The sequence below is a fragment of the Sphingomonas sp. jy18 genome (assembly GCF_056931895.1).
The window spans coordinates 392,927-450,243 of sequence record NZ_JBXPBT010000003.1 but is presented as its reverse complement, the minus strand read 5'-3'; the positions used below and the strand labels follow the sequence as shown (position 1 = coordinate 450,243).

Annotated in this window: 48 protein-coding genes (1 of these 48 cut by a window edge); 31 read left to right on the top strand and 17 right to left on the bottom strand. The window is 66.3% G+C overall.

What is annotated here, in order from left to right; all coding sequences use genetic code 11:
* Positions 1-103 precede the first annotated feature (103 nt).
* The 8 genes from AC0QC4_RS10605 (at position 104) to AC0QC4_RS10570 (ending at position 10,184) form a co-directional block, all read left to right on the top strand.
* Complete coding sequence (locus AC0QC4_RS10605; RefSeq protein WP_483659865.1) at positions 104-2,911, top strand: 2-oxoglutarate dehydrogenase E1 component; 2,808 nt, start codon at positions 104-106, stop codon at positions 2,909-2,911.
* A gap of 94 nt (positions 2,912-3,005) precedes the next feature.
* Positions 3,006-4,223, top strand: a complete 1,218-nt coding sequence (odhB, locus tag AC0QC4_RS10600; RefSeq protein WP_483659864.1) for a 2-oxoglutarate dehydrogenase complex dihydrolipoyllysine-residue succinyltransferase — start codon at positions 3,006-3,008, stop codon at positions 4,221-4,223.
* A 10-nt stretch (positions 4,224-4,233) separates the two neighbouring features.
* A complete protein-coding gene (lpdA, locus tag AC0QC4_RS10595) occupies positions 4,234-5,634 on the top strand; it encodes a dihydrolipoyl dehydrogenase (protein WP_483659863.1) in 1,401 nt (466 codons plus the stop codon).
* 122 nt (positions 5,635-5,756) lie between these two features.
* A complete protein-coding gene (locus AC0QC4_RS10590; RefSeq protein WP_483659862.1) occupies positions 5,757-6,476 on the top strand; it encodes an alpha/beta fold hydrolase in 720 nt (239 codons plus the stop codon).
* A complete protein-coding gene (locus tag AC0QC4_RS10585) occupies positions 6,473-6,967 on the top strand; it encodes a DUF2314 domain-containing protein (protein ID WP_483659861.1) in 495 nt (164 codons plus the stop codon). The genes AC0QC4_RS10590 and AC0QC4_RS10585 overlap by 4 nt, the downstream gene beginning before the upstream one ends.
* Positions 6,968-7,102: 135 nt before the next feature.
* Positions 7,103-8,428, top strand: coding sequence for an oxygenase MpaB family protein (locus AC0QC4_RS10580; protein ID WP_483659860.1), 1,326 nt, complete (start codon positions 7,103-7,105; stop codon positions 8,426-8,428).
* Positions 8,425-9,255: a hypothetical protein gene (locus tag AC0QC4_RS10575; protein ID WP_483659859.1), complete on the top strand. Its 831-nt coding sequence runs from the start codon at positions 8,425-8,427 to the stop codon at positions 9,253-9,255. The genes AC0QC4_RS10580 and AC0QC4_RS10575 overlap by 4 nt, the downstream gene beginning before the upstream one ends.
* 32 nt (positions 9,256-9,287) lie before the next feature.
* Complete coding sequence (locus AC0QC4_RS10570; RefSeq protein WP_483659858.1) at positions 9,288-10,184, top strand: alpha/beta fold hydrolase; 897 nt, start codon at positions 9,288-9,290, stop codon at positions 10,182-10,184.
* On the opposite strand, the gene AC0QC4_RS10565 is transcribed toward AC0QC4_RS10570, so the two are convergent.
* On the bottom strand, positions 10,176-10,871 hold the full coding sequence (locus tag AC0QC4_RS10565; protein WP_483659857.1) for a YoaK family protein: 696 nt from the start codon (positions 10,869-10,871) through the stop codon (positions 10,176-10,178). The genes AC0QC4_RS10570 and AC0QC4_RS10565 overlap by 9 nt on opposite strands.
* 155 nt (positions 10,872-11,026) lie before the next feature.
* On the opposite strand from AC0QC4_RS10565, the gene AC0QC4_RS10560 reads away from it, so the two are divergent.
* A complete protein-coding gene (locus tag AC0QC4_RS10560) occupies positions 11,027-11,641 on the top strand; it encodes a trimeric intracellular cation channel family protein (protein ID WP_483659901.1) in 615 nt (204 codons plus the stop codon).
* Positions 11,642-11,698: 57 nt separating this feature from the next.
* Here the strand turns inward: AC0QC4_RS10560 and AC0QC4_RS10555 are convergent, their stop codons facing one another.
* Positions 11,699-13,462 (bottom strand): calcium-binding protein, encoded by a 1,764-nt coding sequence (locus tag AC0QC4_RS10555; RefSeq protein ID WP_483659856.1) that lies wholly within the window; start codon positions 13,460-13,462, stop codon positions 11,699-11,701.
* A gap of 37 nt (positions 13,463-13,499) precedes the next feature.
* Positions 13,500-16,331 carry a beta strand repeat-containing protein gene (locus AC0QC4_RS10550; protein WP_483659855.1) on the bottom strand — a complete coding sequence of 944 codons (2,832 nt, stop codon included), beginning with the start codon at positions 16,329-16,331 and terminating at the stop codon, positions 13,500-13,502.
* 192 nt (positions 16,332-16,523) lie between these two features.
* Here AC0QC4_RS10550 and AC0QC4_RS10545 point away from each other — a divergent pair, with 192 nt between their 5' ends.
* From AC0QC4_RS10545 to AC0QC4_RS10515, 7 genes are all read left to right on the top strand, one after another.
* The gene (locus AC0QC4_RS10545; RefSeq protein WP_483659854.1) at positions 16,524-17,576 is read left to right on the top strand and encodes a TIGR03032 family protein; all 1,053 of its coding nucleotides are present in this window, start codon (positions 16,524-16,526) and stop codon (positions 17,574-17,576) included.
* Positions 17,577-17,624: 48 nt separating this feature from the next.
* Positions 17,625-18,548 carry a 4-hydroxybenzoate octaprenyltransferase gene (ubiA, locus tag AC0QC4_RS10540; RefSeq protein ID WP_483659853.1) on the top strand — a complete coding sequence of 308 codons (924 nt, stop codon included), beginning with the start codon at positions 17,625-17,627 and terminating at the stop codon, positions 18,546-18,548.
* Positions 18,549-18,615: 67 nt separating this feature from the next.
* Entirely contained in the window at positions 18,616-19,404 is a 789-nt protein-coding gene (locus AC0QC4_RS10535; RefSeq protein ID WP_483659852.1) for an outer membrane protein assembly factor BamD, read from the top strand.
* Positions 19,405-19,511: 107 nt separating this feature from the next.
* Positions 19,512-21,176: a DNA repair protein RecN gene (gene recN / locus AC0QC4_RS10530; protein ID WP_483659851.1), complete on the top strand. Its 1,665-nt coding sequence runs from the start codon at positions 19,512-19,514 to the stop codon at positions 21,174-21,176.
* Complete coding sequence (ligA, locus tag AC0QC4_RS10525) at positions 21,176-23,218, top strand: NAD-dependent DNA ligase LigA (RefSeq protein WP_483659850.1); 2,043 nt, start codon at positions 21,176-21,178, stop codon at positions 23,216-23,218. The genes recN and ligA overlap by 1 nt, the downstream gene beginning before the upstream one ends.
* A 212-nt stretch (positions 23,219-23,430) precedes the next feature.
* Entirely contained in the window at positions 23,431-23,787 is a 357-nt protein-coding gene (locus tag AC0QC4_RS10520; protein WP_483659849.1) for a YciI family protein, read from the top strand.
* A 78-nt stretch (positions 23,788-23,865) separates the two neighbouring features.
* Positions 23,866-25,098 carry an RNA polymerase sigma factor gene (locus AC0QC4_RS10515; RefSeq protein WP_483659848.1) on the top strand — a complete coding sequence of 411 codons (1,233 nt, stop codon included), beginning with the start codon at positions 23,866-23,868 and terminating at the stop codon, positions 25,096-25,098.
* Here the strand turns inward: AC0QC4_RS10515 and yfiB are convergent.
* The 3 genes from yfiB to yfiR are packed head-to-tail and all read right to left on the bottom strand — an operon-like array spanning position 25,079 to position 27,329.
* The gene (gene yfiB / locus AC0QC4_RS10510; RefSeq protein ID WP_483659847.1) at positions 25,079-25,576 is read right to left on the bottom strand and encodes an outer membrane lipoprotein YfiB; all 498 of its coding nucleotides are present in this window, start codon (positions 25,574-25,576) and stop codon (positions 25,079-25,081) included. The two genes, AC0QC4_RS10515 and yfiB, sit on opposite strands and share 20 nt — an antisense overlap.
* 20 nt (positions 25,577-25,596) lie before the next feature.
* Positions 25,597-26,805: a diguanylate cyclase DgcN/YfiN gene (dgcN, locus tag AC0QC4_RS10505; RefSeq protein WP_483659846.1), complete on the bottom strand. Its 1,209-nt coding sequence runs from the start codon at positions 26,803-26,805 to the stop codon at positions 25,597-25,599.
* Positions 26,802-27,329: a regulatory sequestration protein YfiR gene (yfiR, locus tag AC0QC4_RS10500; protein WP_483659845.1), complete on the bottom strand. Its 528-nt coding sequence runs from the start codon at positions 27,327-27,329 to the stop codon at positions 26,802-26,804. The genes dgcN and yfiR overlap by 4 nt, the downstream gene beginning before the upstream one ends.
* Positions 27,330-27,500: 171 nt before the next feature.
* On the opposite strand from yfiR, the gene phhA reads away from it, so the two are divergent.
* A complete protein-coding gene (phhA, locus tag AC0QC4_RS10495) occupies positions 27,501-28,379 on the top strand; it encodes a phenylalanine 4-monooxygenase (RefSeq protein WP_483659844.1) in 879 nt (292 codons plus the stop codon).
* Between the two features lie 165 nt (positions 28,380-28,544).
* On the opposite strand, the gene AC0QC4_RS10490 is transcribed toward phhA, so the two are convergent.
* The 4 genes from AC0QC4_RS10490 to AC0QC4_RS10475 form a co-directional block, all read right to left on the bottom strand.
* The gene (locus AC0QC4_RS10490) at positions 28,545-29,522 is read right to left on the bottom strand and encodes a 50S ribosomal protein L11 methyltransferase (protein WP_483659843.1); all 978 of its coding nucleotides are present in this window, start codon (positions 29,520-29,522) and stop codon (positions 28,545-28,547) included.
* Complete coding sequence (gene bla, locus AC0QC4_RS10485; protein ID WP_483659842.1) at positions 29,519-30,448, bottom strand: subclass B3 metallo-beta-lactamase; 930 nt, start codon at positions 30,446-30,448, stop codon at positions 29,519-29,521. The genes AC0QC4_RS10490 and bla overlap by 4 nt, the downstream gene beginning before the upstream one ends.
* Positions 30,438-31,139: an SDR family NAD(P)-dependent oxidoreductase gene (locus tag AC0QC4_RS10480; RefSeq protein ID WP_483659841.1), complete on the bottom strand. Its 702-nt coding sequence runs from the start codon at positions 31,137-31,139 to the stop codon at positions 30,438-30,440. Before AC0QC4_RS10480 ends, bla begins: the two co-directional genes overlap by 11 nt.
* Before the next feature lie 84 nt (positions 31,140-31,223).
* Entirely contained in the window at positions 31,224-32,582 is a 1,359-nt protein-coding gene (locus AC0QC4_RS10475) for a methyl-accepting chemotaxis protein (protein WP_483659840.1), read from the bottom strand.
* Positions 32,583-32,777: 195 nt separating this feature from the next.
* Between AC0QC4_RS10475 and ald the strand changes: the two genes are divergently transcribed.
* From ald to AC0QC4_RS10445, 6 genes are all read left to right on the top strand, one after another.
* Complete coding sequence (gene ald, locus AC0QC4_RS10470; RefSeq protein WP_483659839.1) at positions 32,778-33,893, top strand: alanine dehydrogenase; 1,116 nt, start codon at positions 32,778-32,780, stop codon at positions 33,891-33,893.
* Positions 33,894-33,918: 25 nt separating this feature from the next.
* Positions 33,919-34,125: a hypothetical protein gene (locus AC0QC4_RS10465; protein WP_483659838.1), complete on the top strand. Its 207-nt coding sequence runs from the start codon at positions 33,919-33,921 to the stop codon at positions 34,123-34,125.
* Between the two features lie 149 nt (positions 34,126-34,274).
* A complete protein-coding gene (sdhC, locus tag AC0QC4_RS10460) occupies positions 34,275-34,703 on the top strand; it encodes a succinate dehydrogenase, cytochrome b556 subunit (protein ID WP_483659837.1) in 429 nt (142 codons plus the stop codon).
* 3 nt (positions 34,704-34,706) lie between these two features.
* Positions 34,707-35,105 carry a succinate dehydrogenase, hydrophobic membrane anchor protein gene (gene sdhD / locus AC0QC4_RS10455; protein ID WP_483659836.1) on the top strand — a complete coding sequence of 133 codons (399 nt, stop codon included), beginning with the start codon at positions 34,707-34,709 and terminating at the stop codon, positions 35,103-35,105.
* Positions 35,092-36,927, top strand: a complete 1,836-nt coding sequence (sdhA, locus tag AC0QC4_RS10450) for a succinate dehydrogenase flavoprotein subunit (protein ID WP_483659835.1) — start codon at positions 35,092-35,094, stop codon at positions 36,925-36,927. The genes sdhD and sdhA overlap by 14 nt, the downstream gene beginning before the upstream one ends.
* A 45-nt stretch (positions 36,928-36,972) precedes the next feature.
* Entirely contained in the window at positions 36,973-38,292 is a 1,320-nt protein-coding gene (locus tag AC0QC4_RS10445) for a hypothetical protein (protein WP_483659834.1), read from the top strand.
* Positions 38,293-38,403: 111 nt separating this feature from the next.
* On the opposite strand, the gene AC0QC4_RS10440 is transcribed toward AC0QC4_RS10445, so the two are convergent.
* From AC0QC4_RS10440 to AC0QC4_RS10430, 3 genes are all read right to left on the bottom strand, one after another.
* On the bottom strand, positions 38,404-39,288 hold the full coding sequence (locus AC0QC4_RS10440; RefSeq protein WP_483659833.1) for a cobalamin B12-binding domain-containing protein: 885 nt from the start codon (positions 39,286-39,288) through the stop codon (positions 38,404-38,406).
* Between the two features lie 189 nt (positions 39,289-39,477).
* On the bottom strand, positions 39,478-41,190 hold the full coding sequence (locus tag AC0QC4_RS10435; RefSeq protein ID WP_483659832.1) for an amidohydrolase: 1,713 nt from the start codon (positions 41,188-41,190) through the stop codon (positions 39,478-39,480).
* Positions 41,187-42,053 carry an NAD(P)-dependent oxidoreductase gene (locus tag AC0QC4_RS10430; protein WP_483659831.1) on the bottom strand — a complete coding sequence of 289 codons (867 nt, stop codon included), beginning with the start codon at positions 42,051-42,053 and terminating at the stop codon, positions 41,187-41,189. The genes AC0QC4_RS10435 and AC0QC4_RS10430 overlap by 4 nt, the downstream gene beginning before the upstream one ends.
* A 56-nt stretch (positions 42,054-42,109) precedes the next feature.
* On the opposite strand from AC0QC4_RS10430, the gene AC0QC4_RS10425 reads away from it, so the two are divergent.
* From AC0QC4_RS10425 to AC0QC4_RS10395, 7 genes are all read left to right on the top strand, one after another.
* A complete protein-coding gene (locus AC0QC4_RS10425) occupies positions 42,110-43,372 on the top strand; it encodes a threonine ammonia-lyase (RefSeq protein WP_483659830.1) in 1,263 nt (420 codons plus the stop codon).
* 136 nt (positions 43,373-43,508) lie between these two features.
* On the top strand, positions 43,509-44,315 hold the full coding sequence (locus tag AC0QC4_RS10420) for an arginyltransferase (protein WP_483659829.1): 807 nt from the start codon (positions 43,509-43,511) through the stop codon (positions 44,313-44,315).
* Positions 44,316-44,509: 194 nt separating this feature from the next.
* A complete protein-coding gene (locus tag AC0QC4_RS10415) occupies positions 44,510-46,954 on the top strand; it encodes a cyclic nucleotide-binding domain-containing protein (RefSeq protein ID WP_483659828.1) in 2,445 nt (814 codons plus the stop codon).
* Positions 46,954-47,838 carry a hypothetical protein gene (locus AC0QC4_RS10410; protein ID WP_483659827.1) on the top strand — a complete coding sequence of 295 codons (885 nt, stop codon included), beginning with the start codon at positions 46,954-46,956 and terminating at the stop codon, positions 47,836-47,838. Before AC0QC4_RS10415 ends, AC0QC4_RS10410 begins: the two co-directional genes overlap by 1 nt.
* A 10-nt stretch (positions 47,839-47,848) precedes the next feature.
* Entirely contained in the window at positions 47,849-49,699 is a 1,851-nt protein-coding gene (locus AC0QC4_RS10405; protein ID WP_483659826.1) for a cytochrome c3 family protein, read from the top strand.
* A gap of 25 nt (positions 49,700-49,724) precedes the next feature.
* The gene (locus tag AC0QC4_RS10400; RefSeq protein ID WP_483659825.1) at positions 49,725-50,573 is read left to right on the top strand and encodes a phosphodiesterase; all 849 of its coding nucleotides are present in this window, start codon (positions 49,725-49,727) and stop codon (positions 50,571-50,573) included.
* Positions 50,574-50,643: 70 nt separating this feature from the next.
* A complete protein-coding gene (locus AC0QC4_RS10395) occupies positions 50,644-51,132 on the top strand; it encodes an OsmC family protein (RefSeq protein WP_483659824.1) in 489 nt (162 codons plus the stop codon).
* A gap of 91 nt (positions 51,133-51,223) precedes the next feature.
* On the opposite strand, the gene AC0QC4_RS10390 is transcribed toward AC0QC4_RS10395, so the two are convergent.
* Both AC0QC4_RS10390 and gltX read right to left on the bottom strand, forming a co-directional pair.
* Positions 51,224-52,504 (bottom strand): citrate synthase, encoded by a 1,281-nt coding sequence (locus tag AC0QC4_RS10390; protein ID WP_483659823.1) that lies wholly within the window; start codon positions 52,502-52,504, stop codon positions 51,224-51,226.
* 57 nt (positions 52,505-52,561) lie between these two features.
* Complete coding sequence (gene gltX / locus AC0QC4_RS10385) at positions 52,562-54,028, bottom strand: glutamate--tRNA ligase (RefSeq protein WP_483659822.1); 1,467 nt, start codon at positions 54,026-54,028, stop codon at positions 52,562-52,564.
* 108 nt (positions 54,029-54,136) lie between these two features.
* On the opposite strand from gltX, the gene AC0QC4_RS10380 reads away from it, so the two are divergent.
* Positions 54,137-56,266 (top strand): ComEC/Rec2 family competence protein, encoded by a 2,130-nt coding sequence (locus AC0QC4_RS10380; RefSeq protein WP_483659821.1) that lies wholly within the window; start codon positions 54,137-54,139, stop codon positions 56,264-56,266.
* Here AC0QC4_RS10380 and lexA read toward each other — a convergent pair.
* On the bottom strand, positions 56,260-56,937 hold the full coding sequence (gene lexA, locus AC0QC4_RS10375; RefSeq protein WP_483659820.1) for a transcriptional repressor LexA: 678 nt from the start codon (positions 56,935-56,937) through the stop codon (positions 56,260-56,262). The genes AC0QC4_RS10380 and lexA overlap by 7 nt on opposite strands.
* Before the next feature lie 82 nt (positions 56,938-57,019).
* Positions 57,020-57,317: the 3' portion of a molybdopterin molybdotransferase MoeA gene (locus AC0QC4_RS10370; protein WP_483659819.1), read on the bottom strand. Its footprint extends 887 nt past the window's final position; the window shows 298 of its 1,185 coding nt (coding positions 888-1,185); its start codon lies beyond the right edge, outside the window — the gene reads right to left on this strand; it ends in the stop codon at positions 57,020-57,022.

The window sequence follows — 57,317 nt, the reverse complement described above, 5'->3', positions numbered from 1 at the left end:
AAGGGGCCTCTCACCGCAGAGCATTGCTGGCAATCGAGAGCCCCCTCCGTCAGCCCTGCGGGCTGCCACCTCCCCGCAAGCGGGGAGGACATGGAGAATGACGATGGATTACGACGGTAGCTTCGAAATCGAAACCGGCCCCAGCTGGCAGCGCTCCGGCTGGCCGCTGGCGGACAGCGATCCGCTGACGGCGGGGCTCGACCCGACGCAGATGGCGCTTGAGGTGAAGAAGGCGGCGGCGAAAGCCGGGACCAGCCTGTCTGAGGCTGAGGTCGCGGCGGCCGCGGGTGCGTCGATCCGCGCCATGCTGCTGATCCGCACTTATCGCGTGCGCGGGCATCTGGCGGCCGATCTCGATCCGCTGGGCATCCAGAAGCGCGACCTGCCCGCCGATCTGACGCCTGAATATCATGGCTTTTCGGGCGCCGATCTCGACAAGCCAGTCTATCTCGGCGGCACGCTGGGCCTCGAAAAGGCGACGATCCGCGAGCTGGTGACGATCCTGCGCGCCAATTACTGCGGCAAGGTCGGCCTCGAATATATGCACATCGCCGATGTCGAGGAGCGCCGCTTCCTGCAGGACCGGATGGAAGGTGCGGACAAGACCATCGAGTTTTCCCCTGAGGGCAAGAAGGCGATCCTCAACAAGGTGGTCGAGGCGGAGGAGTGGGAGAAATTCCTCGCCCGCAAATATGTCGGCACCAAACGCTTCGGGCTCGACGGCGGCGAGGCGATGATCCCGGCGATGGAAGCGATCATCAAATATGGCGGCCAATATGGCGTGCGCGAGATCGTCTACGGCATGGCGCATCGCGGCCGACTAAACATGCTCGCCAATGTGATGGCCAAGCCGTACAAGGTCATCTTCCACGAATTCATGGGCGGCAGCGCCAACCCCGACGATGTCGGCGGATCGGGCGATGTCAAATATCACCTCGGCACCAGCACCGACCGCGAGTTCGACGGCATCTCGGTGCACATGAGCCTGGTGCCCAACCCCAGCCACCTCGAGGCGGTCGATCCCGTGGTGCTGGGCAAGGTGCGCGCGCAGCAGGTGGTGCGCGACGATCTGGCCAAGCATGAGCAGGTGCTGCCGGTGCTGATCCATGGCGATGCGGCCTTCGCGGGGCAAGGCATTGTCTGGGAATGCCTCGGCTTTTCCGGCATCCGCGGTTACAACACGGGTGGTTGCATTCACTTCATCGTGAATAACCAGATCGGTTTCACCACCTCACCACAATTTGCCCGATCGTCACCTTATCCCAGCGACGTTGCCAAGGGCGTGCAGGCGCCTATCCTGCACGTCAACGGCGACGATCCGGAAGCGGTGACCTTTGCCTGCAAGGTGGCGATCGATTTCCGCCAGAAGTTCAAGCGCGATGTCGTCATCGACATGTGGTGCTATCGCCGCTTCGGCCATAACGAGGGCGACGAGCCGAGCTTCACCCAGCCGCTGATGTATGCGCGCATCCGTGCACATCCGCCGGTGTCGCAGCTTTATGCGGCACGGTTGCAGGCGCAAGGCGTGATCGGCGATGGCGGGGTGGAAGAACTGCGCAGCGCGTTCGTCGAGCGGCTCGAGCAGGACTTCGAGGCGGGCAAGACCTACAAGCCGAACAAGGCCGACTGGTTCGCGGGGCGCTGGTCGGGTCTGCACGCCCCCGCCGATCCGGAGAATGCGCGCCGCAACATTCCAACCGGCGTTTCGGACAAGCTGTTCGACGCCATCGGCCGCACCATCACCACCATCCCCGAGGGTCTGGAGGTGCACAAGACGCTGCGCCGGGTGATCGACGGGCGCGCGGCGATGTTCGCGGCCAAGGAAGGCGAGGTGTTCGACTGGGCGACCGCCGAGGCGCTGGCGTTCGGCACGTTGCTGAGCGAGGGCTATCAGGTGCGCCTGTCCGGGCAGGACAGCGGGCGCGGCACCTTCAGCCAGCGACACGCGGTGTGGGTCGACCAGACCAGCGAAGCGAAATATGTGCCCTTGACCACCGTGCCGCACGGCCGGTTCGAAGTACTGGACTCACCGCTTAGCGAATATGGCGTGCTCGGGTTCGAATATGGCTACGCCATGGCCGATCCCAAGGCGCTGGTGCTGTGGGAGGCGCAGTTCGGCGATTTCGCGAATGGCGCGCAGATCATGATCGACCAGTTCATCGCGTCGGGCGAGGCGAAGTGGCTGCGCGCCAATGGCCTGGTGATGCTGCTGCCGCACGGCTATGAGGGACAGGGGCCGGAGCATAGCTCGGCGCGACTGGAGCGGTTCCTGCAACTGTGCGCAGGCGACAATATCCAGGTGTGCAACATCTCGACGCCGTCCAATTACTTCCATGTGCTGCGGCGGCAGATGCTGCGCCCGTTCAGGAAGCCGCTGATCATCATGACGCCCAAGTCGTTGCTGCGGCACAAGCTGGCAGTGTCGATGCGCAGCGACTTCATCGGTGAAAGCCATTTCCGCCGGATCATGTCCGATCGCACCCCGCCTGCCGATGCCGACGTCAAGCGCGTCGTGCTCTGCTCGGGCAAGGTCGGCTACGATCTGATGGAAGCGCGCGACGCGGCCGAGCTGACCGACACCACGGTGATCCGCATCGAGCAGCTCTATCCCTTCCCCGGCGACCCGCTGGCGCTGCGGCTGTCGCGTATGCCCAAGCTGGAGGACGTGGTCTGGGCGCAGGAAGAGCCGCGCAACAATGGTAGCTGGTTCTTCGTCGAGCCGTTCATCGAGGAGGCGCTGAACGCCGCGGGGCACAAGGGCATGCGTGCGCGCTATGCCGGCCGGGCCGCCGCCGCGTCGCCGGCGACGGGCCTGATGAGCCGCCACCAGACCGAACAGGGCGCGCTGATTTCCAATGCGCTGGGCCTGAGCGTCCGCAAGGAAATCCGCAGGACCATGAAGAAAGCATAATTTCAAGCGGTGTGCCCCTGCGCAGGCAGGGGCCCATCACCCGATGTCAGAAGATGGACCCCTGCCTTCGCAGGGGAACACGAAAGAGGCAAAGATGGCGAGCGAAGTCAAAGTCCCCACCCTGGGTGAATCCGTTACCGAAGCGACGGTCGGCCAGTGGCTCAAGCAGCCCGGCGAAGCGGTCGCGCTCGATGAGCCGATCGCCAGCCTCGAGACCGACAAGGTGGCGGTGGAAGTGCCGAGCCCGGTCGCCGGCGTGATGGGCCAGCAGCTGGTCAAGGAAGGCGATACCGTGCTTGTCGGCGCTGTGCTCGGTGTGATCGAGGACGCCGGCGCGGCGGCGCCTGCCGCAGCCCCCGCGGCTGCCGCCCAGCCCGCTGCCGCTCCGGCGGCCGAAGCGGTCAGCGCCGACGTCACCACGCTGTCGCCGGCTGTGCGCCGCGCGGTGCTGGAGCATGGCATCGATCCGGGCAAGGTCGTCGGCACCGGCAAAGATGGCCGCCTGACCAAGGAAGATGTGCTGGAAGCCGCCAAGAAGGCGGGTGAAGCCCCGGCCCCGGCGCCCGCGCCGACCCCGGTACCCGCTGCGGTCGCCGCACCGGCCAGCGGCGCGCGCGGCGAGGAGCGGGTCAAGATGACCCGCCTGCGCCAGACCATCGCCAAGCGGCTGAAGGACGCGCAGAACACCGCCGCGATGCTGACGACGTTCAACGACGTCGACATGGGCGAAGTGATGGCGATGCGCGAGCGCTATCGCGAGCTGTTCGAGAAGAAGCATGGCGTGCGCCTCGGCTTCATGAGCTTCTTCACCAAGGCGGTCGCGCTGGCTGCACGCGACATTCCGGCGGTCAATGCGCGGATCGAGGGCGACGAGATCGTCTATCACAACTATCTCGACGTCTCAGTCGCGGTGTCCGCGCCCAACGGCCTGGTCGTGCCGGTGGTGCGCAATGCCGATGCGATGAGCTTTGCCGAGATCGAAAAGGCCATCGCCGATCTTGGCAAGCGTGCCAAAGAGGGCACGCTGACCATGGCCGACATGACCGGCGGCACCTTCACCATCTCTAACGGCGGCGTGTTCGGCGGCCTTATGTCCACCCCGATCATCAACCCGCCGCAGAGCGCGGTTCTGGGCCTGCACCGCATCGAGGAGCGGCCGGTGGTCCGCAACGGCCAGATCGTCGCCCGCCCGATGATGTACTTGGCGCTCAGCTACGACCACCGCCTGATCGACGGGCGCGAGGCAGTGACCTTCCTCAAGACAGTGAAGGAAGCGATCGAGGATCCGGGCCGGTTGCTGGTCGATTTGTGAGGACTGACTGATGACCGACTATAACTACGACGTCCTCGTCATCGGTGCCGGCCCCGGTGGCTACGTTGCCGCCATTCGTGCGGCGCAGCTCGGGCTGAAGACCGCGTGCGTCGAAGCGCGTGAGACGCTGGGCGGCACCTGCCTCAACGTCGGCTGCATCCCGTCGAAGGCGCTGCTGCATGCGTCGGAGCTGTATGAGGAAGTCACTGGCGGGCACCTCGCCAAATTCGGGATGAGCTTCGGCACGCCTTCGGTCGATGTGCCCGCGATGATCGCCGAGAAGCAGAAGGCGGTCGATGAGCTGACTGGCGGCATCGCCTTCCTGTTCAAGAAGAACAAGGTCGACTGGCTGAAAGGTCATGCGAGCTTCACCAGGGCCGACACCGTCGAGGTCGCAGGCCAGAGCTATCGCGCCAAGAACATCATCATCGCCACCGGCTCCAGCGTCACCCCGCTGCCGGGCGTCACGGTGGACAATGATGCGGGCGTGGTGATCGATTCCACCGGCGCGCTGACGCTGGCCAAGGTGCCGGAAACGATGGTCGTCATCGGCGGCGGCGTGATCGGGCTGGAACTCGGCAGCGTGTGGCGGCGACTGGGCGCAAAGGTCACCGTGGTCGAATATCTCGACCAGATCCTGCCCGGCATGGATGGCGACATCCGCAAGGAAGCCAACAAGATTTTCAAGAAGCAGGGCTTCGACATCAAGACCGGCACCAAGGTGACCAGCGTCGAGACCGAGGGTGGCAAGGCAGTGCTGACGATGGAACCGGCCAAGGGCGGCGAGGCGGAAACGCTCACCGCCGACGTCGTGCTCGTCGCCATCGGCCGCAAGCCGAACACTGACGGTCTGGCCCTCGACAAGGCCGGCCTCGCCGTCAACGCGCGCGGGCAGATCGACATCGACCATGATTTCCGCACCAGCGTGCCCGGCATCTGGGCGATCGGCGATGTCGTGCCCGGCCCGATGCTGGCGCATAAGGCCGAGGATGAGGGCCTGGCCTGCGCCGAGAATATCGCCGGGCAGACCGGCATCGTGAACCATGACGTGATCCCCAGCGTCGTCTACACCTTCCCCGAAATCGCCGGGGTCGGGCTGACCGAGGAGCAAGCAACGGCCAAAACGGCGATCAAGGTCGGCAAGTTCCCGATGATGGCCAACAGCCGCGCCAAGACCAACCGCCAGACCGACGGGCTGGTCAAGGTCATCGCCGACGCCGAGACCGACCGCGTGCTGGGCGTGTGGATCATCGCCACGGTCGCGGGCACGATGATCGCGCAGGCGGCGCAGGCCATGGAGTTCGGCGCGACGTCCGAGGACATTGCATACACCTGCCACGCGCACCCGACGCATGCCGAGGCGCTGAAGGAAGCGGCGATGGCGGTGCAGGGCAAGCCGATCCATATCTGAGCCGCGCGGGAGCCGTAGCTGTGCCGGCTCCCGTCGCCTCTCACCGCGTCACATACGGCACCGCCACGCCGATGCGATGGATCTATCTGCACGGGTTTCCGGGCGGGCCGGAGGAGTGGGCCATGTTCGCCAGACCGCCGACCGGCGTCATGGCGCCCGATCGGCGGACAGACGCACCGCATATCGGTTTCGAAGACTATTGCGATCTTCTCGCCCGGCGCGTCGACACGGAAACAGCCGGCGCGCCGTTGGGCCTGATCGGCTTTTCGCTTGGCGCGCGCATGGCGCTGGAGCTGGCGGAGCGGCTCGGCCCCCGCGTCGCGCGCATCATGCTGGTCTCCGCCGCGGCGCCGCTGGAACTCGGCGATTTCCTGTCCGAGATGGCCGGTCGCCCGGTGTTCAGAACGGCACAAGCCTCCGGTCTGCTGCTGCGCTGGCTGTGTGCAGGAGAAGCCGTGCTGGGCCGGCTGGCACCGGACCGGTTGGTCGACACACTGTTCGCCTCTGCGCGCGGCGGCGATATCGCGCTGGCCCAGGATGCGGGGTTTCGCCAGACCCTGCAGGCCATGCTCGCGCGGTCGCTGCGCGACGGCGCGACCGGCTATCGCCGGGAGGTAATGGCCTTTGTCGCGCCATGGGGTGCGCTGCTGTCGCGCATCGCCGCGCCGGTCTCCATCTGGCACGGGCTGGATGACACTTGGGCTCCGCCGGCCATGGCACAAGCATTGGCCGATGCGCTGCCGCAGGTCGAGGCTGTCCATCTATTGCCCGGCCAGTCGCACTATTCGACGCTGGCTGCGGTGCTTGCCAATCCGGACTTTTGTGCCACACTCGCCGCATGAGCATCAGCGTTGCAAAAACCGTCGCATTGGCCCTAGCGCCGGCCCTGATGGTGATGGCCGCCCCGGCCCTGGCGCAGAAGCAGGACAGCGGCGTGATAGGCTATGCGGCCAACGATGCCGAGATGAACGCCGCCCGCGCCGAGGCGCGGCGGACGCTTCCGCAATTCTTTGCCGCGCTTGCGAACCCCGCTGCCGATGAGGGCTATTTCATGCTCAAATTCGACTTGCTCGCCTCCCCCGAAGAGGCCGAGCATATCTGGGCCGAGGAGATTGCCGTGGCGGACGACGGGACGATCACCGGCGTGCTTGCCAATGTCCCGTTGGCGGACGGGTTCCGCGTCGGGCAGCGCGTCACCATAGCGCGGGATGCGATCAGCGACTGGGGCTTCCTTCGTGGTCGCGTGATGCAGGGCAATTTCACCACCCGCGTCATGCTGCACGATATGCCGGCTGCACAGGCCGCGGAAATCAAGCAATCGCTCGGCTGGTAGGCGCGCGGCTGCGGTTGAGTTGACCCGCCGCCCGGTGCCAACAACGGGGCCGTCGGGTCTGGTGCGGGCGGGCATGCGTTTGCGAATAGTGGCGGGCGCCCTTGCTTCTGTGGACGATTTTGCCACACTCGCCGCATGAGCATCACCATTGCAGATGTCGCCGCGCGCGTGCGTGCGCAGGCCGTCGACCAGCCGGCATTGTTCGGTCGTCTCGATTTCGAGCGCGCTCCTCGACGCTGGGCGGCAGAGGCGGAAGCGGAGACCGAACTGGGCCGCAAGCCGGGCAACAATCGCGACACCTATCTCGCCGATGCCGATCTGGTTGCGCGTATCCGCGAATATACCATGCTGGGGGACCGCACCGGCGATGCCTACGCCGCGCTGATGCGCTCGCTCGGTTTTCGCCGCACCGTCGATCTCTTGACCGAGGCGTGCGACAAGGGCGTCGAGGCGCTGCCCGATGCGCCGCCGGAGCTGGTCGCGCTGATCCGTGAGATGGAGCAGGTGCCCGACTGGCTCGATCGCCAACTGGTCGAAGAGGGGGCGGCCTATGAGCGCAATTCGACCGCCAATATCGCCCCCTGGCTGGTGCGCGGCGCGTTCATCGCCACCTTCCTCAACAAGTATAGCGCATTGCCGATGGCGCTCACCGGCACGCTGGGCCACGCCACCGCCGCGCGGCGGGTGAAGGAGACCGCGACCTTCTTTGCCACCACCGCGCTGCCCGGCGCGCTCGAGCGGTACGGACCGGGTTTCAAGGCGGCTGCAATGGTGCGGCTGATGCATTCGATGGTGCGGGTCAACCTGCTGTCGCGCCCCGGTCTGTGGGATGCCGACACTTACGGCATGCCGATCCCCCAGCTCGACCAGATGCCGGCCGGGCTGATCCCCATCTATTTCCTCTCACTCGATGTGCTGAAGGACGGGCGGACCAGCTTCAACCGACTCGAGCGCGCGCGTGTCGAGCTGGCGCGCTATCGCTGCTATCTGCTCGGACTGCCGGAAGATCTGCTGGCCGATACGCCGGAAGCCATCGTCCGCATCTGGCGCACCCGCAGCGCGACGCTGCGCTACGAATATGACGATGCGATCTGCGGCGGCCTGCTGCGCGCGACGATGGAGGCGGAGCTTTCGAGCGACGCCTCGCTGCTCGGCGGCATCAAGCGGCGGCTCGAGCGCTCGGTCAGCCGGGTGTTCTTTGTGAAGCTCTTCCTCGAAGGCGATGCCGAGCGGGCGGCCTCTGTCGGCGTGCCGATCACCGGCACCGACCGGCTGATCTATGGCGCGATGATGCTGGCGCTGGCCGGGCGGATGACCGCCTTTACCATCGCCTCGAAAATCCCGATCCTGCGCGATCTGGCCGACGCACATCTGGTGGCGAAGATCGAGCGGCAGCTCGCCCGCTACGGTCGCGCCGAATTCACCTCTGACGCTGCCAGTTATCGCCCGGCGGTGGCGTGAGCGCGGCACGGCTGCCGCTCGCCGCCTGTCTGCTCGCCATCCTGATCGGGCTGCTCGGCCTTGGCATGCTCGGCGCGCCGCCGATGCTGCTGGCCGTCAACGGCGCGGCGGCCACGATCGGCCTATTGCTGACAGTCCTGGTCCAGCGGGGGAAGACGAGGGCGGGAGCCGGTGCGGTCATGATGCTGCTGGCTCTGCTTGCCGCACCGCTGCTGTTCGGGCCCGAGCTCGACGGCGTGCGCCGCTGGCTGGCGCTCGGCCCGCTCCGCCTGCACGTCGGCATGCTGATCGTACCGGCACTGATGGTCGTCGCCGCCGGACTTCCCGCGCGCTCGGCCGCGGGCGTGGTCGCAGCGGCCAGCCTGATCGCCGCTGTCCAGCCCGATCTTGCCACCGCGCTGGCGCTGGCGAGCGCCGCTGCGGCCATCGCCGTCGTGGCGCCGCGCGATCCGTGGCGCTGGCTGGCCTTGCTCCTGGCGAGTGGCGCGACGCTCTGGTGCCTGCTGCATCGCGATGCGCTGGCGCCGGTGCGGTTTGTCGAGGGACTGTGGGCTGATGCCGCCGCCCGCGCGCCGCTGCTGCTGCTTGCAATGCTGGCCGCTGCCTTGCTGCTGATCGCCGCGCCGATTTTCCGCTGGCGCACGGCGGGACGGCGCTTGGGCGCCGCGGCGGCGCTCTCGGCTAGCGTGTTCGGTTACATGCTGGCTTCGGCCATCGGTGCCTATCCGGTGCCGCTGTTCGGCGGCGGCGCTTCGCCCATCATCGGATTTCTGCTCGCCATCGCGCTACTGTCGCGCCATGCACCGGGCAAACCTGTGGTCGGTTGACCGCGACCATCGTCAAGCAACGGGGGACCATCATGCCTGCGACCACTGCCAACGGCATCACCATCGAATATGAGGAGCATGGCGATGCCGCTGCGCCGGCAATGCTGCTGGTCATGGGGCTGGGGCGGCAGTTGACGTCCTGGCCCATCGAGCTGGTCGATGCGCTGGTGGCGCGCGGCTTTCGCGTCATCCGCTACGACAATCGCGACACCGGCCTGTCGACCCGCTTCGACGGTGTCGCCACACCCGGCATCAAGGCGCTGCTGCTGCGTTCGCTGCTGCGACTCCCGGTCCGGGTGCCCTATCGCATCGCCGACATGGCTGCCGATGCCATCGGTCTGCTCGATGCGCTGCGGATCGAGCGCGCGCATGTCGTCGGCGCGTCTATGGGCGGGATGATCGCCCAGCATGTCGCGGCGCGTCATCCGCAGCGCACCGCCTCGCTGACATCGATCATGTCGAGCAGCGGCAACCCTTGGCTGCCGCGCGCCAAGCCCGAGGCGATGGCGGTGCTGACCAGTCGCCCGGCCAGCGACGATCTCGATGCGCAGGTGGCCTTCACGATGCACGCCGCGCGCACCATCGGCAGTCCGGGCTATCCGCACGACCCGGAGCGGCTGGAGCGGCGGGTGCGCGAAGAGCATGCCCGTGGGCATTATCCGCAGGGGATCGGTCGCCACATTGCCGCGATCGTCGCCGATGGCGACCGGCGGCGGATGTTGCGCACCATCACCGTGCCGACGCTGGTGGTGCACGGCGATTCCGATCCGCTGGTGCCGCTCGCCGCCGGACAGGATACCGCCAAGACGATTCCGGGAGCGGCCATGCATGTCATTCCCGGCATGGGGCATGATCTGCCGCTGGCGCTGGTCGAGACCATGGCCGATGTCATCGCTGGGCATGCCCACCGCAACAGCGGGTCAGCCTGACGCGTCGCTCTGCCCGGTCGATGCTGCGCCGGCGGAATCGGCCGGTGGCGGGGCAGGGCGTTCCTGCCGCCACAGCCAGCCCGCCAGTGCCGCAGCCGCCAGCCCGGCGACATAGAGCGTCGCCAGCGCAATCCGGGCATAGAGTCCGACGCCGATCAGCCCGCCGCCGAGAAAGGCTGCCCACAGCAGCAAATGCCGGCGCCAGCCCTCCATGCTGTCCTCGCGCAACATCCATCGCGCCAGCCCCTGGCCCAGTCGCACCAGCGTGCCGGTCATGTAGGTCAGCCCGACCGAGACCTCGCCGTTGCGCTCGAAAATGCAGTTCATCGCGCCCATCGCCGCGGCAAGCAGCAGCAATTGCGTCGCCTGGTAGGGGCGGGCGATCAGCGCGCAGCCCAGGATGAGCGCCGCCACCGCCGCCAATATCCGCATCTGCCGATGGCGGCTGGTGTCGCGCCCCAGCAGCGTCGCGCCGATCACCCCGGCGACGAAGCTCAGAATCAGGCCAGCGGCGAGTTGCGCATCGCCCAGATTGCCGCCGATACCGATGGCGAGCCGGGTCGAATTGCCCGACATGAAGCTGGCGAAGAAACCTCCCAGAGAGAGGAAGGCCACGACATCGACCATGCCCGCTAGCGCGGCAAGGATCACGGCGAGGCGGAGCTGTGGTTCGGGGATCGTCTGCACGCCCGCCGATATGGGCGCTGGCACGGCAAGGGGCAATATCGCTCGTCGTCCCCTGGCGCTGATCGCTCGACTTTGACCATGGCGGGCGGCAAAGGGCAGACATGTCGCTGACCCCCGAAGCCGTCGATGCGCTCACCCGCGCCGCTTCCATAGCCATGGAAACGCTGCCGCTGCTCGACGTCGCAGGCATCGCCGTGTTTGCGCTGTCCGGCGCGCTTGCGGCGGCGCGGGCGAAGCAGACGCTGGTCACCTTTGCCTTCTTCGCGCTGATGACCGGGGTCGGTGGCGGCACGATCCGCGATCTCTTGATCGGCGCGCCGGTGTTCTGGGTGCATGCCGACTGGGTGCCCTTGACCTGCCTTGGCAGCGCCTTGCTGGTCTGGCTGACGCCCGAGCGCCTGTGGTCCGGCGCAGATGGCAGATACGGGGCCCTCGACTGGTTCGACGCAATCGGCCTCGCTGCATACGCGGTGTTCGGAACCGCCAAGGCGCTGTCCTACGGCATCGGGCCGATCCCGGCGGCGATGATGGGCGTCATCACTGCCTGCGTAGGCGGCATTTTGCGCGACGTGCTGGCGGGGCAGCCCTCGATCATCCTGCGACCGGAAATCTACGTCACCGCTGCAGCGCTGAGCGCCGGGCTGTTCGCAGGATTGCTGGCGCTCGGCCTGTGGTGGCCGCTAGCCGCGTTCGTCGCCGCGCTGGCCGGGTTCGGTCTGCGCGCGGCGGCGATCGTGCGGGGTCTGGCACTGCCCGGTTACCGGCGCTGAACGCCGATACCCGCATCCGTTGCTTGTTCCGGCCTCAGCGCAGGGAAACTTCATCCGCTACAGGACGAAGTCCCCGGCACCCAGCGCATGCACCCCATCGATGCGGATCAGGAAATCGGCGACGCCGTCGCCGTTGATGTCACCGGTGATCCGCGTCTCGCCCGACACGACCTCGTAGCGCAACTGGCCTGCGACGTTGCCGAAGGCAGCCGTGCCGATGAAGTTGAACGCATTGTCGGTGCCCCCGGTCACCGCGTCGATGGCAGAAAGATCGATGCGGTCTCCCTGAGACTGTGCAAAGTCGCGGATACGGTCGGCAGTGGCAATGGTTGTGCCCGTGTCACCTGTCTGGAACAGGAAGGTGTCGGCACCCAGCCCGCCGAACAGCTGGTCCGCTCCAGTGCCGCCGATCAGCGTGTCGATGCCCGCTTCGCCATAGAGCGTGTCGTTGCCGACACCGCCGAGCAGCCCGTCATTGTCCGCACCGCCATAGAGCAGGTCATTGCCGTTGCCGCCTTCCAGCCGGTCGCTCCCCGCCTCACCGAACAGCTTGTCATTGCCATCTTCACCGAAGAGGGTATCGACGCCGCCGCGCCCGTACACCGTGTCATTGCCCGCTCCGGCAAAGACGAAATCCTCGCCGCCGCTGCCGCCCATCAGGTTGTCGAGCGCATTTAGCCGGATGCCGACGTCGTTGGCGGACAGCACCTGCACCGTCTCGATATCGGCAGCGATCACATAGGGGAGGATGCCGCTAAGGCCGAAGCTGTTGGTGCCCGCCATGATCTGCAGCGTGTCATTGCCGTCGCCGCCATTGGCGACATCGCCGGTCTGATCGACGACGAGGATGTCATCGCCGGTGCCGCCGTTCAGCGTGTCGCTGCCGGTGCCGCCGATCAACCGGTCATTGCCGTTGCCGCCGTTCAGCGTGTCGCTGCCCGCTTCGCCGCCGAGGGTGTCGTCGCCGTCGAGACCCGAGAGCGTATCGCCCGACGCCCCGCCGACAATGCTGTTGGCCAGGGCGTTGCCGGTGCCGTTGAACGCGGCACTGCCGAAATATTCGAGATTTTCGACATCGCCGGGCAGGGTGAAGCTTGCCAGATCGGTCTCTACCCGGTCGGTACCATTGCCGCCGCTTATGGTCGCGGTCGCGGCGCTGCGCACGATGAAGACATCATTGCCATCTTGCCCGGCGAGGCTGATCGCGCCCGCGCGTGCCGCCGTGTCGAGAATATCGTCGCCGCCGCCGCCGTCCAGCGAGCTGGTCGTCGATGCCGCAGTGAAGCGATCGGCGAACGCCGAGCCGGTCGCCAGCTCGAAATTGATCGCGCTGCCGGTCAGCACGGTGGATGTGATCGCGCCTGTGGCGAGGTTGAGCGTGACGGCGCCAGTCGCCCGCTGAAAGCTGATCGTGTCCGATCCGGCGCCGCCGTCGGCAGTGATCGAACCGGACAGCAGGCTGACCAGATCATCGCCATTCCTGACCGCAATATCGTGGTTTCCGGCACCCAGCGTTACCCGGTCGTTTCCGTTGCCGGAGCGCACAGTGAAATTCTCGATGTTGAAGAATTGCAGGCCCGCCGCATCTATGGTCGCTGACGTTAGGCCCAATGTAAGCTGGGAGAAAAGGCCGAGATCGATGATCAGCCGGTCGGTCCCGTTGCCACCGTCGATGAAGTCCAAGCCACCCGTGGTAGTGATGACATCATTACCGTCCAGGCCAAAGATGCCGTCGCTGCCACCACCGCCATCGGAGATCGTATCGTCGTCAGCCGTGCCATCGATATCGTCATCGCCAGGCGTGCCATTGAATATTGCCATTGTGTCTCCCCGAAACTGGATTCTGTCGATTCTATAGCTACAGCAGGAAATCCGCCGCCGTCAGCGTGTGCACGCCATCGACGCGGATGACGAAGTCCGCCACACCGTCGCCGTTGACGTCGCCCTGGATGAAGGTGTTGCCGGAGGTGACCACGGCTCGCAACTGTCCCGCGACGTTGCCGAATGCCGCTGTGCCGATGAAGCTGAAGGCATCGTTGCCGCCCAGCGCGCCATCAGCATCGATTTGCCTGAGGTCGATGCGGTCACCCTGCGCCTGGCTGAAGTCGCGGATGCGGTCGGCAGTGGAGGCGCTGGCGCTGCTGTCGGCGACGCTGGTGAACTCGAATATGTCCGCGCCCAGCCCGCCGAACAGCTGGTCGGTGCCCGCATCGCCCAGCAGCATGTCGTCGCCGGCTTCGCCATAGATGGTGTCGTTGCCAGCGCCCCCATGCATCCGGTCGGCATCGGTCCCGCCATAGAGCAGGTCATTGCCCGCACCGCCGTCGATATTATCTGATCCGGCCTCTCCGAACAGCCGGTCGATTCCATCTCCGCCAAAAAGACCATCGTCACCGCCGCGCCCATAGAGGGTGTCGTTGCCCGCGCCGCCATCGACGAAATCATAGTTGGCGCCGCCACCCATCAGATTGTCGAGCGCGTTGAGCCTGATGCCGACGTTCTGAGCGGAAACGACCTGAACGATCTCGATATCGGCGGCGAGGATGAACGGGAGGAGCGGGCCGATACCGACATTTTCGCTGCCAGTATCGATCACCAACGTGTCGATGCCGTCGCCGCCTGTGACAATGTCGAACGGGCCACCGCCCTGCGTATTGCCCTGGTCAAGGACGAGCGTGTCATTGCCCGCCCCGCCATTCATCGTGTCGAAGCCGGTGCCGCCGACCAGCCGGTCATTGCCATTGCCGCCGTTGAGCGTGTCGTCGCCCGCCTCACCCGCCAGAGTGTCGTCACCGTCGCCGCCATTGAGCGTATCGTTCATGCCGGCTCCGACCATGATGTTGGCAAGCGCGTTGCCGGTGGCGTTGGCTTCGCCTTCGCCGGTATATTCGTAATTCTCGATATTGTCGCCGAGCGCATAGTCGTCGATTTCGACCTCGACCCTGTCGATGCCTTCGTTCGCCGCCTCGATCACCACATCGTCCAGCCCGACGATGTAGACGTCATTGCCGGTGCCACCGCGCATGGTGTCCGCGTCTGCGCCGCCGTCGATGATGTCATCGCCCGCACCGCCATTCAGTTCATCGATGCCAGCCCCTCCGTTCAGCCGATCATTCCCGGCATCGGCATTGATCACATCCGCGCCGCCGGTGCCGTTCAGCACATCATCACCGGTGGTCCCCACGATCGGGCTGAAACTGCGTCTCCCGAATATGATATAGGCTTCTCCGGCGCTGCTCCCGCCATTGTCGCCATAGGGCGCGCCTATCAGCAGATCGTCGATGCCGTCGCCGTTGATATCGCCCGCGCCCGATACACTGGCTCCGGCGACGTCGCCCGCTACATCGCCCTGGATGATCAGCCCGTCGGTGGTCGTCAGATTGGTCAGGTCGATGTTTGGCCGGGTCGCCCCTGAGCGTCCGAAGATGACATAGGCGGCGCCCGCGTTGATCCCGCCAGTATCGCTTAGCGACGCGCCGACTATGATGTCACCGATACCGTCGCCATTGACATCGCCAGCCGCTGCTGCCGCGCTTAGCTGGTCGCCCGCTGCATCGCCTTGGATGATGAAGCCGTCCGTTGCCGCGAGATTGGTCAGGTCGATGTTGGTCCGCGTTGTGCCGCTTTTGCCGAAGATGACATAGACTTCGCCCGCGTTGGACCCGCCATCGTCACCATAAGGCGACGACACCAGCAGATCGTCGATCCCGTCGCCGTTGACGTCTCCGGCATTCGCCACGAACCGCCCGGCCAGGTCGTTTGCTGCATCGCCAATGATGACGAAACCGTCGGTTCCGCTCAGGCCAGTCAGATCGACGGTGGCGCGGGTAGCTCCGGCTTGTCCGAAGATGACATAGGCCTCACCGGCGTCGCTACCGCCATCGTCGCCGAAGCGTGCACCGACGATCAGGTCGTCGATGCCGTCACCGTTGACGTCTCCCGCCGCAGACACGCTGCGCCCGGCCTGATCGCCTGCCGCATCGCCTTGGATCAGGAAGCCGTCGCTCGCCGGCAGGCTGGCAAGATTGATGCTGGCCCGCGTTGCGCCGGTCTTGCCATAGATGACATAGGCCCCGCCGGCGCCATAGCCGCCTGTGTCGAGCCCGAAGACACCGACGATGAAGTCGTCGATGCCATCGCCATTGACGTCTCCTGCATCGGAGACGCTGTAGCCAGCGCGGTCGCTTTCGGCACCGCCGGTGATGGTGAAGCCGTCGCTTGAGGCCAGCGACGCCAAATTGATGTTGGCCCGTGTTGCGCCCGCCTGGCCGAAGATGACATAGGCGCGTCCCGGATTGGAGAATCCGCCAGGGCCACCGCCGCCCGATGCACCGATTATCAGATCGTCGATGCCGTCGCCATTGATGTCCCCTGCGGCAGAAACGCTGACGCCAGCATAGTCGAAGTTGCCGTTGCCTCTTATGCTGAAGCCGTCGGTTGCAGCCAGCGTGGACAGATCGATGTTCGGCCGCGTAGCGCCTGCTCTACCGAAGATGACATAGGCCGCCCCTGTGTCCGTCTGGGTGCCGTTGACGCTGCGCGCGCCGATGATGAAATCGTCGATCCCGTCGCCATTGACGTCGCCAGCGTTCGAAACGCTGCTTCCTGCCGTATCGGAGGCCAGGTCGCCTTGGACAATGAAGCCATCGCCGGGCGTCAGGATGCTGAGATCTATCGTCTGGACGGCCATGCTGTTCCCCTTGCAAGCGAGCAACCGCATGCTGGAAGCGGTGCTTGATGGTCGCGTCAGCCCGAGACAGGAAACGCGGGCCCAGCGTTACGCGGTTTCGAGCGCGAAACAAGCAAATCGTTGCGCCACTGTAGCGATGGCAGCACGTCTGCGCCGATTTACAAGGGCGCGCGAATGCGCAACAGCAGCGCAATGACCGACCAGCCGACCGAAGTCTTCGCGCTTTCGACCTCGCGCCATTTTCCGTCCTGGCTTGCCAGCAGCGGGGGCAGCCTTGCCTTTTCCACCTATCAGGCGGGGAAGCTGTTTTTCCTGGGCACCAAGGCCGACGGCAAGCTCAGCGTCTTCGAGCGCACGCTGGCGCGCTGCATGGGCATCGGCGTGTCGGGTGACGCCCGCTCGCTGCTGGTGGCGTCCGAATATCAGATCGTGCGGTTCGACAATGTGATGGCCGGAAACGCGCCGATGGACGATGGCACCGATGGCCATTTTGCCCCGCACCAGACCTGGATCACCGGCGATATCGACGTGCACGACATCGGCTTTGATGCCGCGGGCCAGCCGTTGTTCGTCAACACATTGTTCAATTGCATCGCCACGGTCAGCGACGGGTTCAGCTTTCGGCCGTTGTGGAACCCGCCGTTCATCTCGCGGCTCGCCGCCGAAGACCGCTGCCATCTCAACGGCATGGCGGTGACCGATGGCGTTGCGCGCTATGCCACCGCGGTGTCGCGATCGGACATCGCCGATGGCTGGCGAGACCGGCGCGCCGATGGCGGCATCGTCATCGATGCGCTGAGCGGGGCCATCGTCGCCACCGGCCTGTCGATGCCGCACAGCCCGCGGTTGCATAACGGCCAATTGTGGCTGCTCAATTCGGGCACGGGCGAGCTCGGCACCATCGATGTGGCCAGCGGCCGCTTCACACCCGTCGCCTTCGTGCCCGGTTTCGCGCGCGGGCTTGCGTTCATCGGCAATCATGCCGTGGTCGGCTTGTCGCTGCCGCGCGAGAACCGCACCTTCTCCGGTCTGCCGCTCGACGAGGCGTTGAAGGCGCGGGACGCCGATGCGCGCTGCGGGCTTGCCGTGATCGACCTGACCACCGGCGACATGGCGCACTGGGTGCGCATCGAAGGCGTGGTGCGCGAGCTGTTCGACGTGGTCGCGCTGCCCGGACTGCGCCAGCCGATGGCGACCGGCTTCAAGGGCGATGCCATCAAACACGTGATCGCCATCGACGCCTGACGGCTGCGGCGGCACCGGGGGGCATCGACCGCGCCGCGCGCCAAGGCTATGCAGCGGCGCGTGACCAGTGCTCCGCTCCCCGATACCCAGACCGCAGGCCTGCTTCGCCTGTTGCCCGCCGCGTCGCGGCCTTTTGCGCTACTCGCCCGCTTCGACCGGCCGATCGGCTGGTGGCTGTTGTTCTGGCCTTGCGCAGCCGGGGTGGCGCTTGCGGGGGGATTGCTGACCCAGTGGGCGCTCATCGTCTGGATGTTGGTTGGCGCCATTGCCATGCGCGGGGCAGGGTGCGTCTATAACGATATTGTCGATCGCGACCTCGATGCACAGGTCGCGCGCACGGCGTCGCGCCCGCTGGCGAGTGGCGCGGTCAGCCTGCGGGCGGCGTGGATCTGGCTGGTCGCGCTGTGCGGCATCGGCCTCGTCGTGCTGCTGCAACTGCCGAGATTGGCGCAGCTCGTCGCGCTGGGCAGCGTCGCGCTGGTTGCCGCCTATCCCTTCATGAAGCGCATCACTTGGTGGCCGCAGGCGTGGCTGGGCCTGGTGTTCAGCTGGGGTGCGCTGGTCGGCTGGGTCGCTGTGGACGAAGGCGCGCGGCTGTGGCCGCTCGCCGCGCTCTATGCGGGCTGCATCGCCTGGGTGATCGGCTATGACACCATCTATGCGGTGCAGGACATGGAAGACGACGCCATGGTAGGCATCCGGTCGAGCGCGCGGGCTTTGGGCAAGGCAATCCGCCCCGGGGTCGCCCTGTTCTACGCGCTGGCCGTGGCCGGTTGGGGCGCGGCGCTGTGGCTGGTCCGCCCCGACCCGCTGGCGCTCGTCGCGCTACTGCCCGCCGCGCTGCACCTTGCCTGGCAGGCGCTGACGCTGGACGCCGCCGATGGCCGCAATGCGCTCGCCCGGTTCCGCGCCAATCGCACGACGGGCCTGCTGCTGTTTCTGGCCTGTGCGACCGTGGGCAGCACCGCCTGACGCAAAGCGCGTGCGGCATGCATCTGTTCGCTTGGCGTTCAGACAAGGGCTGGCTATACGGCGCTCCATGAACCGCGCTCTCAAGGCTGTTGCCGCCGTCGTCCTGCCCGCCACCCTGCTGACTGCCTGCGCTGGCGGCGGCGGGCCGCGCGATACCCGCTATGTCGCGCGCGACGTCAACACGCTCTACGGTGCGGCCAAGAGCCGGATGGATTCGGGCCAGTATAAGCTGGCCGGCGCGCTGTTCGACGAGGTCGAACGCCAGCACCCCTATTCGCCCTGGGCGCGCCGGGCGCAGCTGATGAGTGCCTTCAACTATTATGCCGCCGCGCAGCACACCGAATCCATCGCCGCCGCGCAGCGCTTCCTGCAGCTGCACCCCGGAAATCGCGATGCGCCCTATGCCTATTATCTGATTGCGCTGAACTATTACGACCAGATCAGCGATGTGACCCGCGACCAGCGCATCACCGGCCAGGCACGCGATGCGCTGACCGAACTGGTGCGCCGCTACCCCGATACCGAATATGCCGCGGACGCCCGTCTGAAGCTAGATCTGGTCGCCGACCATCTCGCCGGCAAGGAAATGGAGATCGGCCGTTTCTATCAGCGCAGCTCGCGCTGGCTGGCGGCGACGCTGCGTTTTCGCGAGGTGGTCGACCAGTATCAGACCACCAGCCACGCGCCCGAGGCGCTGTATCGCCTGACCGAATCCTATCTCGCGCTCGGTGTTCCGGACGAGGCGCGTCGTGCCGCCGCCGTACTGGGCCGCAACTATCCGGGTTCCGAATGGTATGAGCGCGCCTACCGCCTGCTGGGCGAGGAAGCGCCGAGCCAGATCGGGGCGACCAACTGACAGTCCTTCGACAGGCCTTGGGTCTTTACCCTAGGGCAAGCGGGTAAGGGTGAGGGCATGATTGTTCCCTTCCCGTTCTCCAACTATAGCATCGGCATGGCTACCCCATGCTGACCACGCTTGCCATCCGCGACGTCGTGCTGATCGAGGCGCTCGACCTCGATTTCCGGCAAGGGCTGGGCGTGCTCACCGGCGAGACGGGGGCCGGCAAATCGATCCTGCTCGACGCGCTCGGGCTGGCGCTGGGGGTGCGCGCCGATAGCGGGCTGGTGCGCCATGGCAGCGACCGTGCCCGGGTGGCCGCGACCTTCGATGCGCTGCCGCCCGCTCATCCTGCGTTGGCGCTGCTCGATGAGGCAGGGATCGAGATCGAGCCTGGCGAGCCGCTGGCCATCCGCCGCGAGGTCAAGCGCGATGGCGGCAGTCGCGGCTTCGTGGCCGATCAGCCCGCCAGTGCCGCGCTGCTGCGCGATCTGGGGGCGACGCTGGTCGAAATCCACGGCCAGCATGATGAACGCGGGTTGATCAACCCGCGTGGCCACCGGGCGCTGCTCGACGCCTTCGGGCGGCTCGACACCGCCCCGGTCGCGCATGCGCATGGCGCCTGGCAGCAGGCGCAGGCCGCGCTTGCTGATGCCAGAGCGCGGCTTGCCACCGATGCCTCCGAGCGCGACTGGCTCGACCACAGCATCGCGGAACTGGCGGCGCTGGCGCCGGAGCCGGGGGAGGAGCAGCAGTTGGCGGAGCATCGCGCCGCCATGCAGAAGGGTGCGCGGCTCTCCGAGGAGATGGCCGCGGTCGACAAGCTGTTGGGCGGATCGGACGGCGCGCTGGCGCAGTTGCGTGCGGCAACCCGCCGGCTCGACCGGCTCGCCGTCGAGCATGCGCTGTTTGCCGAGGCGCTGGCGGCCTTCGACCGCGCGCTGATCGAGGCAGGCGAGGGCGAGAGTGCGCTGGAGCGGGCGGCGGAGGCCTTGCGGCACGACCCTGCCGACCTCGACCGGATCGAGACGCGCCTGTTCGATCTGCGCGGTGCGGCGCGCAAGCACCGTGTCGAGCCAGATGCCCTGGCTGATCTGCTCGCGGAGCTTTCAGCCCGTCGCGCAGCGCTCGATGCCGGGGAGGAAGGGCTGGCCGCGCTGGAGGACGCCGCACGCGCGGCCGAGGCTGCCTACCGCGATGCGGCGATGCAGTTGCACGCGGGCCGCGTGGAGGCTGCGGCGCGGCTCGATGCTGCCGTTGCCAGCGAGCTTGCGCCGTTGAAGCTCGATGCGGCCCGGTTCCGCACCGCGGTCGATCCGCTCGAGCCCGAGCAGTGGGGCCGCCATGGGGCGGATCGCGTCGAGTTCCTGATCGCGACCAATCCCGGCGCGCCCTTTGCGCCGCTGATCAAGATCGCCTCGGGCGGCGAACTTTCACGCTTCCTGCTGGCGCTCAAGGTCAGCCTTGCCGAAGTCGGCGGGGCCGAGACGATCATTTTCGACGAGATCGACCGGGGCGTCGGCGGCGCGGTGGCAAGCGCGATCGGCGAGCGCCTGTCCCGCCTTTCCGCCACCCGGCAGCTTCTCGTCGTGACCCACTCGCCGCAGGTCGCCGCGCGCGGGACGCAGCATTATCTGATCGCCAAGTCGAGCGACGGCACCGTGGCGCGCACCGGCGTGCGCAGCCTGGACGACGCCGAGCGGCGCGAGGAGATTGCGCGGATGCTTTCGGGCGCGGATATCACCGACGAGGCGCGGGCGCAGGCGGAACGGTTGCTGGAGGTGTTTTGATGACCGATGCCGAAGCGGCCAACCGCCTGATGCGCCTCGCCAAGGAGATCGCGCGGCACAACCGGCTGTATCATGATCAGGACGCGCCGGAGATCAGCGACGCCGACTATGACGCGCTGGTGCGGGAAAATGCTGCGCTCGAAGCCGCCTATCCGCATCTGGTGCGCGCCGACAGCCCGTCGAAGCAGGTCGGAGCCCCCACCACCAGCGCGCTGGCGAAGATACCGCATGCGCGGCCGATGCTGAGCCTGGACAACGCCTTTTCCGGCGACGAGATGGAGGAATTCGTCGCGCGCGTCCGCCGCTTTCTGGCGCTTGCCGACGATGCGCCGGTGGTGCTGACGGCCGAACCCAAGATCGACGGCTTGTCCTGCTCGCTGCGCTATGAGCAAGGCGTGCTGGTGCAGGCGGCGACGCGCGGCGATGGCAGCGTGGGCGAAGATGTTACCGCCAATGTGCGGACGATAGCAGATGTGCCGCAGCGGCTGAGCGGGGACGTGCCCGATGTCTTCGAAATCCGCGGCGAAATCTACATGAGCAAGGCGGATTTCGCGGTGCTCAATGAAAGGCAGGCCGCGTCCGGCGGAAAGCTGTTCGCCAACCCGCGCAACGCCGCCGCAGGATCGCTGCGGCAGAAGGATGCTTCGGTTACCGCCGCACGGCCGCTGCGCTTTCTCGCGCATGGCTGGGGCGAGGCTTCCGCCCTGCCGGCGGACACGCAATATGGCGTGATGCAGGCCATAGCCGGTTGGGGTGTGCCGGTGTCGGACCTGCTGGTCTGCGCGGTCGGGGCAGAGGAGGCGCTGGCCCATTATGCGGAGATTGAGGCGCAACGCGCCGACCTGCCGTTCGACATCGACGGGGTGGTCTACAAGGTCGACCGGCTCGACTGGCAACAGCGCCTCGGCTTCGTCGCCAAGGCGCCGCGCTGGGCGATCGCCCATAAATTCGCTGCCGAGCGTGCAACGACGACGCTCGAGGCGATCGACATTCAGGTCGGCCGCACCGGCAAGCTGACCCCGGTCGGGCGGCTGACGCCGGTCGGCGTCGGCGGGGTGATCGTCTCCAATGTCACGCTGCACAACCGCGACGAAATCGCCCGGCTCGGCGTGCGCCCCGGCGACCGGGTCGTGGTTCAAAGGGCTGGCGATGTCATCCCGCAGGTCGTCGACAATCTGACGAGGGAAGAGGCGCGGGAGCCTTTCGTCTTTCCCGATCTCTGTCCCGAATGCGGCAGCGAGGCAGTGGCGGAAGAAGGCGAGGTTGATGTGCGCTGCACTGGCGGCCTGATCTGCCCCGCGCAGCGCTTCGAACGGTTGCGCCACTTCGTCAGCCGGGGCGCGCTCGACATCGAGGGGCTGGGCGAGAAGAGCATCGCCGAATTTCTGGGCTATGGCTGGCTCGAACGCCCCGGCGACATTTTCCGCCTCCACCGGCATCATGCAGAGCTGCTCGGCAAGGAGGGCTGGAAGGAAAAGTCGGTCGACAATCTCTTCGCCGCCATCGACGCCAAGCGTGCGCCCGATGCAGCCCGCCTGCTGTTCGGTCTCGGCATCCGTCACGTCGGGGCAGTGACGGCGCGCGATCTGCTGAAGGCGTTCGGTACGCTCGAGGCGCTGCGCGAAACGGTAGAGGCTGCGCAAGGCGAGGATACGGATGCGCTGAGCCGCCTTACCGCCATCGACGGCATCGGGCCGGCCGTGGTCGAGGCGCTCGGCGACTTCTTCCATGAGCCGCACAATCGCGACCTTTGGGACGATCTCCTCTCCGAAGTCGCGCCGCCGCCCTATGTGTCCAACGCTCGCCAGACCGCATGGAGCGGCAAGGCCATCGTCTTTACTGGCAAGCTCGAGACGATGAGCCGCGACGAGGCCAAGGCGCAGGCCGAGGCACTGGGCGCCCGTGCCGCCGGCTCGGTCAGCGCGCAGACCGATCTGGTGGTGGCAGGCCCGGGCGCGGGCTCCAAGCTCAAGAAGGCGAGTGAATTGGGGATTCAAGTGGTCGATGAGGCGGGCTGGGCGGAAATCGTCGCAAACAGTTGAATTTGAACGGTCATCGCTGTCATCGGGAACGCATTGAAGCAAGCCAGGGCAACGCAGAGACGCTCCGGATTGCATCGCTACGCTCGCATTGACGCCTGTTGTTTACGTCCCGCCTCGAATAAATTCCGGCTGCTGTCGAATCCGACCCGGCTCGTGCGTCTCAGGGGTGAGGCGCAGGATGGACCGGTGCCGGAACCGCAAGGATAGTGACGATGCAATATATGCTTATGATCCACGAGGATGAATCCGCTTACGCAGGGCCCAACGGCGGGGCCGTCATGGCCGATACGATCGCCAAGCACACCGCGCTCGCCGAAGCGCTGATCGCTGCGGGCGTGCCCTTTTCGGGCGAGCGGCTGAAGCCTGCATCGACCGCCACCACCATCCGCTGGGACAATGGCAGCCACAGCCTCCATGACGGGCCCTTTGCAGAGACGCACGAGGAACTGGGCGGCTTCTACATCATCGATGTCGCCGATCTCGACGCCGCTCTGGATTGGGCCAAGCGCATTCCGGTGCCCGGCAAGGGCTCGATCGAGGTCCGGCCGGTTTGGCAGATGCAGGGCTGACATGGCGCGTCATTGCGAGCGAAGCGCGGCAATCCAGCATTGGGTAGCGCCGCACTGGATTGCCGCGCCTCGCTCGCAATGACAGCAGAACCGATAAGCCTCGCCCACGCCATCACCGCTGCCCGGCCGCGCGTGATTGCCGCATTGGCGGCGCAGTTCCGTGATCTCGATGTCGCCGAAGACGGTTTTGCCGAGGCGTGCGCGGCGTTGATCGCGCTCCCCTCCGAGTATCGCCCCGCTAACGTCCCCGGCTGGCTCTATGTCGCGGCGCGCCGCCGCCTGCTCGATGGCGCGCGTAAAGCAGCGCGCCATGCCGAGGCGCTGGCCGGCCTCGCGCCGCTCATCGAAAGCGATGTCGACATGGCCGATATCCTCGCTTTTCCCGATGCGATTCCCGACGACCGGCTGCGGCTGATCTTCACCTGCAGCCATCCGGCGATTGCGCCTGACATCCGCATCGCGCTCGCGCTGCGCACCATCATCGGCGTGCCGATGGAACGGTTGGCCGCCGGATTTCTGGTGCCGACGCCGACGCTCTACCAGCGGCTGACGCGCGCGAAGGCGAAGATCCGCGACGCCGGAATTCCCTTCGACACGCCCGAACGCCGGCTGTGGCCCGAGCGGATGGAGGCCGTGCTGGCCACGCTCGAGCTGGGTTATGCCATAGCCTATCAGGATGGCGCGGCTGCGCTCGACGCCGACCTGGCGCCGGAAGTGCGGCGGCTGGCGCTGTTACTGGTCGAACTGATCCCGGAGGATGCCGAGGTTCTCGGCTTGGCCGCGCTGATCGAGCTCGGTGAATCGCGGCGCGCCGCGCGCGTCGATGCCGAGGGCATGATGGTGCCGCTGTCGCAGCAGGATGTCGGCCTGTGGGACGATGCCGCCATAGTCCGCGCACACGCGCTGATTCGTCGTGCTGCTGAACTGGGTGGAAGCGGTCCGCGCCAGATTATGGCCGCCATCCACCTTACCCACGCCCGCCGCAAGCCGGAGGGCAGGGTGGACTGGGCGGCGATCCTGCGCCTGTACGACCTTCTAATGGCCCTGCGCCCTGGCCCGGCGGTGGCGACGGCCCGGGCGCTGGCGGTGGCAAGGCTGTCTGGCGCGGAGGCAGGTCTTGCGGCGCTCGATGCGATTGCACTGGCGGCCGTGGCGCACCACCGCCCATGGTTCAGCGCCCGCGCGTATCTGCTTGCGGAGAGTGGCGATGCAGCAGCGGCGATCGCTGCCTATCGGCAGGCGCTGGCGCTGATGCCGCCGCCTGCCGAGGCGCGCTATCTCGAGGCTCGCGTCAACGCGCTGTCACGATGATCACTACCCGCCGGTTCTGGGCGCGACCGGCGTCGCTGCCATTGTCGGCGATGGGGCGGGTCTCTCCCCAGCCGCGCAGCGCCAGCCGGTCGGCGGCAAAGCCATGCCCCTGCATGACCGCAGCGACCGCCGTCGCACGCTGTTCGGACAGACGCGCATTATAGGCCGGCGTGCCCGAGGCATCGGTATGCCCTTCGACCCGGGCACGATCGATGCCGACCCGTTGCAGACCGGCCGCCACCCGCCCGATCGTCGCTTGCATCGCCGGCTTAACCTCGGCGCTGTCGAGATCGAACAGCAGCCGGTCGGCAATCGACAATTCCCAGCCCTCGGCGGTCTGGACGAACCCTTCGGCGCGCAACAGCGCCTCCTGCGAGCGGGTGAAGCCGTTGCTCATCGTCTGGCAACCGGCCAGCAGCAGTGCGCCGAAGACGAGCAGCAGCATCCCGCGCCAGCCGCGGGCAGAGAATGTCTGCATCGGTCAATTCCTCCTGTAGATCACGCCGGGTCGACTGGCCGCGTGCGGCTCTTCACGGCATACATGGCGGCATCGGCGTGGCGCATCAGCGCGTCCACCTCGGTGCCATGCTCGGGATAGATGGCGATTCCGACGCTGAGCCCGATGGTCATCTCCGCGCCATCGGTGACGCTAATCGGCTGCTGCATCGCCTCGCAGATACGGTCGGCGACCGCGCGGGCATCGCCTTCGTCATCGAGATGATGGATCAGCACCGCGAATTCGTCCCCGCCGATGCGCGAGGCGACATCGCCGACGCGCAGGATCGGCTCGATGCGGGCCGCAATCTGCGCGATGGCGGTATCGCCGGCGGCATGGCCGTGCCGGTCGTTGACATCCTTGAAGCCGTCACCGTCCATGTAGAGAATGGCGAACCGATCTCCGGTGCGCTGGCTGGCGCGAATGGTGTCGCGGACATGTTCGATGAAGCTGGCGCGGTTGGAAAGGCCCGACAGCGGGTCATAGTTGGCGCGCTGCACCAGCGTCTGGTGGGCTTGCGCCACTTGCTGCTGCCAGTCCTGAAGCTCGTCGAGCAGGGCATTGAAATCCCTCGAAAGGCCGTCGACTTCACTGATCGTTGCATGCGGTGCGCGGCGCGCGAAACTGCGCTCGTTGCGCACGCCGTGCGCGGCCTCTGCGATCTGCTGCAGCGGGGCGATGATCTGCTTCTGCAGGCGCCGGCCGACCAGCCGTGTGGCGAGCGAGGCCAGCACCAGTGCCAGCACCGCGCCGATCAGGCTGGCGAACAGCAGGGTGCCGATGCCGCGGGTCGGCTGCTCGACCGTGATATCGCCGATGCGCGACCCGGTGGTGCGGATGGGCACCGTCACCGGCGGTGGACGCAGCCATTGGCCGAGCGCATTGCCGGCGGTGCAGGCATCCCCGCAGGCGTGGGTGTAGAGTGTCTGCCCCTCCGCATTGCGCACGGTGACAGCGCTCAACTCCTCATTGGCGATCAGCGGCTGCAGTGCTTCGCCGACAGCGCGCCGATCATTGAACACCACTGCCACTTCGACGGTGTAAGCCGCCTGCCGACCGATCAGCTCCAGATTTTGCCGCGCGTAATCGCGCAGCAATACGGTGCCGGTGGTGAGCACTGCCAGCAGCGAGGCGACGATGGCCAGCACCGCGACTGCGGCGAGCGCGCGGTTGAGCGCGGCCTGCATGGGTATGGTGGCGGGCGCGCTCATGGCCGGCCGCTCCCGCGATCGGCAAGCATCAGCACCCTGGGGTCGATCCGTACCCCGCTGCGCGACACCGCGTCGAGGCTGAGATCGAACGTCATGCCGCCGCGTACCAGCCTGAGACAGGCCATCAGGCCGCTGCTGCACTCGGGGTCATTGTCGGTAATGGTGACAATCGCCGCCCCGCTCGCAGAGCGGGCGATGCGCTCCTGCTCGGGGCGCGCGAGCGCCGCGAGAAAGATGGCGTCACACCCGCTGCCCGGCAGTGAAGACGGGCTGCGGCGGGTGACGATCAAGGCCCGGCCGCTCGGCAGCCGCCGGTCGGACAATTGTTGCGACAGGCGCGACTGCCCCGCGACGCACAGCACCACCGGGCCGCCATTGTCGGGCCAGCGGGTATAGGCAAGGATACCGGACACGATGTCTGCCGCCGCCAGCGCCGGACCATCGGCGCCAGGCGGCACCTCTGTCTGCGCGGCGAGCGGATGCACCGAAGCCAGCGCCATTGCGATCAGGGCGGGCAAAGCCACCACCGTGCGTCCATTCCCCCACAGCATCCGACTGACGTCATAATGTCACATCGGTAATGACGCTGTCCCTATAGCGGGAGACCGGTCTGTCAACCGTGACCCGAAGGTGCAGGGGTCAGGTTCCGCACCGCCATGGTTGCAGTTGCAACCAGCGTGGCGCTAGACTGGGGCATGTCTTCCGAAGCCACGCACATCCATGAGTCCCCGCCGCCGGGTGCCGCGCCCGACTGGACCATCCCACAAGACTGGGAGCGGTTCAGTGCCGAGGAGCATGCGGTGTGGGACCGGCTGTTCGCCCGCCAGTCGGCAATGCTGCCGGACAGGGCGTCCGATGCCTTTCTGCGCGGCATCGATGTGCTGCGCCTCGAAAAGCCCGGCATTCCCGACTTTGCCGAACTCAACCAGCGGCTGATGGCGGCGACGGGGTGGCAGGTGGTGGCGGTGCCCGGGCTCGTCCCGGACGACGTCTTCTTCGATCATCTCGCCAACCGCCGTTTCGTCTCGGGCAATTTCATCCGCCGTGCCGACCAGCTCGACTATCTGCAGGAACCCGACGTCTTTCACGACGTGTTCGGCCATGTTCCGATGCTCGCCGATCCGGTGTTCGCCGATTACATGCAGGCCTATGGCAAGGGGGGCCTCAGGAGCCTGACATTTGGCGCGCTGCACAAGCTGGCGCGGCTCTACTGGTACACCGTCGAGTTCGGGCTGGTGCGGGAGAAGGGCGGGTTGCGCATCTACGGCGCGGGCATCGTCTCGAGTTATGGCGAGAGCATCTTCGCGCTCGACGACCCAAGCCCCAACCGCATCGGCTTTGACCTCGAACGCATCATGCGCACCGAGTACCGGATCGATGATTATCAGCAGAATTATTTCGTCATCGACAGTTACGAGCAATTGCTGCGAACCACAGTCGAGACCGACTTCGCCCCCCTCTATACGCGGCTGGAGACGCTGCCGGACATTGCTGTGGCCGAGATCCTGCCCGGCGACGCGGTGCTCACGCGCGGCACGCAGGCCTATGCCGATGCCAAAAGCGGTCCGGTCTGACGTCTATCGGTGCCTTTACGGCCATGTTCAACCAAGACCGTAGTCCTGAGCTTGGCGAAGGGCGCTTATCCGCGGAACGCCCTTCGACACGCTAAGGGCTGCGGATTTGATTCAACCCTGCTGGACAGCGTCCAACGGTCCCATCTGGACCGATAGGACCGCCAGTCACCAGCTTCCGAAATCGCCCGGCGGCTGACCGGCGCTGCCGCTGGCGCGTACCGGCCTGCGCCAGCCGTGCCGATGGCGCAGGCTGAGCTGCAGCACCGGCCATTCCGCGTCACCGCCGTCATCGACCAGTCGCCACCCGGCGCGGCGATAGGCGCGCACCACCGCTTCGCGCTGCTTTCCCAGCAATCCGGCCAGGATCAGCCTGCCCCCCGGCGCGGCGATGGCAGCCAGCGAGGGGGCGAGCGCGATCAGCGGTCCGGCGAGGATGTTGGCGATGAGGAGATCGTAGGGCGCGCGGGCACCGATCGCCGGGTGCGCCGTGCCATCGGCGACAACCAGCGCGAGCTCGCCCCGCCGGGTGCCGAGCGGCACGCCATTTTCCGCGGCATTTTCTGCCGAAACCCGCACGCTGACCGGGTCGATGTCCGAGGCGATGGCGGTTGCCCGCGGCCACACATGCATCGCGGCAAAGGCCAGCAGCCCGGTGCCGGTGCCGATGTCCGCGATATTGGCAAAGCGCTTGCCCGCCACCGCCAGCCCGTCGAGCGCCGCAAGGCAGCCGGCAGTCGTTGCATGATGGCCGGTGCCGAACGCCTGCCCCGCGTCGATGCGGAAGCTGACCACGCCCGGCGCATCTTCGGGCGTGTCGGCGGCGGTATGGACATGGAAACGCCCGGCGCGGACCGGTTCCAGCCCCTGCTGGCTGAGCGTTACCCAATCCTGTGGCGGCAACCGCTCGGCCCTGGGCAGACGTGCCGCGCTGATGCCGAGCAGCCGCCCGAGCGCCTGCACCGCCGCCTTGGGCGGACGCCCCTCGAAATAGGCATCGATCCGCCAGCGATCGGCATCCTCATCCTCTTCGGATGCGACCAGAACCGGCATCGGCTCGATCAGCGCGAGGCCCGGATGGTCTCCGGTCAGCGCCTCTGCCTGCGCGCGGTTGCAGGGCAGGGCGACGGTCCAGCTTTCGGTCATTCGCTTGTCTCCCCCGCCAGCCGGGTCTCGAGTCGGGCGCGCATTGCATGGACGAGCCTGCGGCAGGCGTCGCGGTCGATAAGCGGCTCGGTCCCGCTCATCCGCTGGAACAGGTTGGAAAAGCCGGGGTGCGGCGTCACCAATATGTCGCAGGGCATGCGCGAAACGCGGCTGAAGGTGGTGCGGAATGGCGCCACCCGCTCGGGGTGATCGGTGAAGCGGTAATCGTCGCGCGACACGGCGGTGAGGCTGTCGACATAGGCGAAGGTGGCGCAATTGGTCCCTTCGCACGAGCGCCACGTCCAGCTGGTGCCGCCGCTGGTGTGGCCGGGGGTCAGCACCGGGGTGAATTGCAGACGCGCGTTGACCTGCCGCGGCTGGCCGTCCTCGATGTTCCGGTCCGAGACAGCGACGGGAGTCATCGGTGGCAGCAGCCCGGCCTGTGGATCGTCCGGCGCGGTCTGCCCGGTCTCGAGCACCGGGCGCGCAGCGGCACTGACCAGTATGTCTGCGCCAGTTGCCGCCTTCAGCGCCGCGAACCCGCCCATATGGTCGAGATGCTCATGGCTGCCGATGATGGTGCGGACGTCGCGCGGATCGAAACCGAGCGCGCGGATGTTGGCGAGGATCGACGGAACCGCCTCGGCGGTCGCCCCATCGATCAGCACATGCCCATCCGGCGAGGTGACCAGCAGCACGGCGATGCCGCAGGTGCCGACGTAATAGGTGTTGCCGAAGATTCGCGCGGGCGGCGCGGCGTCGCTCCAACCGTCCCGGCCCTGGCAGGCCGTGGCGAGCGCGGTACCTGCGACGCGGGCGTCGGTGGGTTGGAGAGCGGCTTGATCGGAAGGCGCCGAGGACGAAACGGGCGCACAGCCCATCGCCATTGCCGCCAGGACAAGCGTCAGGCACTCTCTACCGGACATAGCTGGCCCCGTTGGCATCGAGCACCGCGCCGGTCATCGATGGCGGAGCGTCGAGCGCGCAGAAGGCGGCCATTGTCGCGATTTCATCCGGCATCGCCACCCGCCCGAGCGGAATATCGGCAAGCAGCTTGTCGCCGCCGCGGCTCGCCAGATAGTCTTCCGCCATGCCGGTCATGGTGAAGCCGGGGCAGATGGCGAAGGCAAGTACGCCGTCCTTGGCATAGCCTCGCGCAATGGTCTTGGTCATCGCCACCATGCCGGCCTTGGCCGCCGCATAATGCCAGTGCGCCGGACTGTCGCCGCGATGCGCCGCGCGGCTGGCGATGTTGACGATACGCCCTGCGCTGCCCGTCGCGCCTCTACGGACAAGGAAATGCAGCACGGCGAGGCGGGAGAGCTGCGCCGCGCTGGTCAGGTTTATATCCATCGTGCGGTGCCAGCCCGCCAGCCAGTCCGCGTCACTGCTGTCGATCGGCGTCGCTTCGAACAAGCCGGCGTTGTTGACGAGCACGTCGACCCGGCCGTCGAGCTGGCCGAGCGCGGACTGCCAGAGGCGGGGCGCGCTGGCGGCGTCGGCCAGATCGCCATCCCTGCTGGAGAAGGATGCGACGCGGCAGCCGCGCGCTTCGAAAGCGGCCAGAATGGCGGCGCCGATGCCGCGGCTGGCACCGGTGAGGAGGATGTTGGTCATGCCCCCGCGTTAGCGCGGCCGGACGGCGGCCGAAAGGGCAGAGCGCACATATCCCTCTCCCGCAAGCGGGAGAGGGTAGCTGGGTTACGCCACCTTGCGCGTGAACTCGCTCGCCGACTTGCTGAGCTTGGCAAAGCTTTCGTTGATGCTGGCGAAACCGCTTTCCAGCGCGCCGATCTCGCTCACCACCTTGTCGGTGTCCTCGCGGATCGACGCGATGGTGCCCGACATCGAGTCGGCGGCGAGCGCAGTTTCGTCGACCGCGGCGGTAATGGTGGTGACAGTCTGCGCCTGCGTGTCCATCGAATCGCGGATGCGGCTGGCGAACGCCTTGACCTCCTCCACGGTCGCCCGGATCGAGCTGTTGGCAGCAACGGTGGTGCGCGTCGCCGACTGGATCGCGGCAATCTTGCTGGCGATATCGTCGGTGGCACGCGCGGTCTGGTTGGCGAGGCTTTTGACCTCCTGCGCCACCACGGCAAAGCCGCGCCCGGCATCGCCGGCACGGGCGGCCTCGATGGTAGCGTTGAGTGCTAGCAGATTGGTCTGCCCGGCAACGTCGCGGATCAGGCCGAGGATCGATTCGATGGTTTCGGCATGGCTCGACAGCGCCATCGAGATGTCGAGCGCGGCTCCCGCCTGTTCGCTGGCCTTGTCGGCGATGGCAGAGGCGTTCTCGACCTCCTGCCGGGTGGTGTCGATGGCGCGGATGAGGCCGGCCGCGGTGCGGGCGGCTTCGCGCATTGCCAGCGCCGATTGCTCGGCAGCGGCAGCGACTTCACTGGCCTTGCCCAGCATGCTGCGCGCGGCGACTGCGACGGTGCTGGTCTGCCCGCCAAGCTGCGCGCCGACTGCGGATGCACCGAGCATGTCATGCGCGACGGTATTCTCGAACTGCCCTGCCAGCTCGGCGCGCTCGCGCCGCATGACGTGGCTGTCGAGCTTCTGCTTGTAGCTGTGCAGGATATCCGCTTCGAACGAGGCCATCAGCATGATCGACTGCATCAGTTCGGTGGTCGCGGAGAGGTCATCGCTGTGCGCCTTGTGCGCGAGTTCGACGGCGAGGCTGTTCGACGCGCCGAGGCAGGCGATGACCGTGCCGATGTCGAGCCCGGCGGACACCGCGCGCCATGCATAGAGGCAGCAGATCGTTCCCCATTCCTGATCGGTCGGGCGCTGGAACTTGGCGTGGATGTAGCGGCGGCCTTCGAGCACCGCTTTTTCCAGAGCGCCGCCGGTGACGCGCTGCGCCCGGCCGACCCGCTGGTTATAGACCGACCAGAAGGCGCGGGTCAGATCATCCTCGCGGCCTGCGAACAGATCGGCGATGGCTTGCGCGCGCGCCGTCAGCGTGCCGTCGGCATCGAAGACGCCCAGCTTGTCAGCCACCGGCACCGGCGGCACGTCGGAAAAGGCGAGATTGGCGAGAGTCCGGCTCGGCATGTGTCCTCCAGCTCCTGACACTGATGGATGGAGCAATGAAGCATCGATAAGCGGCTTTGGTTAACAGCCTGTAAGTGCGCCCAAAGTCGCTTTACGTTCGCGGCAACTTTGCATCGCTCAGAGGAAATATTATTACAAAGCCCATGCGCGCCAGCCGTGCGAGGTTCGGCCGGACGCGATCAGGAGAGACGACCCATGCGCATCGGCTGCCCCCGCGAAATCAAGAATCACGAATATCGGGTCGGACTGACCCCAGAGAGCGCCCGCGAACTGGTCGCGCATGGTCACCAGGTGCTGGTCGAAAGCGGGGCCGGGCTGGGCATCGGTGCAAGCGACGATCACTACCGCGCCGCTGGCGCCGAAGTGGTCGGCGATGCCGCAACCATCTTCGAGGCCGCTGAAATGGTTGTGAAGGTCAAGGAGCCGCAGGCAGGCGAACGGGCGATGCTGCGCGCCGGCCAGATCCTCTACACCTATCTCCACCTCGCTCCCGATCCCGAGCAGACCGCGGATTTGCTGGAGAGCGGCGTGATCGGCATTGCCTATGAGACGGTAACCGGCCGCCAGGGCGGACTGCCCCTGCTCAAGCCGATGAGCCAGGTTGCCGGCCGCATGAGCATCCAGGCGGGCGCCACCGCGCTCGAAAAGGCGCATGGCGGGCGCGGCGTGCTGCTGGGCGGCGTGCCAGGCGTCGCGCCGGGCAAGGTATGTGTGATCGGTGGCGGCGTGGTCGGTTTCAACGCGGCGCAGATGGCGGTAGGGCTCGGCGCGGACGTGACCATCCTCGATCGCGATCCCGAAGTGCTCGAACGGCTCGGCATCCATTTCGAATCGCGCGCCAAGACCCGCTTTTCCAACAAGGCCAATCTGGCCGAATGCGTCGCGCAGGCGGACCTGGTGATTGGCGCGGTGCTGATCCCCGGCGCTGCTGCCCCGCATCTCGTCACCCGCGACATGCTCGCCACCATGCAACCAGGATCGGTGCTGGTCGATGTCGCCATCGATCAGGGCGGCTGTTTCGAGACCAGCCATGCAACGACCCACTCGGAGCCGACCTATGTGGTCGACGGCATTGTCCATTATTGCGTCGCCAACATGCCCGGCGCGGTGGCGCGCACGAGCACCTATGCGCTCAACAATGTGACGCTGCCCCACGCGTTGCGCATCGCCGATCTCGGCTGGCAGGAGGCATTGCGCCGCGATCCGCATCTCGCCGACGGGCTTAACGTGTGGCAGGGAAAAATCACCTGCGCCCCGGTGGCGGACGCGCTCGGCCTGCCCTATGTAGCGCTTGCGGAGGCACTGGCCTGAAGGCCCCCCAGCCAAAGAGAGTGACATGACCGATACCCCCGACCAGAAGCCCGAAACCGACACGCCTGCCGAGGAAAATGAAGTGCTGCGCGAAACCCGCGCCGCCAAGCAGGCCGGCAGCACGGCCGATGGCAAGCATCGCTTCGGCTGGAAAACCGCTGCTGCGGCGGCGGGCATTGGCTCGGCGGCACTCGCCGCAGCCCTGCTTTACGCTAATCGAAACAAGTCATGAGCCAAGGCCGTCGCCTGACCGGCTGAAGCCCGAGTCAAGCGGTTGCATCGCCCCGGCTTTGCGGTAAAGCACGTCGCCAGCGGGGGCAGGGGGCTTCGGCTCGCTGCCTCTTCATGACCGATCACTTCATCCACAGGGGAGGACCGCACATGGCCGGCCCGAGCAAACGACCGCTGTCGCCGCATCTGCAGGTTTATCGGTGGGGACCGCACATGCTGGTCTCCATTCTCCACCGCGCCACCGGCGACGGCATGGCCATCGTCGGTTCGCTGCTGTTCCTGTGGTGGCTGGGCGCCGCAGCGTCGGGCGAGGCGGCCTACGCAAGCTTTATCGGCACCATCTGGCAAGCGCCGGAGGCGACCGCGCTGAGCTGGCAGAACTGGATCGGCCGTGCCGTGCTGGTCGGCCTGACCTGGGCCTTCTTCCAGCATGCCTCGTCGGGTCTGCGACATCTGTTGCTTGACACCGGTGCGGGGTACGAACTCAAGACCAACCGTCTGTGGTCGATGGTGGTCGCGTCCGTTCCGCTGCTGCTGACCGCAGCCTTGTGGGTCTACATTCTGATGGGGAGCCTGTAAGCCATGGGCGCTGGTACCAAACTCGGCCGGGTCCGTGGCCTCGGCTCCGCCCGCAGCGGCACGCATCATTTCACAATGTCGCGGGTCACCGCCATCTCCAACCTGACCTTGATGGTGTGGCTGATGGTCAGCCTCGTCACCGGCGATTTCACGAGCCATCGCAGCGTCACCGACTGGCTGTCGTCGCCGTTTGCCGCAGTGCCGATGGCGCTGCTGGCGATCAGCGTCTTCACCCATTTCCGCCTCGGCCTCACCGTGCTGATCGAGGATTATGTGCATGACGAGGCGCTGAAGCTCGCCAGCCTGCTCGCGCTCACCTTCTTCTCCTGGGGCGGCATGATCTTCGCCCTGTTCAGCATCGCCAGCATCGCATTCGGAGGCGTCGCCAATGTCGGCCAGTGAGACCAGCACGGCCCAGAAGGCCGCACCCGCCTACAAGATCATCGACCACACCTATGACGCGGTCGTCGTCGGCGCCGGCGGTTCCGGCCTGCGCGCCACCATGGGTGCTGCCGAAGCCGGCCTGAAGACCGCTTGCATCACCAAGGTCTTCCCCACCCGCAGCCACACGGTCGCGGCGCAGGGCGGCATCGCCGCCAGCCTTGGCAACAATACGCCGGATCACTGGCAGTGGCACATGTACGATACCGTCAAGGGATCGGACTGGCTGGGCGATCAGGACGCGATCGAATATCTCGTCCGTGAAGCGCCGCAGGCGGTCTACGAGCTCGAGCATGCGGGTGTGCCGTTCAGCCGCAACGAGGACGGCACCATCTACCAGCGCCCGTTCGGCGGCCACATGCAGAACATGGGTGCCGGCCCGCCGGTGCAGCGCACCTGCGCCGCGGCTGACCGCACCGGCCACGCCATCCTGCACGCGCTCTATCAGCAGAGCCTGAAATATGCGGCGGACTTCTTCATCGAATATTTCGCGCTCGACCTGATCATGGTCGATGGCGAATGCCGTGGCGTTATCGCCATGTGCATGGAGGATGGCAGCATCCACCGCTTCAAGAGCCATGCCGTGGTGCTGGCGACCGGCGGTTATGGCCGCTGCTATTACACCGCGACCTCGGCCCACACCTGCACCGGCGACGGTGGCGGCATGGTGCTGCGTGCCGGCCTGCCCTTGCAGGACATGGAATTCGTCCAGTTCCACCCCACCGGCATCTATGGCGCGGGCGTGCTGATCACCGAAGGCGCGCGCGGCGAGGGAGGCTATCTCACCAATTCCGAGGGCGAGCGCTTCATGGAGCGCTATGCCCCGTCCGCCAAGGACCTCGCCTCACGCGACGTCGTCAGCCGCTCGATGGCGCTGGAAATGCGCGAAGGCCGCGGCGTCGGGCCGGAGAAGGACCATATCTACCTCCACCTCGACCATATCGACCCCAAGGTGCTGGCAGAAAGGCTCCCCGGCATCACCGAAAGCGGCAAGATTTTCGCCGGTGTCGACCTGACCCGCCAGCCGCTGCCCGTTACCCCCACCGTCCATTACAATATGGGCGGCATCCCCTGTAACTATTGGGGAGAGGTGATGACGGTGAAGGACGGCAATCCGGAAACCATCGTCCCCGGGCTTTTCGCGGTGGGCGAGGCCGCCTGTGTCAGCGTGCATGGCGCCAACCGCCTCGGCTCGAACAGCCTGATCGATCTGGTCGTGTTCGGCCGCGCCACCGGCCACCGCCTCAAGGAACTGGTCAAGCCCGGCGCTCCGCACAAGCCGCTGCCCGCGGACAGCGCCGATTTCGCCATCGGGCGCGTCGATCGCTTCCGCTTTGCCAAGGGCGGATCGCCGACCGCGGCGGTGCGCACCGAAATGCAGAAGAACATGCAGAAGCATTGCGCCGTGTTCCGCGACACCGCGCTGCTGGACGAGGGCAAGACGCTGCTTTCGGCCACCTACAAGCGGATGGAAGACCTGCACGTCACCGACCGCTCGTTAATCTGGAACACCGACCTCATCGAAACGCTCGAGCTCGACAATCTGATCAGCCAGGCAAGCTGCACCATCCACGGCGCATCGAACCGCAAGGAAAGCCGTGGCGCGCACGCGCATGAGGATTTCCCCAATCGTGACGACGCCAACTGGATGAAGCACACCGTAACCTGGTTCGACGGCTGGGGCGGCAAGGGCGGCGACGTGAAGATCGACTATCGGCCGGTGCATGAGTATACCTTGACCGACGAGGCCAAATATATCGAGCCCAAGGCGCGGGTATATTAAGGAAGAAGCATCGCCACTTCTTCCGTCTGTGGAAAGGAAGTGTCGATGCGCATCGGCTTTATTGCGGCTTTGACGGTGTTCGCTTCGTCGCTCGTGCCGACGGCAGCGGTTGCGGATAGCTGGGCCGAGCCCAAAGTCGCGGTGACAGCATCGGTGAATGGCGCATATCGTCTGACGGTAACGCCGCGCCCGATCAGCGATCAGCTCGATTTTTTCGAAGACAAGATTGCGGGTCGGGAGCCGGCCGGGCAGGCCGAGGGTCAACCGGACACTGCAACCGCACGGCTGGAGCGCCGCGAGAGCGACGGTAGCTGGAGCGTCGTCTGGGATCGTTCATTGGTCAATGACGTCGCACCGGTGTCCGCACTGGTCAGCGACGACGGGCGCTATGTCGTCACCTTCGACAATTGGCACTCTGTCGGTTTCGGTGACGATGTCGTCGTCATCTACGGCAGTGACGGCGCGCTGATACGCTCGCTGGCGTTGACCGATATTCTACCCGACTATTTCATCGACGGCTTTCCACGGTCGCTCAGCTCTCTGCATTGGCAGCACCAATCGACGCGGATTGCCGGGGGTATGGTGCAGCTGGCGGTGCTTGAGCCCGGCGCGGAAGCCCATAGAGACGGTAGCCCGTTTTACATGGTTAACATCCAGCTCGATACCGGCACGCCTGCGCCCCTGTCTGCGGATCAGTTGCGGCATCTACAGCCTTTGGCGTGTACCGCGCACCGCGCAGCGGTGCTGGACCATAACGAAGGCCTTCGCTGGTTACGGTCCGATCTGACCGCACCGACGACAAGTGACCGTAACGAATGGTCGCGCTATTATTATCAGGCAACCGAGCGGCTGCTCGTATCCGGAAGTAGCGAGGCCGCCGAGTCGGATTTCCTTGAGCAACCCCTATTCCAGCTGCTACACCCTGGCGAGTATATGTTCCGTGATTTTCGTGATGGCTTCCGTGAGGCGCTGCGAGCGCCAGCAGCAGAACTGCAGCGCGGCATTTTTGCAGCTATAGATCAGGCCCGTTTGGTTGAGGAAGTCGAGCGGACCGCGCAACGCATGGCGCCTGGCTCACTGGCTGGTCGAGATCTGTATTTCTTCGCCGACTCAGCGCATTGGCCGCGCATTGCGGCGGCTTTGGCGGGCAAGGGAGCAACCCTGCATCAGATCGACATTGATCGGCCCATCCCGCAACGGGCCGATGTCATCGCGCGGATTGCAGGGCAGGACAGGGCGATCGATCAAGCCTGTGCCTCGGTCAATGACACCGATGGCGGGGCGTCTGCGGGGGTCGCTATTGCGGTTGGCACGGCGTTGTTGGCGAGCACGGCGGTTGCCATCGGTTTCGGCAGATCGCGCTGACCGGCCGTTGCTTGCGATGAGCCGGTCCGCTCTGCTCCTGGGCGGAAGACAGTCCAGTCCGAGCAGGGTAGCCCGGACTGATGTTAGCGACGCTTCAATCAGCGCTGAGGACTAGCCTGCATCCGGCCCGCTTTGCGCCAGTCGTCCTTTCACCCCCAGGTCGAACAGCTTTTGGGCCGCCAGCACCGCCGTCGGCGCGTTGGGGGCGGTGGCGTCGGCGCCGAGTTCGGAGGCGAGCGACGGGTTGGCGGTGAAGAGGGGGCCGCCGACCATGATGCCTATGCTGCGATTCTGCGATTCGGCGCGCACGCGCGCGATGGTCGCCCGCACTATGCCGAGGTCACCGTCCGACCCCGCGGCGAGGCCGACGACGGCGAACCAGCCATTGCGCACCGTTGCGACAATTTCTTCTGTGCTGCCCGACAGATTCGCCTCGACCTGCCATCCGGCCGCGACCAGCAGCTTTTCGATCATCGAGACGCCGAACGAATGCTGGTTGCCCGGTGCGGTTGCCATGAAGACAATGCGCCGGTCCCCGATCTGCGGCAGCACATGGGTCTCATTGAAGATCGCCAGCAGCGCCTGCAGGCGGCCGACACCGATGGTGACATCGATGAAGTCGCACAGGTCCTGCTCCCACATCGTCCCGAGGTGGCGCGCGGTCGGCTCCAGCAGTTCGACATAGAGCGTCTCCATGTCGAGCCCGCGCTCGCGCAGCAGCGCGATATAGGCGGCGGCGGCATCGATATCGTCGCCCAGAATGATGCGGGCCAGTTCGCTGACATCGGCGGCATCGGGGTGGAAGCTGCTTTTGAGCAACTCGACCGGGCACAGCTCCGGCGCGACCTTGCTGTGCAGGCGGACCAGCCGGGGCACGATCTCGGTCGAGACAATGCGTACCAGATCGATCTGGCGATCGGCGATATCGCGGCGCTGATAGATATCCGGCGCAAAGAAATGGCGCACTGCATTGCGCGCGCTGGGACCATGCGTCATGCGCAAGCCCCCGGCCGTCGCCATCTGGCTCATCCCGCTCCCCATCGCTGGCTTGTCGTTTTGTTATCGGGACATAGCAACACAGCGGACGCTGCGAGTCGAGCCGTTTGGACCGCTGATCGAGTCAATTCATCACTGCGGCCAGTGGCGACCGGGCGTGTAGATGCTGGCGGGTAAGCAACCCGCCCGTCAGCGCGTTTCCACCGCCGGGTCGGGTTCCGCCAGGCGCTCGGTCTGCGGTGCCGGCGCCGGCGCGGCAGCCCCGCGCACCCAGGCCGGGCGTCCGCCGACCCAGGTTTCCGCGACCCGCGTCGCGCGCACCTCGGCGGGCCGGCCAAGCAGCGGATCGACGTCGACCAGGATGAAATCGGCGCGCATGCCGGGCATCAGCGTGCCCAGCCGATCTTCGGCAAATCCCGCATAGGCGGCGCTGCGGGTGAAGCCGTCGAGGGCGGCCTCACGCGTCACCGCTTCCTGTACGCGCCATCCGCCGAACGGCTCGCCTGCCGCGTCTTCACGGGTGAAGGCAGTGACCAGACCGGCGAACGGGTCCGCGCTTTCGACCGGAAAGTCGCTGCCGAAGGCGAGCCGCGAGCCGGTGCCGGCAATGCTGCGCCAGGCATAGGCCCCACCCAGCCGGTCCGGCCCCAGCCGCGCCTCGGCCATCAGCCGGTCGCTGGTCTGGTGCACCGGCTGCATGCTGGCGATGATGCCATGCTGGCCGAAGCGCGCGATGTCGGGCAGATCGACGACCTGCGCATGTTCGATGCGCCAGCGCCGGGCGCCGTCGAAGCTGGTCGCAACATCGTCGATGGCGCTGAGCAGCTCGCCATTGGCGGCGTCGCCGATGGCATGCACCGCGACCTGAAAACCGTCGATGCTGGCGCGCACCATGCGGTTGCGCAGCTCGGATTCGCTCAGCATCGGGATGCCGCGGATCGTCGGCGCGTCGGCATAAGGTGCCTTGAGCCATGCGCCGCGCGAGCCCAGCGCACCGTCGAGATAGAGTTTGACGCCGACCATGCGCAGCCGGTCTTCGTACAGCCAGGGCGTCGGCCCGCTGCCGGCGATCAGCGCCATATTGTCGGTGCCGGCGGCATAGCTGATCACGCGCACCCTGAGCGCGCCGGTATCGCCCGCGCGGCGCAGCGCCTGCCAGTCATCGATGGTGGTGCCCATGTCGGCCACGGTGGTGACGCCAAGACTGAGCAGCCGCTCCTGCGCTAGCGCAAGCGCGCGGTCGCGGTCGCGCGCCAGCGGGGCAGGGCGGTGGCGGTCGATCAGTTCTGCCGCCGCGTCGACGAACACGCCGCTCGGTCGCCCGGCGACCGTTTCGATGCGACCGCCGGCGGGCGAGCGCGTTGCCGGGGTGATCCCGGCCACCCGCATCGCTGCGCTGTTGGCCCAGCCGGCATGGCCGTCGACCCGTTCCAGCCAGATCGGCTTGTCGATGCCGAGCGAGTCGAGATCGGCGGCGGTCGGAAAGCGCCCCAGCCCCCACAGTTCCTGGTTCCAGCCGCGGCCCATGATCCACGGCAGATCGGGATTGGCCGCCGCATAGGCACGGATCGCCTCCTGCGCTTCGGCAAGGCTGCGGGTGCCGCTCAAATCGACCAGCATCGCCTGGAAGCCGAGCCCCATGACATGGCCATGCGCGTCGATAAGGCCCGGCATCAGCACCTGGCCATTGCCATTCTTGCGGAAGTCTGGCCGCTCGGGCCGGGCATCGCCGCGCTGCAACAGCCGCTCGACCCGCCCATCGTCATCGATGACAAGGCCGGTGAAGCGGACCACCCGGCCCTCTGCGTCGAGCGTGATGCCGTCGACATTGTCGACCAGCGTTTCGGCGATGGCAGGGGTGGCGAGAAGCAGGGCGATCGCCGCGAAAGAGACAGACCTCACTTCGGCAATCTCCGTACCAGCGCGCTCGTATCCTGCCGTCCCGCGCCCATGGCCTGTATCTCCGCACAAAATTGGTCGATCATCGCTGCCACCGGCAGGCTGGCGCCGGTTGCCCGGGCTTCCTCGATGGCCAGGCCGACATCCTTGCGCATCCAGTCGACCGGGAAGCCGCCCTCGAAATCGTCACGCGCCATCGCGTGCCAGTGATTGTCCATCTGCCAGCTTGCGGCGGCGCCGCCCGAGATCGCGTCATAGACCTTGTCGATGTCGAGCCGCGCCGACTGGGCAAAGCGCAGCGCCTCCGCCAGCCCTTCGACGACTGCTGCGAGCGCGATCTGGTTGGCCATCTTGGTGACCTGTCCGGTGCCGGCGCCGCCGATGTGGACGATGCGCTTGGCGTAAGCATGGAAATAGGGCGTGGCCGCCTCGACCGCCTTTTTCTTGCCGCCGCACATGATGGTCAGCGTTCCATTCTCCGCGCCCGGCTGGCTGCCGGTCACCGGCGCGTCGACCACCATCAGGTCGCGCGACGCGCCCTCCACCGACAGTTGCCGCGCCAGCTTGGCGGAGATGGTGCTGTGGTCGACATAGAGCGTGCCCTTGCGCATCGAACGAAAGGCGCCGTCGCGGCCCATCGTCACCTGGGCGACATCATCGTCGGTGCCGACGCAGGTGATCACCGCATCGGCCTGTTCGGCGGCTTCCATCGGATTGGCGGCGGTGCGCCCGCCGTGGCGCTCGACCCACGCTTCTGCCTTGGCATGGGTGCGATTGAAAACGATCATGTCGTGTCCGGCTACGGCGAGGTGCCGGGCCATCGGCCCGCCCATGATGCCCAGACCGATGAATGCGATGCTTGCCATGCCCACCGTCATAGCGCGGTTTGCGCCAGCCGCCAGATGCGATAGGGGCGACGTCCATGACCGGAACGTCCAACGCCCTCGCAGAATCGTCCCAGCCCGCTGCATCGCCGCTGCTGACGCTCGCCGATATTCGCGCAGCGCAGGCGCGTATCGGCGACGCGGTGCTGCACACGCCGACCACGCACAGCCGAACGCTGAGCGATCTGGTGGGCGCCAATGTGTTCTTGAAGTTCGAGAATTTGCAATTCACCGCCGCCTACAAGGAGCGTGGCGCGCTCAACACGCTGCTGCTCATGGACCCGGAGCAGCGTTCGCGCGGGGTGATAGCGGCCAGCGCCGGCAACCATGCGCAGGGCCTTGCCTATCACGGCGCGCGGCTGGGCGTGCCGGTGACCATCGTCATGCCGCAGACCACGCCGATGGTGAAGGTGCAGCAGACAGCCAGCCATGGCGCCACCATCGTGCTCCATGGCGAGAAATATGACGACGCCTATGCCCGTGCGCGGGAGCTGGAGGCCGAGCGCGGGCTGACCTTCGTCCACCCGTTCGACGATCCGCGAATCGCTGCAGGTCAGGGCACGGTCGCGCTGGAGATGCTGGCCGATCAGCCGCAAATCGATACGCTGATCATTCCTATCGGTGGTGGCGGTCTGTTTTCCGGCATGGGCACCGCCGCGCGCGGCTTGAAACCCGACATCCGTCTGGTCGGTGTGCAGGCGGAGCTGTATCCGTCGATGTATGCCCGGCTGAACCATATGGACATGGTCTGCGAAGGCGACACGCTGGCTGAGGGCATCGCCGTCAAGCAGCCGGGCGATTTCACCAGCAAGGTCGTCGCCAAGCTGGCCGACGATATCGTGCTGGTCGCCGAACGCCATCTCGAACGCGCCGTTTCGCTGCTGCTGCAGATCGAAAAGACGGTGGTCGAAGGGGCAGGGGCGGCAGGCTTTGCCGCGCTGCTGGCGCATGGCGTGCGGTTCAAGGGCCGCGACGTCGGCCTGGTGCTGTGCGGCGGCAATATCGACACGCGCCTGCTGGCCAATGTGCTGCTGCGCGATCTCGCGCGTTCGGGCCGGCTGGCGCGGCTGCGCATCCGCCTGCAGGACCGGCCCGGCGCACTGTTCAACGTGATGCGGGTGTTCAACGAGCATAATGTGAACATCGTTGAGATTTATCACCAACGCATCTTCACCACGCTGCCCGCCAAGGGGCTGATCACTGACATCGAGTGCGAAACGCGCGATCGCGATCACCTCGATTCGCTGGTCGTTTCGCTGAGAAAGGCTGGCTATCAGGTGACTCTGGTGGAACTGGCCTGACCGGACCATCCTGTGTCCCGTTCTGAATCACCGGCGAGCCGACTGCGCAAAGCGTGGTAAATGCACTTCCGTTGCACGCCGGCACTGGGCATAGTCGTCAGCGGATACAGCGTCGGCATCAGGCTGAGGGGGACTTGTGACTGCACCTTTTCGTTTCCCGCGATTTTTCGTCACCAGCCCCACGCCGTGCCCCTATCTGCCTGGCCGGTTCGAGCGGAAGGTGTTTACCGAGCTTAACGGCGCGAACGCCGCCGAACTCAACGATGCACTTGGCCGCATCGGTTTCCGCCGCAGCCAGAATGTCGCCTACCGTCCGAGCTGCCAGCAGTGCAGTGCCTGCGTGTCGGTGCGAGTCTGCGCCGACGAGTTCGAGCCGAGCGCGTCGCAGCGGCGCACGCTCAAACGCAACAGCGACCTGATTGTCGAAGCGCGCGCGCCATGGGGCACCGAGGAACAGTATGCGCTGCTGACCGCCTATCTCGCCAGCCGCCACCCGACTGGCGGCATGGCGGACATGACCGAAGGCGATTTTGCCGCGATGGTCGAACATTCGCCGGTCGAGACCTGCGTCGTCGAATATCGCGAGCCCAATGAGGATGGCACGCCGGGCCGTCTGGTAGCGGCCTGTCTGACCGACCGTCAGGCCGACGGGCTGTCTATGGTCTACTCCTTCTTCGACACCGGCGAGGGCGCTCGCAGCGGCCTCGGCACCTTCGTCATTCTCGATCATATCATTCGCGGCGCCCGCGCCGGCCTGCCCTATGTCTATCTGGGATACTGGATCGAAGGATCGGACCGGATGGCCTACAAGACCAAGTTCCGCCCGATCGAGCGGCTTGGTCCGTCCGGCTGGCGCCGGATGGTGGAAGGCGGCAGCGACCCGGCGTCGTCGCTGGAGCCGTCATGGGTCGGCAGCGATCGCCTTGTGGATGTCGCACGATAATCCACTGGCCCGCCCGTTGGCGGTTGACGCGGGGCGTCGTGGCAAGGCATAGCTAGCACAAAGAAAAGACGGTCGCGGTGCACGCCCTGCCATCCACATGCAGGGCACCTGATTGAGGGCAGGGGGGGCAGCTTGCCGCACGCGTGGGGGATAAGACCGGGTGGTCCGTGCCGTAGGTTGCGCGGAGTGCAACCATGACCGAGCCGCTCGACATCGTCATCATCGGCTCCGGCCCGGCAGGTCTGAGCGCGGCCGGTCGCGCGGCCGAGCGCGGGATGGCCTATATCCTGCTGGAAAAGACCGACCACCTTTCCGACACCATCTACAAATATCAGAAGGGCAAGCATATCATGGCGACGCCGGTGCAGCTGGAGCTGCGTTCGGACGTTGTCTTCGATGCCGGCAAGCGTGAGACCATCCTCGATGCGTGGGATGCGCACGGCGCCAAGCTGAATGTCGCCTACAATGCCGATGTCGCGTCGATCACCGGTGCGAAAGGCGATTTCACGGTCGCCGCCGCAGACGGCCGTAGCTGGAAGACGCGCCACGTCATCCTCGCCATCGGCACGCAGGGCAATCCCAACCGGCTGACCATCCCGGGTGCCGATCTGCCCCATGTGCAATATCAGCTGAACGACCCCACGGAGTATATCGACGAGCATATCACCGTCGTCGGCGGTGGTGATGCAGGAATCGAGAATGCGCGCGGGCTGGCCGAAGATGCGGCGCAGGGCAATACGGTCACCATTCTCAACCGCGATGCCGGCTTCATCCGCGCCAAGGGTCCGAATGTCGCGGCCCTGATGGAACTCGCGGCGCGCGGGCGGATGAACCCGAAGACCGAGACATCGCCGTCCAAGATCGAGCCCGGCTGGATCACGCTGGCGACCCGCGACGGCGAGGAGCGTATCCGCTGCGACCGAGTGATCGCCCGGCTTGGCTCGGCCCCGCCGCGCAAATTCGTCGAGGCGTGCGGCATCGAATTCACCAGCCCGGACCGCGAGGCTTTCCCCAAGCTGTCGCCGACCTTCGAGACGACCAATCCCGGCATCTATGTGATCGGTGCTTTGGCCGGCTATCCGCTGATCAAACATTGCATGAACCAGGGCTATGACGTCGTCGAGTTCATTGCCGGCAACACGGCGCTGACCCCGGTCGACGAGAAGCTGCTGGTCAAGAAGTTCGAAGGCCTGCCCGGCCGCCGCAGTGTCGATGAGTGGCTGCTGTTCCTCAACCAGCGGGTCAGGATTTTCGAGGAAGTCTCGCCGCTGCAATTGCGTGAATTCATGCTCGATTCCGAAACGCGATTTTACCGCGCCGGCGAGGTGGTGTTCGAGCGCAATGCACCGGGATCGTCGCTGTTCGCTATTGCCGATGGTCATGTAGTGGTTGAAATCGACCCTGCCGACAGCAGCCGGACGGTGCCGATCGAAACCGGCTCCATCTTCGGCGAGGTCGGGCTGATTTCTGGCCGTCGTCGTGGTGCCACGATCCGCGCAGGCGCCGACGCCATTCTTGTCGAAATGTCGCGCGCGGCCGCGCTCAAGCTGATGAAAACCGCGCCGGCCGCCAACCGTGCGATCACCCGCATCAGCCTCGAACGGCAATTGATGCAGATGTTCGGGTCCGGCCTGACCCCACCCGACGTGGCCGAGGCGGTCGAACAGGCCGAAGTGATGGATGTGCCCGCTGGCAAGCCGATCATCAGCGAAGGCGAGACCGGCGATGACATCTATGTCATCCGCCAAGGGTCGATGGTGGTGGAAAAGCAGATCGGCGGCAAGCCGGTGTTCCTTCGCTATCTGCCTGCCGGCTCCTATGTCGGGGAAATGGCGGTCATCACCGGCGAGCCGCGCAACGCCACGGTGAAGGCGGCGATCAAGTCCGAAGTGGTGCGCGTGCCGGGCGAGGCATTCCGCAAGATCCTGGCGGCGAAGCCGGCGCTGATGCAGAAGGCCAAGGCCGAAATGGCGGCGCGGCAGGACGTCAACAGCTTCGTCGAAAGCCGCAAGGAGAGTTTTTCGAGCGCGGTCGAGCTTTATTCCGAGACCGCCAAATTCCTGGTCGACAAGGGCATCGGCGAGGCGACCGACGTGCTGCTTATCGACGAGCAGTTGTGCGTCGGCTGCGACAATTGCGAGAAGGCTTGCGCCGATAGCCACGAAGGCCTGTCGCGGCTCGACCGCGAGGCGGGAGCCACCTTCGCACACCTGCATGTGCCGACCAGTTGCCGGCATTGCGAGCATCCGCATTGCATGTCCGATTGCCCGCCCAACGCCATCCACCGCGGGCCCGACGGCGAAGTGTTCATTGATGATACCTGCATCGGCTGTGGCAATTGCCAGCGCTATTGCCCCTATGGCGTCATCCGCATGGAGGCGGTGCCGCCCAAGAAGCCGGGGCTCTTGTCTTGGCTGTTCCTGGGCCTGGGGCCGGGCCCGGGCGAGCCGAGCAAGAAATGGTCGAAGAAGCACCAGCCTGTCGGGGTGGAGATCCCCAAGAAGGCGATCAAGTGCGACATGTGCTCGGGCATCGCCGGGGGGCCGGCCTGCGTGCGCGCCTGCCCGACCGGTGCGGCGCTGCGCGTATCGCCTGAGGAGTTTCTTGGGCTTGCCCGACTGACGCAGGGGGATGACTGATGGCGACCAAAGCCCCGGTCAAGAGCGTACAGGGCCAGCGGCAGCGTTCGGCCGAGCACAGCAGCTTTCTGGGCCATCGCGGCTTCCTGTGGGCCAAGATCGCGCTCGGCCTGTGCCTGATCGTAATCACCAGCTATTTTCTGGTGGACGTGACGCCACGGCATAACGGCGGCAGCTGGTATGGCTATACGCTGGGCACCATCGGTCTGCTGCTGATCCTGTGGCTGACCATGCTCGGCGTGCGCAAGCGGGCGATGACCAGCGGGTCGTGGTCGCTCAAGGCATGGACGTCCGCGCATGTCTATCTCGGTCTGTCACTGATGGTGATCGGGACCATGCACGCCGGCTTCCAGCTCGGCTGGAATGTCCACACGCTTGCCTGGGCGCTGATGATGCTCGTCATCCTCTCCGGCATCTGGGGCGTCACCGCCTATGCGACGCTGCCGGCGGCGCTGTCGGACAATCGCGAGGAGCGCACCCAGGCCCAGATGCTCGAGGATATCCGCAGCCTCGACCGGCAGCTGCATGAAGCGGCCCAGCCGCTTTCCCCTGCGGACGCGGCGACCGTGCGGCTCAGCCTCGATCAGGACCCTTTTGCAGGCTCGCTATGGTCCCGCCTGACCGGCAGTTACCCCGGCTGCGCCACTCGCCGTGCCCGCGACGGCATACGCCGTTACACCGCGTCGCGCCATGACGACGGCTCGGATCCGCTCGAAAAGGTCGACAGCCTGCTCGGCCGCAAGCAGGCGGCGCTGCACCGCCTGCGCCGGCATCTGAAGCTCAAGGCGCTGCTGGAAATCTGGCTGTATTTCCATGTGCCGTTGACCTTTGCCCTGATCGCGGCGCTCAGCGCGCATGTCGTCAGCGTGTTTTTCTACTGGTGAGGGGCAAGAGATGAGCTTCCTTGTCCGCCGCATATCCGTCACCGCCGATGGGCGCGAGATCGTTCGCGGAACGCCGGTCGATGCCAGCAGCATCCTCGTCGGTCGCGATGCCGCCTGCGCGGTCCATCTGGCCGATCTGGCAGTCAATCCCGAACATGCACGGCTGACCACCAACGATGGCCGCCATGTCGAGATAGAGGCTGTCTCGGGGCTCGGCTTCGAAGTCGATGGCCGCACCGTGCAGCGTGCCAGCATCGATGCCGGCAATGGGGCGGAGCTGCGCTTCGGCGGGCATCGCATCCTGGTCGGGCTGGATACGGACGGTGCCGCGCCGCGCATTGCGCTGACCGTCTCGCGCACCGATGAGCTCAGCCATAGCGCGCTCGACCGCGACGAGGCGCAGGCCTTTTCGCTGGGCGGCAAATTGCCAGGCCGGCGCATGTCGGCCTGGGTTTTCTCGCTGTTCGTGCTTGCCGCTTTCCTCGCCGCGCCGATCTGGGCTTACATGAGCTGGCGCGGGGTGGAGGAACGGCCCAACGGCTTCCACGCCGACTCGACCTGGTCGTCGGGCGCGCTGAGCGCGGGGCACGCCAAGCTCAAGGACGACTGCCAATCCTGTCACGTCGACGCGTTCGTTTCGGTCACCGACACCACCTGCGCCAGTTGCCACGATGATGCGCACGAGCATGCGCCGATCGCGCGGCAAGTGTTGGCACGTGGCGATCCGGGCTGGTTCCGCGCGTCACTGAATAGCATCGGCACCGCTTTCGGCCGTCCGGAGGGCCGCTGCGTCGAATGCCATACGGAGCATGAGGGCGCAGGCCCGATGCCCGCTACCGCGCAGCGTTTCTGCACCGACTGCCATGACGGCATGTCCTCGCGCCTGACCGACACCAAGCTTGGCGATGCCGGCGATTTCGGCACGTCGCACCCGCAGTTCCGCCCGGCGGTGCTAGTTTCCACCGGGAAGCAGCCGCGCTTCCAGCGCATGACGTGGCGACCGAATCTAACCGAAAACAACGGTCTGAAATTCACACATGACGAGCATCTGCTGCGCAATGGCAGCGTCGCGCGCATGGCGCGCAACCTCGGCATCGGCCGCGGTCGCGGCAGTCCCGGACTAGACTGCGCCGATTGCCACAAGCCGACGCGTGACGGGGTGCGGTTCGAACCGGTCGACATGGAGCGCGACTGCCAGTCGTGCCACAGCCTGACGTTCGAGTCCGTGGGTGGGGTGGATCGCACCCTGCGCCATGGCGAGCCGGCACAGGTCATCGCCGACCTTTATGCCTATTACCGCTCGACCCCGCCGAGCCGGCCGATCAGCCTGGGTGGCATGGCACGGCGGCGGCCGGGTCAGTTTGCCGAAGGCCAGACCTACAATATCTATTTCCGGGAAGTCGCCGTCCGTCCATCACGCGCCGAAGATGCGGTGCGCGCGGTCTTCTCGCGCGGCGGCGCCTGTTACGATTGCCACACCATCTTCGCGCCTGCGGCAGGCAACCGCAACTGGCGGGTGATGGATGTCCACCAGACCCGGCGCTACTTCAACCACGGCTGGTTCGACCACAAGCCGCATGACGAGGAGAAGTGCTCGAGCTGCCACGCTGCCAAGACGTCAAACAACGCCAACCAGCTGCTGATCCCGGGTCTTGCCAGTTGCCGCGAATGCCATGGCGGCGAGGACTCCAACGCAGATGTTGCAAGCCCGTGCGCTTCCTGCCACGAATATCACGCAGGTGATGCAAATGCGGCACCATGGCGTCCAGCCCGCGATCGCAGGGACCATGATCGTGACCGCCGCCACAGAGTGACTGCCATCACAGACGGGGGCATACGGCGACTTTATGGTGGTGGCTAAGCAACGCCGGTCGAAAGAACCACCTATGCTGGTCGCCCAGATAACGGATATTCATATCGGTTTCGACCCGGGTAATCCCCTGGAGTTCAACCGCCAGCGCGTCGATCAGGTCATCGCGCGGCTGAAGGCGGGCCCCAATGTGCCCAACGTGCTGCTGGCCACCGGCGATCTGACCGACAAGGGCGATGACGAGAGCTATGCCCGCGTGGCGGAGCTGTTCAGCACCGTGCCCTGGCCCGTGCTGCCGGCAATGGGCAATCATGACGTCAGGGAGAATTTCAACCGTCACTTCCCCGGCTATGCCGATCCCAACGGTTTCATCCAGTACACGCGCGATCTGGGCCCGGTGCGGCTGGTCGTCATCGATACGCTGGAAGAGGGCCGCCATGGCGGCGCCTTTTGCGAGCTGCGCGCGGCGTGGCTGAAGGAGCGGCTGGCCGAGGCAACCGACCGGCCGACCTATATCGTGATGCATCATCCTCCGGTAGAATCGGGTATCGAGTGGATGACCACCGATCCGTTCGAGCCATGGGTGGAGCGTTTCGCCGACGCGCTGATGGACGCGCCGCAGGTGAAAGGGCTGATCTGCGGGCACCTGCATCGCAGCTTCACCATCCAGTGGAAGGGGCTGACCGTCGCGGTCTGTTCCTCGACCGCACCGCAGGTGTCGCTCGACCTGCGCCCCATCGATGTCGACAATCCCGACAATCGCGCAATGATCGTTGCCGAAGATCCAGCCTATGCGCTGCACCACTGGAACGGCGAAGCGCTGGTCAGCTTTTTCGACAAGGCCGGCCGCGTCGATGTGCTCGCCAGCTATGACAGCCGCATGCAGGCGCTGGTTACCGAACTGATCGGCGAGCGCCCGGCCTGACCGGCGGTTGACCTGGCCTGACCATGGCGGCACACCCCCCCGGCGACACCAGCGCGGGAGGCAATCGATCATGGCAACGCGAGACCATCGCTATCGGCTGTCGCTCGACTGGACCGGCAATCTCGGCAGCGGCACCAGCGGGTACCGCGACTATGCGCGCGATCATGCGATCGGCGGGAATGGCAAGCCGCCGATCCCCGGCTCGTCAGACCCCACGTTCCGCGGAGACGCCACCCGCTGGAATCCCGAGGAATTGCTGGTCGCCTCGCTTAGCGCCTGCCACCAGCTCTGGTTCCTGCATCTTGCGTCGGACGCAGGCCTGTGTGTCACCGCCTATCATGACGATGCCGAAGGGCTGATGACCGAGGGACAGGACGGCGCGGGGCAATTCACCGAGGTCGTGCTGCAGCCCCGGGTGACGCTCGCCGCGCACCATGGCGCTGCCGATCTCGATCGCGCCAATGGCTTGCATGAGAAGGCGCATGCCCTGTGCTTCATCGCCCGCTCGGTCAATTTCCCGGTACACTGCAAGCCGCGCGCAAGCCTCGCAACGCAATGACCCGCTCCTGCAGGTGCGGGAGCGGGCCATCGCATCTTGTGGTGCGGCAGGGCGGCCGGATGACCGGTTCCCCTGACGCCCTGATCTTACCTCAGCGGTCGCTCAGCGGCACATAGTCGCGCTGGGTCGGGCCGGTGTAGAGCTGCCGCGGACGACCGATCTTCTGGGCGGGATCGGAAATCATCTCGTTCCACTGCGCGACCCAGCCGACCGTGCGGGCGAGGGCGAACAGCACGGTGAACATGGTGGTCGGGAAGCCGATCGCCGAGAGGATGACGCCGGAATAGAAGTCGACGTTGGGGAACAGCTTCTTTTCGATGAAATAGGGGTCGTTGAGCGCCATTTCCTCGAGCTGCAGCGCGGTTTCGAACAGCGGATCGCTGACGTTGAGCGAAGCGAACACTTCGCGCACGGTCGACTGCATGACCGTCGCGCGCGGGTCGTAGTTCTTGTAGACGCGGTGGCCGAAGCCCATCAGGCGGAACGGATCGTCCTTGTCCTTGGCGCGGGCGATATAGTGGGGAATGCGATCAGGCGTGCCGATTTCGCGCAGCATGTTGAGCGCGGCCTCGTTGGCGCCGCCATGCGCCGGGCCCCACAGGCAGGCGATGCCGGCAGCGATGCAGGCGAAGGGGTTTGCTCCCGACGATCCGGCGAGGCGAACGGTCGACGTCGACGCATTCTGCTCATGGTCGGCGTGCAGGATGAAAATGCGGTCCAACGCCCGCTCGACGACTGGATTGACCTCATATTTCTCGGCCGGGACGCCGAAGGTCATCTTCAGGAAATTGCCGGTGTAGGACAGTGAATTGTCCGGATAGACGAACGGCTGGCCGACCGAATATTTGTACGCCATCGCCGCGATGGTCGGCATTTTTGCGATCAGCCGGTGGCTGGCGATGCGCCGCTGCACCGGATCGTTGATGTCGGTGGAATCATGGTAGAAGGCCGACAGCGCGCCGACCACGCCGCACATGATCGCCATCGGGTGCGCATCGCGCCGGAAACCGCGATAGAAGGTCGCCAGCTGTTCGTGCAGCATGGTGTGGCGGGTGATGGTGGTGCTGAACTGGTCCAGCTCCTCGGCCGACGGCAGCTCGCCGTTGAGCAGCAGGTAGCAGGTTTCCATGTAGCTCGAATGCTCGGCGAGCTGGCCGATCGGGTAGCCGCGGTGCAGCAGCACGCCTTCGTCCCCGTCGATATAGGTCAGCGCGCTTTCGCACGACGCGGTCGAGGTGAAGCCGGGATCGTAAGTGAACTGCCCGGTCTGCGCGTACATCTTGCGGATATCGAGCACCGACGGGCCGACGCTGCCTGTAAGAACGGGCAGGTCGACAGTCTTGTCAGCAGTGGAGAGGCTGGCACTGGTCATCTTGGTTCCCCTGTATCTGGTTCCGCGCGCACGCGCAGTTGGGTTGCTGCTGCCTGCTTATGCCGTCAGCGCGGCGCGTATGCGAAGCAGGGATTCGGCCCGTCCGAGCAGGAATAGCACGTCGAATATGCCGGGGGAAATAGCCCGGCCGGTCAATGCGGCCCGTAAAGGTTGCGCAATCTTGCCTAAACCGAGTTCGCGGCGTTCCGCCTCCGCCCGCACGGAGGCCTCCAGCGATTCCATCGACCATTCGGGCAGCGCGTCGAGCACGTCGGCCATCTCGGCGAGCAACCCGGGCGGCGCCGCTTCGATCAGCGCCGCGGCCTTGTCCTCGAACGCCAGCGGCGCGGTATCGAACAGGAACAGCGCGCCTTCGGCCAGTTCGATGAGATTTTTGGCGCGCGGCTTCAGGGCGGGCATCGCCGCCAGCAGCATCGCCTCGTCGTCTGGCTCGAGCGGGCGGTCGATCATGCCGGCCAAATGATCGGCCGTCAGTTTCGTCAGGCGCGCGTCGTCGGCCTCTCGCATGTAATGGCCATTGAGATTCTCGAGCTTCTTGAAGTCGAAGCGCGAGGCCGAGCGGCCGACATTGTCGATGTCGAACAGCGCGATCGCCCGGTCGCGATCGATGATCTCCTCGTCGCCATGGCCCCAGCCGAGGCGCAGGAGATAATTGTTCACCGCCTCGGGCAGCAGGCCCATTTCGTCGCGATAGGCATCGACGCCGAGCGCACCGTGGCGCTTGGAAAGCTTGGCGCCATCCTGCCCGTGGATCAGCGGCACATGCGCATAGGTCGGCTCGGGCCAGCCCATCCCGCGCAGCAGTACGAGTTGCCGGAAGGCGTTGTTGAGATGGTCGTCGCCGCGAATGACGTGGGTGACGCCCATGTCATGATCGTCGACCACCACCGATAGCATGTAGGTCGGCGTTCCGTCCGAGCGCAGCAGCACGAAATCGTCGATTTCCTCGGCATTCACGGTCACTTCGCCCTGCACCCGGTCGACAATGGTCAGCATGCCGGTGCGCGGTGCCTTCAACCGGACCACGGCCGGGCGGTCGTTGGGCAGCGATTCCGCCGGCGCGTCCCGCCACGGGCTGACGATGCGGAACGGGCGCTTTTCGGCCTGCGCACTGGCGCGCATCTCGGCCAGTTCCTCCTGCGTCAGGAAGCAGCGAAAGGCATGGCCGGCGGCCAGCAACTGGTGCGCAACCTCGGCATGCCGCTCGGCACGCGCGAACTGGTACACTTCCTCGCCATCCCAATCGAGGCCGAGCCACCGCATGCCGTCGAGGATCGCGGCGATGGCGGCATCGGTCGAGCGCGCGCGGTCGGTGTCTTCGATGCGCAGCAGGAACTTGCCGCCGGTGCGGCGCGCGTACAGCCAGTTGAACAGCGCGGTGCGCGCACCGCCAATGTGCAGGAAGCCGGTGGGCGACGGCGCAAAGCGGGTGACAACGGGCACGGTGCCTGCACTGGCAGGGCGGGTATATGGGCTTGCGCTCACGCGCTGTTTCTCCGACATGATTGGCCATCCGGGAAAGGCGGCCTGGACAGGATGGACGGCTTGGCCGTCCGATCGGGGGTCGCCTAGCATGGCCGCAGCACCGCTTCAAACACGGGATTGCCGGTGATGGCCGCGCGCGTGGCGGTTGTCGCGGACGCGGTGGACCATTGGCTGTGGCGGGAGCGCGAGAGCCTGTTCCTGTGGCTGCCGGTGGTGTTCGGCACCGGCGTCGGCGCCTGGTTCGCGCTGCCGGGCGCGGCGGCGTGGATCGGTTTCATGCTGGTGATGACTGCCTTTGCGGCCTTCGGCTGGCTGCTGTGTCCGCCGGGTGGGCTGCTGCGGCAGATGCTGGTGGTTGCCGGTATCGCCATGGCGGCAGGCTGCGCGCTGGCCTGGTTGCGCAGCGAACGGGTGGCGGCACCGGTGCTGGAGCGCCCCGCGGTACTCCGTTTTCAGGCGATCGTGGAGCAGACCGAGTTGCAGGCGGCACGAGGCGATGTGCGGCTGATTCTGCGGCCCGATCCGGCGGCGATGCTGCCGCCGCGCATCCGGGTGACGATCGGGATCGATGACCCGGGGGCGCTGGAGATCAGCGCCGGTGAACATATTGCCTTGCGCGCGCGGCTGGTGCCGCCGCCGTCCGCCGCGCTGCCGGGGGGCTATGACTTTGCGCGGCGGGCCTGGTTCGACCAACTCGGTGCGGTGGGTAGTGCGATCGGGCCTGTCGAGCGGCTGGATGGCGCCAATGCCGCTCCGCCGAGTCTTCGCCAGCGGCTCTCGGCGCATATTCAGCGCCAGGTCGATGGCGGCGCCGGCGCGATCGCTGCGGCGCTGGCGACAGGGGATCGCGGCGCTATCCCGCCGGAGGATGATGAGGCGATGCGCCGTGCCGGCCTCGCGCATCTGCTCTCGATCAGCGGATTGCACATCACCGCGGCGGTGGGCGGCGCCATGTGGCTGGCGCTGCGCCTGCTCGCACTCTCGCCATGGCTGGCACTGCGGGCGCCGCTGATCCTGATCTCCGCCGGCGTGGGCGCGCTGGTCGGGCTCGGCTACACGCTCCTTACCGGGGCCGAGGTGCCGACAATCCGGTCGCTGGTCGCAGCGCTGCTGGTGCTGCTCGCGATCGCCTTGGGGCGGGAGGCTATTACGCTACGGCTGGTCGCGGCGGGCGCGCTGTTCGTGTTGCTACTTTGGCCCGAGGCGCTGGTCGGGCCGAGCTTTCAGCTGAGTTTCGCCGCGGTGACCGCCATTGTCGCGCTGCACACCCATCCGCGCGTTACCGCTATGCTGGCGCGCCGCGACGAAAGCCGGGGAATGCGGCTGCTGCGCGGATTTCTGGGGCTGTTGCTGACCGGTCTCGCCGTCGAGCTGGCGCTGATGCCGATTGCGCTGTTCCATTTCCACAAGGCCGGGCTCTACGGCTCGCTCGCCAATATGGTGGCGATCCCCCTGACGACGTTCGTGGTCATGCCGGCAGAAGCGCTGGCGCTGCTGCTCGATGGTATCGGTCTTGGTGCGCCGGCATGGTGGGTGGTCGATCAGGCGCTTGGGTTCATGCTGTGGATGGCCCATGCCGTGGCGAGCGCGCCGGGGGCTGTCGCGGCGGTGCCATCTACCCCGCTGGCCGCGATGCTGCTCTCGGTTGGCGGCGGACTGTGGGTGGGATTGTGGCGGACCAGGGTGCGCTGGGCAGGGCTGCCCGCGATCGTGGCCGGCTTGCTCTGGGCCTTCGCCACGCCCGCGCCGGATCTGCTGGTGACCGGTGATGGTCGTCATGTTGCGGTGCGCGCAGAGGATGGCCGCTATGCGCTGCTGCGTGACCGGGCGGGCGACTATATCCGCGATCAACTGGCCGAGGCGGCGGGGGTCGACGGGGAGCTGACAGCGCTGGCAACGCAGCCAGGCACGCGCTGCTCGGCCGACTTCTGCGTCTGGCAGGTAGAGCGTGCTGGCCGCCGCTGGACGGTGATGGCCGCGCGCAGCGGTTATCGTACCGATTGGCAACCGCTGGTCGCAGCATGCGCCCGCAGCGATATCGTGATCGCCGACCGCTGGCTGCCGCGCGGTTGCCAGCCCCGCTGGCTGAAGGCGGATCGCCAATTCCTCGATCAGACCGGCGGGCTCGCCATCACCCTCGACCCGCCGTCGGTACGCGGGGTTGCGTCAGCAGCACAGGGCAAACCATGGGGCCATCCGCCGACGATCATGCCACCGAGGCAGCCGAGGCAGGCCGAGGCTTCGTCCGCTCAATGATAACGCCGCAGCAAGCCGGCGAGCCGGCCCTGCACCGCGACGCGGTCCGCGCGATAATGCTGCGGGTCATAGGCGGCATTGGCCGGATCCAGCCGGACATTCTGCCCGTCGCGGTGGAAATATTTGAGCGTGGCATCCTGACCGTCGATCAGCGCAACCACGATGTCGCCTTCGCGCGCGGTCTCGGCGCGCTGGATCAGGGCATAATCGCCGTCGAGAATGCCGGCCTCGACCATCGAGTCCCCGGAGACTTCGAGCGCATAATGGTCACCCGGCCCGAGCAGGGCGGCAGGCACGACCAATTGCGCGGAATCCTCGAACGCTTCGATCGGCATGCCGGCCGCGATGCGGCCATGCAGCGGCAGTTCGATCACGTCGTTGGCGACGACGGCACGCGGCGTCGCCCGGGTCGGCATGGCGATGACATTGGAGGCGGGCGCCTGCTCGCGCTCACCGCGCTCCGGATTGCGCACCACCTCGAGTGCCCGCGCCCGGTTGGGCAGCCGACGCAGGAAGCCGCGTTCCTCGAGCGCGCTGATCAGGCGATGCACCCCGGACTTGGACTTCAGCCCCAAGGCATCCTTCATCTCTTCGAAAGACGGCGAAATGCCGGATTCAGCCAGCCGGTCTTCGATGAAGCAGATCAGTTCATGCTGTTTGCGCGTGAGCATGCTCGCTCTCCCCGTGACGGAACATCGGAAGAACATCTATGCAAACGAAAAGGGAACGTCAAGACCCCGCTGATGGGGTCGATCAAGCGATGGGGATGTAGCGCGCGCTTGCGCCCATATCTTGTGGCGGCGCATCGCGGTCCAGCCGGATAAGCACATTCGCACCGGCCAGCGTGAACAGTGCGGCGCTGTCCTGGCTGCCGGCGGGGGCGATGCTGCCATCCGGGTTGCGACGTCCGCGCAGATATTCGGTGCGGTTGCTGCCGGCCGGCAGCGGCGCGGCGAGCGGCGCGGTCTCGTGGCGGGGCAGCGGGTCAGGGCATCCGGCCATGGCGCGCAGCACGGGCAGCGCAAACAGGGTGGCGGTCGCGAAGGCGGAG

What these genes read in the sequence shown, in the direction of transcription:
- AC0QC4_RS10410 (WP_483659827.1), top strand. Translation starts at nt 46,954, where the DNA reads ATGGCGACCAAAGCCCCGGTCAAGAGCGTACAGGGCCAGCGGCAGCGT.
- gltX (WP_483659822.1), bottom strand. Translation starts at nt 54,028, where the DNA reads ATGTCGGAGAAACAGCGCGTGAGCGCAAGCCCATATACCCGCCCTGCC.
- AC0QC4_RS10440 (WP_483659833.1), bottom strand. Translation starts at nt 39,288, where the DNA reads ATGACGCATGGTCCCAGCGCGCGCAATGCAGTGCGCCATTTCTTTGCG.
- ald (WP_483659839.1), top strand. Translation starts at nt 32,778, where the DNA reads ATGCGCATCGGCTGCCCCCGCGAAATCAAGAATCACGAATATCGGGTC.
- AC0QC4_RS10545 (WP_483659854.1), top strand. Translation starts at nt 16,524, where the DNA reads ATGACCGACCAGCCGACCGAAGTCTTCGCGCTTTCGACCTCGCGCCAT.
- yfiB (WP_483659847.1), bottom strand. Translation starts at nt 25,576, where the DNA reads ATGCAGACATTCTCTGCCCGCGGCTGGCGCGGGATGCTGCTGCTCGTC.
- odhB (WP_483659864.1), top strand. Translation starts at nt 3,006, where the DNA reads ATGGCGAGCGAAGTCAAAGTCCCCACCCTGGGTGAATCCGTTACCGAA.
- AC0QC4_RS10560 (WP_483659901.1), top strand. Translation starts at nt 11,027, where the DNA reads ATGGAAACGCTGCCGCTGCTCGACGTCGCAGGCATCGCCGTGTTTGCG.
- bla (WP_483659842.1), bottom strand. Translation starts at nt 30,448, where the DNA reads ATGTCCGGTAGAGAGTGCCTGACGCTTGTCCTGGCGGCAATGGCGATG.
- sdhC (WP_483659837.1), top strand. Translation starts at nt 34,275, where the DNA reads ATGGCCGGCCCGAGCAAACGACCGCTGTCGCCGCATCTGCAGGTTTAT.
- AC0QC4_RS10580 (WP_483659860.1), top strand. Translation starts at nt 7,103, where the DNA reads ATGAGCATCACCATTGCAGATGTCGCCGCGCGCGTGCGTGCGCAGGCC.
- AC0QC4_RS10590 (WP_483659862.1), top strand. Translation starts at nt 5,757, where the DNA reads ATGTTCGCCAGACCGCCGACCGGCGTCATGGCGCCCGATCGGCGGACA.
- AC0QC4_RS10605 (WP_483659865.1), top strand. Translation starts at nt 104, where the DNA reads ATGGATTACGACGGTAGCTTCGAAATCGAAACCGGCCCCAGCTGGCAG.
- AC0QC4_RS10490 (WP_483659843.1), bottom strand. Translation starts at nt 29,522, where the DNA reads ATGACCGAAAGCTGGACCGTCGCCCTGCCCTGCAACCGCGCGCAGGCA.
- AC0QC4_RS10380 (WP_483659821.1), top strand. Translation starts at nt 54,137, where the DNA reads ATGGCCGCGCGCGTGGCGGTTGTCGCGGACGCGGTGGACCATTGGCTG.
- AC0QC4_RS10555 (WP_483659856.1), bottom strand. Translation starts at nt 13,462, where the DNA reads ATGGCAATATTCAATGGCACGCCTGGCGATGACGATATCGATGGCACG.
- AC0QC4_RS10480 (WP_483659841.1), bottom strand. Translation starts at nt 31,139, where the DNA reads ATGACCAACATCCTCCTCACCGGTGCCAGCCGCGGCATCGGCGCCGCC.
- sdhD (WP_483659836.1), top strand. Translation starts at nt 34,707, where the DNA reads ATGGGCGCTGGTACCAAACTCGGCCGGGTCCGTGGCCTCGGCTCCGCC.
- AC0QC4_RS10425 (WP_483659830.1), top strand. Translation starts at nt 42,110, where the DNA reads ATGACCGGAACGTCCAACGCCCTCGCAGAATCGTCCCAGCCCGCTGCA.
- AC0QC4_RS10400 (WP_483659825.1), top strand. Translation starts at nt 49,725, where the DNA reads ATGCTGGTCGCCCAGATAACGGATATTCATATCGGTTTCGACCCGGGT.
- AC0QC4_RS10515 (WP_483659848.1), top strand. Translation starts at nt 23,866, where the DNA reads ATGACAGCAGAACCGATAAGCCTCGCCCACGCCATCACCGCTGCCCGG.
- AC0QC4_RS10430 (WP_483659831.1), bottom strand. Translation starts at nt 42,053, where the DNA reads ATGGCAAGCATCGCATTCATCGGTCTGGGCATCATGGGCGGGCCGATG.
- dgcN (WP_483659846.1), bottom strand. Translation starts at nt 26,805, where the DNA reads ATGAGCGCGCCCGCCACCATACCCATGCAGGCCGCGCTCAACCGCGCG.
- ubiA (WP_483659853.1), top strand. Translation starts at nt 17,625, where the DNA reads ATGCAGCGGCGCGTGACCAGTGCTCCGCTCCCCGATACCCAGACCGCA.
- AC0QC4_RS10395 (WP_483659824.1), top strand. Translation starts at nt 50,644, where the DNA reads ATGGCAACGCGAGACCATCGCTATCGGCTGTCGCTCGACTGGACCGGC.
- phhA (WP_483659844.1), top strand. Translation starts at nt 27,501, where the DNA reads ATGTCTTCCGAAGCCACGCACATCCATGAGTCCCCGCCGCCGGGTGCC.
- AC0QC4_RS10405 (WP_483659826.1), top strand. Translation starts at nt 47,849, where the DNA reads ATGAGCTTCCTTGTCCGCCGCATATCCGTCACCGCCGATGGGCGCGAG.
- AC0QC4_RS10415 (WP_483659828.1), top strand. Translation starts at nt 44,510, where the DNA reads ATGACCGAGCCGCTCGACATCGTCATCATCGGCTCCGGCCCGGCAGGT.
- AC0QC4_RS10475 (WP_483659840.1), bottom strand. Translation starts at nt 32,582, where the DNA reads ATGCCGAGCCGGACTCTCGCCAATCTCGCCTTTTCCGACGTGCCGCCG.
- AC0QC4_RS10585 (WP_483659861.1), top strand. Translation starts at nt 6,473, where the DNA reads ATGAGCATCAGCGTTGCAAAAACCGTCGCATTGGCCCTAGCGCCGGCC.
- AC0QC4_RS10535 (WP_483659852.1), top strand. Translation starts at nt 18,616, where the DNA reads ATGAACCGCGCTCTCAAGGCTGTTGCCGCCGTCGTCCTGCCCGCCACC.
- lpdA (WP_483659863.1), top strand. Translation starts at nt 4,234, where the DNA reads ATGACCGACTATAACTACGACGTCCTCGTCATCGGTGCCGGCCCCGGT.
- ligA (WP_483659850.1), top strand. Translation starts at nt 21,176, where the DNA reads ATGACCGATGCCGAAGCGGCCAACCGCCTGATGCGCCTCGCCAAGGAG.
- recN (WP_483659851.1), top strand. Translation starts at nt 19,512, where the DNA reads ATGCTGACCACGCTTGCCATCCGCGACGTCGTGCTGATCGAGGCGCTC.
- AC0QC4_RS10390 (WP_483659823.1), bottom strand. Translation starts at nt 52,504, where the DNA reads ATGACCAGTGCCAGCCTCTCCACTGCTGACAAGACTGTCGACCTGCCC.
- AC0QC4_RS10520 (WP_483659849.1), top strand. Translation starts at nt 23,431, where the DNA reads ATGCAATATATGCTTATGATCCACGAGGATGAATCCGCTTACGCAGGG.
- AC0QC4_RS10550 (WP_483659855.1), bottom strand. Translation starts at nt 16,331, where the DNA reads ATGGCCGTCCAGACGATAGATCTCAGCATCCTGACGCCCGGCGATGGC.
- AC0QC4_RS10465 (WP_483659838.1), top strand. Translation starts at nt 33,919, where the DNA reads ATGACCGATACCCCCGACCAGAAGCCCGAAACCGACACGCCTGCCGAG.
- AC0QC4_RS10570 (WP_483659858.1), top strand. Translation starts at nt 9,288, where the DNA reads ATGCCTGCGACCACTGCCAACGGCATCACCATCGAATATGAGGAGCAT.
- AC0QC4_RS10445 (WP_483659834.1), top strand. Translation starts at nt 36,973, where the DNA reads ATGCGCATCGGCTTTATTGCGGCTTTGACGGTGTTCGCTTCGTCGCTC.
- lexA (WP_483659820.1), bottom strand. Translation starts at nt 56,937, where the DNA reads ATGCTCACGCGCAAACAGCATGAACTGATCTGCTTCATCGAAGACCGG.
- sdhA (WP_483659835.1), top strand. Translation starts at nt 35,092, where the DNA reads ATGTCGGCCAGTGAGACCAGCACGGCCCAGAAGGCCGCACCCGCCTAC.